54 protein-coding genes and 1 other RNA gene (1 of these 55 cut by a window edge) are annotated in these 56,824 nt (G+C 63.6%); 50 read left to right on the top strand and 5 right to left on the bottom strand.

The features are described from left to right. The 31 genes from AAF358_15660 to AAF358_15510 all read left to right on the top strand — a co-directional run. Nucleotides 1–1,199, top strand: partial view of a type II secretion system F family protein gene (locus AAF358_15660; protein MEM7706992.1) — the 3' portion only. Its footprint begins 16 nt before the window's first position; 1,199 of the gene's 1,215 nt are visible here — the last part of the coding sequence; its start codon lies off the left edge, out of view; the stop codon is at nucleotides 1,197–1,199. Nucleotides 1,200–1,220: 21 nt separating this feature from the next. After that, nucleotides 1,221–1,646, top strand: a complete 426-nt coding sequence (gene gspG / locus AAF358_15655; GenBank protein ID MEM7706991.1) for a type II secretion system major pseudopilin GspG — start codon at nucleotides 1,221–1,223, stop codon at nucleotides 1,644–1,646. Nucleotide 1,647: 1 nt separating this feature from the next. Continuing rightward, nucleotides 1,648–2,130: a GspH/FimT family protein gene (locus AAF358_15650; GenBank protein MEM7706990.1), complete on the top strand. Its 483-nt coding sequence runs from the start codon at nucleotides 1,648–1,650 to the stop codon at nucleotides 2,128–2,130. After that, on the top strand, nucleotides 2,130–2,546 hold the full coding sequence (locus tag AAF358_15645; GenBank protein ID MEM7706989.1) for a prepilin-type N-terminal cleavage/methylation domain-containing protein: 417 nt from the start codon (nucleotides 2,130–2,132) through the stop codon (nucleotides 2,544–2,546). Before AAF358_15650 ends, AAF358_15645 begins: the two co-directional genes overlap by 1 nt. Next, nucleotides 2,543–3,298, top strand: a complete 756-nt coding sequence (locus tag AAF358_15640) for a prepilin-type N-terminal cleavage/methylation domain-containing protein (protein ID MEM7706988.1) — start codon at nucleotides 2,543–2,545, stop codon at nucleotides 3,296–3,298. The genes AAF358_15645 and AAF358_15640 overlap by 4 nt, the downstream gene beginning before the upstream one ends. Then, complete coding sequence (locus AAF358_15635; protein ID MEM7706987.1) at nucleotides 3,295–4,167, top strand: type II secretion system minor pseudopilin GspK; 873 nt, start codon at nucleotides 3,295–3,297, stop codon at nucleotides 4,165–4,167. Before AAF358_15640 ends, AAF358_15635 begins: the two co-directional genes overlap by 4 nt. A 63-nt stretch (nucleotides 4,168–4,230) precedes the next feature. After that, a complete protein-coding gene (locus AAF358_15630) occupies nucleotides 4,231–5,382 on the top strand; it encodes a PilN domain-containing protein (GenBank protein MEM7706986.1) in 1,152 nt (383 codons plus the stop codon). Next, a complete protein-coding gene (gene gspM / locus AAF358_15625) occupies nucleotides 5,360–5,956 on the top strand; it encodes a type II secretion system protein GspM (GenBank protein MEM7706985.1) in 597 nt (198 codons plus the stop codon). The genes AAF358_15630 and gspM overlap by 23 nt, the downstream gene beginning before the upstream one ends. Before the next feature lie 7 nt (nucleotides 5,957–5,963). Then, entirely contained in the window at nucleotides 5,964–6,728 is a 765-nt protein-coding gene (locus AAF358_15620; protein MEM7706984.1) for a hypothetical protein, read from the top strand. Then, nucleotides 6,721–8,955, top strand: coding sequence for a type II secretion system secretin GspD (gene gspD / locus AAF358_15615; protein ID MEM7706983.1), 2,235 nt, complete (start codon nucleotides 6,721–6,723; stop codon nucleotides 8,953–8,955). Before AAF358_15620 ends, gspD begins: the two co-directional genes overlap by 8 nt. Before the next feature lie 195 nt (nucleotides 8,956–9,150). Further along, nucleotides 9,151–9,546 carry a hypothetical protein gene (locus tag AAF358_15610; protein MEM7706982.1) on the top strand — a complete coding sequence of 132 codons (396 nt, stop codon included), beginning with the start codon at nucleotides 9,151–9,153 and terminating at the stop codon, nucleotides 9,544–9,546. A gap of 190 nt (nucleotides 9,547–9,736) precedes the next feature. Then, nucleotides 9,737–11,320, top strand: coding sequence for a hypothetical protein (locus tag AAF358_15605; protein MEM7706981.1), 1,584 nt, complete (start codon nucleotides 9,737–9,739; stop codon nucleotides 11,318–11,320). Between the two features lie 198 nt (nucleotides 11,321–11,518). After that, nucleotides 11,519–12,553 (top strand): hypothetical protein, encoded by a 1,035-nt coding sequence (locus AAF358_15600; GenBank protein MEM7706980.1) that lies wholly within the window; start codon nucleotides 11,519–11,521, stop codon nucleotides 12,551–12,553. Between the two features lie 64 nt (nucleotides 12,554–12,617). Further along, entirely contained in the window at nucleotides 12,618–14,150 is a 1,533-nt protein-coding gene (locus AAF358_15595; protein MEM7706979.1) for a peptidylprolyl isomerase, read from the top strand. Beyond that, nucleotides 14,140–14,919, top strand: coding sequence for an ABC transporter permease (locus AAF358_15590; protein ID MEM7706978.1), 780 nt, complete (start codon nucleotides 14,140–14,142; stop codon nucleotides 14,917–14,919). Before AAF358_15595 ends, AAF358_15590 begins: the two co-directional genes overlap by 11 nt. Next, on the top strand, nucleotides 14,916–16,022 hold the full coding sequence (locus AAF358_15585; protein ID MEM7706977.1) for an ATP-binding cassette domain-containing protein: 1,107 nt from the start codon (nucleotides 14,916–14,918) through the stop codon (nucleotides 16,020–16,022). Before AAF358_15590 ends, AAF358_15585 begins: the two co-directional genes overlap by 4 nt. Further along, a complete protein-coding gene (locus AAF358_15580; GenBank protein ID MEM7706976.1) occupies nucleotides 16,015–16,824 on the top strand; it encodes a glycosyltransferase family 2 protein in 810 nt (269 codons plus the stop codon). Before AAF358_15585 ends, AAF358_15580 begins: the two co-directional genes overlap by 8 nt. Nucleotides 16,825–16,950: 126 nt before the next feature. After that, a complete protein-coding gene (locus AAF358_15575) occupies nucleotides 16,951–17,850 on the top strand; it encodes a class I SAM-dependent methyltransferase (GenBank protein ID MEM7706975.1) in 900 nt (299 codons plus the stop codon). Beyond that, a complete protein-coding gene (locus AAF358_15570; GenBank protein MEM7706974.1) occupies nucleotides 17,840–19,678 on the top strand; it encodes a hypothetical protein in 1,839 nt (612 codons plus the stop codon). Before AAF358_15575 ends, AAF358_15570 begins: the two co-directional genes overlap by 11 nt. A 20-nt stretch (nucleotides 19,679–19,698) precedes the next feature. Beyond that, nucleotides 19,699–20,505 (top strand): glycosyltransferase family 2 protein, encoded by an 807-nt coding sequence (locus AAF358_15565; GenBank protein ID MEM7706973.1) that lies wholly within the window; start codon nucleotides 19,699–19,701, stop codon nucleotides 20,503–20,505. Then, a complete protein-coding gene (locus AAF358_15560; GenBank protein MEM7706972.1) occupies nucleotides 20,505–21,395 on the top strand; it encodes an NAD-dependent epimerase/dehydratase family protein in 891 nt (296 codons plus the stop codon). The genes AAF358_15565 and AAF358_15560 overlap by 1 nt, the downstream gene beginning before the upstream one ends. After that, complete coding sequence (ettA, locus tag AAF358_15555; protein MEM7706971.1) at nucleotides 21,395–23,014, top strand: energy-dependent translational throttle protein EttA; 1,620 nt, start codon at nucleotides 21,395–21,397, stop codon at nucleotides 23,012–23,014. Before AAF358_15560 ends, ettA begins: the two co-directional genes overlap by 1 nt. Nucleotides 23,015–23,092: 78 nt before the next feature. Then, nucleotides 23,093–24,370 carry a serine hydroxymethyltransferase gene (gene glyA / locus AAF358_15550; GenBank protein MEM7706970.1) on the top strand — a complete coding sequence of 426 codons (1,278 nt, stop codon included), beginning with the start codon at nucleotides 23,093–23,095 and terminating at the stop codon, nucleotides 24,368–24,370. A gap of 6 nt (nucleotides 24,371–24,376) precedes the next feature. Continuing rightward, nucleotides 24,377–24,970: a transcriptional regulator NrdR gene (gene nrdR / locus AAF358_15545; GenBank protein MEM7706969.1), complete on the top strand. Its 594-nt coding sequence runs from the start codon at nucleotides 24,377–24,379 to the stop codon at nucleotides 24,968–24,970. Further along, entirely contained in the window at nucleotides 24,967–26,067 is a 1,101-nt protein-coding gene (gene ribD, locus AAF358_15540) for a bifunctional diaminohydroxyphosphoribosylaminopyrimidine deaminase/5-amino-6-(5-phosphoribosylamino)uracil reductase RibD (GenBank protein ID MEM7706968.1), read from the top strand. Before nrdR ends, ribD begins: the two co-directional genes overlap by 4 nt. Further along, a complete protein-coding gene (locus AAF358_15535) occupies nucleotides 26,067–26,669 on the top strand; it encodes a riboflavin synthase (protein MEM7706967.1) in 603 nt (200 codons plus the stop codon). Before ribD ends, AAF358_15535 begins: the two co-directional genes overlap by 1 nt. Beyond that, entirely contained in the window at nucleotides 26,666–27,772 is a 1,107-nt protein-coding gene (gene ribB, locus AAF358_15530; protein ID MEM7706966.1) for a 3,4-dihydroxy-2-butanone-4-phosphate synthase, read from the top strand. Before AAF358_15535 ends, ribB begins: the two co-directional genes overlap by 4 nt. Then, a complete protein-coding gene (ribH, locus tag AAF358_15525) occupies nucleotides 27,769–28,290 on the top strand; it encodes a 6,7-dimethyl-8-ribityllumazine synthase (GenBank protein ID MEM7706965.1) in 522 nt (173 codons plus the stop codon). Before ribB ends, ribH begins: the two co-directional genes overlap by 4 nt. After that, nucleotides 28,290–28,718 (top strand): transcription antitermination factor NusB, encoded by a 429-nt coding sequence (gene nusB, locus AAF358_15520; GenBank protein MEM7706964.1) that lies wholly within the window; start codon nucleotides 28,290–28,292, stop codon nucleotides 28,716–28,718. The genes ribH and nusB overlap by 1 nt, the downstream gene beginning before the upstream one ends. Further along, nucleotides 28,699–29,718, top strand: coding sequence for a thiamine-phosphate kinase (gene thiL, locus AAF358_15515; protein MEM7706963.1), 1,020 nt, complete (start codon nucleotides 28,699–28,701; stop codon nucleotides 29,716–29,718). Before nusB ends, thiL begins: the two co-directional genes overlap by 20 nt. 2 nt (nucleotides 29,719–29,720) lie before the next feature. After that, the gene (locus tag AAF358_15510) at nucleotides 29,721–30,206 is read left to right on the top strand and encodes a phosphatidylglycerophosphatase A (protein ID MEM7706962.1); all 486 of its coding nucleotides are present in this window, start codon (nucleotides 29,721–29,723) and stop codon (nucleotides 30,204–30,206) included. Nucleotides 30,207–30,245: 39 nt separating this feature from the next. Here AAF358_15510 and AAF358_15505 read toward each other — a convergent pair whose 3' ends face one another. The 3 genes from AAF358_15505 to AAF358_15495 are packed head-to-tail and all read right to left on the bottom strand — an operon-like array spanning nucleotide 30,246 to nucleotide 33,237. Further along, on the bottom strand, nucleotides 30,246–30,845 hold the full coding sequence (locus tag AAF358_15505) for a BON domain-containing protein (protein ID MEM7706961.1): 600 nt from the start codon (nucleotides 30,843–30,845) through the stop codon (nucleotides 30,246–30,248). Nucleotides 30,846–30,866: 21 nt separating this feature from the next. Beyond that, nucleotides 30,867–31,253 (bottom strand): YraN family protein, encoded by a 387-nt coding sequence (locus AAF358_15500; GenBank protein ID MEM7706960.1) that lies wholly within the window; start codon nucleotides 31,251–31,253, stop codon nucleotides 30,867–30,869. A 34-nt stretch (nucleotides 31,254–31,287) separates the two neighbouring features. After that, the gene (locus AAF358_15495) at nucleotides 31,288–33,237 is read right to left on the bottom strand and encodes a penicillin-binding protein activator (GenBank protein ID MEM7706959.1); all 1,950 of its coding nucleotides are present in this window, start codon (nucleotides 33,235–33,237) and stop codon (nucleotides 31,288–31,290) included. A gap of 127 nt (nucleotides 33,238–33,364) precedes the next feature. Here AAF358_15495 and rsmI point away from each other — a divergent pair, with 127 nt between their 5' ends. The 17 genes from rsmI to lpxC all read left to right on the top strand — a co-directional run bounded on the left by rsmI (nucleotide 33,365) and on the right by lpxC (nucleotide 51,597). Then, the gene (gene rsmI, locus AAF358_15490; protein ID MEM7706958.1) at nucleotides 33,365–34,204 is read left to right on the top strand and encodes a 16S rRNA (cytidine(1402)-2'-O)-methyltransferase; all 840 of its coding nucleotides are present in this window, start codon (nucleotides 33,365–33,367) and stop codon (nucleotides 34,202–34,204) included. A gap of 8 nt (nucleotides 34,205–34,212) precedes the next feature. Continuing rightward, an RNA gene (rnpB, locus tag AAF358_15485) (RNase P RNA component class A) lies at nucleotides 34,213–34,550 on the top strand. 402 nt (nucleotides 34,551–34,952) lie between these two features. Further along, on the top strand, nucleotides 34,953–35,396 hold the full coding sequence (mraZ, locus tag AAF358_15480; GenBank protein MEM7706957.1) for a division/cell wall cluster transcriptional repressor MraZ: 444 nt from the start codon (nucleotides 34,953–34,955) through the stop codon (nucleotides 35,394–35,396). A 147-nt stretch (nucleotides 35,397–35,543) separates the two neighbouring features. Continuing rightward, on the top strand, nucleotides 35,544–36,587 hold the full coding sequence (gene rsmH, locus AAF358_15475) for a 16S rRNA (cytosine(1402)-N(4))-methyltransferase RsmH (protein MEM7706956.1): 1,044 nt from the start codon (nucleotides 35,544–35,546) through the stop codon (nucleotides 36,585–36,587). Further along, nucleotides 36,584–36,838: a cell division protein FtsL gene (gene ftsL / locus AAF358_15470; GenBank protein ID MEM7706955.1), complete on the top strand. Its 255-nt coding sequence runs from the start codon at nucleotides 36,584–36,586 to the stop codon at nucleotides 36,836–36,838. Before rsmH ends, ftsL begins: the two co-directional genes overlap by 4 nt. Then, complete coding sequence (locus AAF358_15465) at nucleotides 36,835–38,562, top strand: penicillin-binding protein 2 (protein MEM7706954.1); 1,728 nt, start codon at nucleotides 36,835–36,837, stop codon at nucleotides 38,560–38,562. Before ftsL ends, AAF358_15465 begins: the two co-directional genes overlap by 4 nt. After that, a complete protein-coding gene (locus tag AAF358_15460) occupies nucleotides 38,559–40,016 on the top strand; it encodes a UDP-N-acetylmuramoyl-L-alanyl-D-glutamate--2,6-diaminopimelate ligase (GenBank protein ID MEM7706953.1) in 1,458 nt (485 codons plus the stop codon). The genes AAF358_15465 and AAF358_15460 overlap by 4 nt, the downstream gene beginning before the upstream one ends. Beyond that, entirely contained in the window at nucleotides 40,013–41,395 is a 1,383-nt protein-coding gene (murF, locus tag AAF358_15455) for a UDP-N-acetylmuramoyl-tripeptide--D-alanyl-D-alanine ligase (GenBank protein MEM7706952.1), read from the top strand. Before AAF358_15460 ends, murF begins: the two co-directional genes overlap by 4 nt. Before the next feature lies 1 nt (nucleotide 41,396). Further along, entirely contained in the window at nucleotides 41,397–42,479 is a 1,083-nt protein-coding gene (mraY, locus tag AAF358_15450) for a phospho-N-acetylmuramoyl-pentapeptide-transferase (GenBank protein MEM7706951.1), read from the top strand. After that, the gene (gene ftsW / locus AAF358_15445; GenBank protein MEM7706950.1) at nucleotides 42,479–43,726 is read left to right on the top strand and encodes a putative lipid II flippase FtsW; all 1,248 of its coding nucleotides are present in this window, start codon (nucleotides 42,479–42,481) and stop codon (nucleotides 43,724–43,726) included. The genes mraY and ftsW overlap by 1 nt, the downstream gene beginning before the upstream one ends. Then, complete coding sequence (gene murG / locus AAF358_15440) at nucleotides 43,723–44,805, top strand: undecaprenyldiphospho-muramoylpentapeptide beta-N-acetylglucosaminyltransferase (GenBank protein MEM7706949.1); 1,083 nt, start codon at nucleotides 43,723–43,725, stop codon at nucleotides 44,803–44,805. The genes ftsW and murG overlap by 4 nt, the downstream gene beginning before the upstream one ends. Next, nucleotides 44,802–46,232, top strand: a complete 1,431-nt coding sequence (gene murC, locus AAF358_15435) for a UDP-N-acetylmuramate--L-alanine ligase (GenBank protein ID MEM7706948.1) — start codon at nucleotides 44,802–44,804, stop codon at nucleotides 46,230–46,232. Before murG ends, murC begins: the two co-directional genes overlap by 4 nt. Next, nucleotides 46,232–47,167: a D-alanine--D-alanine ligase gene (locus AAF358_15430; protein ID MEM7706947.1), complete on the top strand. Its 936-nt coding sequence runs from the start codon at nucleotides 46,232–46,234 to the stop codon at nucleotides 47,165–47,167. Before murC ends, AAF358_15430 begins: the two co-directional genes overlap by 1 nt. Beyond that, entirely contained in the window at nucleotides 47,164–47,928 is a 765-nt protein-coding gene (locus tag AAF358_15425; GenBank protein MEM7706946.1) for a cell division protein FtsQ/DivIB, read from the top strand. Before AAF358_15430 ends, AAF358_15425 begins: the two co-directional genes overlap by 4 nt. Beyond that, nucleotides 47,928–49,160: a cell division protein FtsA gene (gene ftsA, locus AAF358_15420; GenBank protein ID MEM7706945.1), complete on the top strand. Its 1,233-nt coding sequence runs from the start codon at nucleotides 47,928–47,930 to the stop codon at nucleotides 49,158–49,160. Before AAF358_15425 ends, ftsA begins: the two co-directional genes overlap by 1 nt. A gap of 65 nt (nucleotides 49,161–49,225) precedes the next feature. After that, nucleotides 49,226–50,380, top strand: a complete 1,155-nt coding sequence (ftsZ, locus tag AAF358_15415; GenBank protein MEM7706944.1) for a cell division protein FtsZ — start codon at nucleotides 49,226–49,228, stop codon at nucleotides 50,378–50,380. A gap of 305 nt (nucleotides 50,381–50,685) precedes the next feature. Next, the gene (gene lpxC, locus AAF358_15410; protein MEM7706943.1) at nucleotides 50,686–51,597 is read left to right on the top strand and encodes a UDP-3-O-acyl-N-acetylglucosamine deacetylase; all 912 of its coding nucleotides are present in this window, start codon (nucleotides 50,686–50,688) and stop codon (nucleotides 51,595–51,597) included. Between the two features lie 99 nt (nucleotides 51,598–51,696). Here lpxC and AAF358_15405 read toward each other — a convergent pair whose 3' ends face one another. Further along, nucleotides 51,697–52,188, bottom strand: coding sequence for a DUF721 domain-containing protein (locus tag AAF358_15405; GenBank protein MEM7706942.1), 492 nt, complete (start codon nucleotides 52,186–52,188; stop codon nucleotides 51,697–51,699). On the opposite strand from AAF358_15405, the gene AAF358_15400 reads away from it, so the two are divergent. Beyond that, nucleotides 52,189–53,118, top strand: a complete 930-nt coding sequence (locus AAF358_15400) for a M23 family metallopeptidase (GenBank protein MEM7706941.1) — start codon at nucleotides 52,189–52,191, stop codon at nucleotides 53,116–53,118. Nucleotides 53,119–53,241: 123 nt separating this feature from the next. Further along, a complete protein-coding gene (gene secA, locus AAF358_15395) occupies nucleotides 53,242–55,986 on the top strand; it encodes a preprotein translocase subunit SecA (protein ID MEM7706940.1) in 2,745 nt (914 codons plus the stop codon). Between the two features lie 21 nt (nucleotides 55,987–56,007). Here secA and AAF358_15390 read toward each other — a convergent pair. After that, a partial coding sequence (locus tag AAF358_15390; GenBank protein ID MEM7706939.1) for a hypothetical protein occupies nucleotides 56,008–56,824 on the bottom strand: 817 nt, incomplete at its 5' end.

Raw genomic sequence — 56,824 nt, 5'->3', positions numbered from 1 at the left:
ACAAAGCGGTCTCTCCCAGCGGCGAAACCCTGTCGGGGCAGATGGAGGCGGGCAGCAGCGTCGAGGTGATCGCCAAGCTGCAGGAAGCGGGCAACATTCCCATCAATGCCCAGGAGGCCGGGCAAGGTGTCGGCCTTGGGCTGGGAGATCTGCTCGGTGGTGGCAGTCGGGTCAAAAGCGCTGAGATCGGGCGCCTGACGCAGCAGCTGGCGACCCTGCTCGGCGCAGGCCTGCCGCTGGATCGGGCCCTGCAGATACTGGAGGAACTGGGGGAGAGCGAACCGCTGAAGAAGCTGATTAAGGCGATCCGGGATCAGGTCCGCGGGGGCTCGCCGCTGTCCGATGCGCTGGAGCAGCAGCACGGCGTGTTTTCTCGCCTCTACATTAATATGGTGCGAGGTGGCGAGACCGGCGGCACGCTGGACACAACGCTCGCCCGCCTGGCTGAATACCTCGATCGCTCCAAGGCGCTCAAAGACAGCATCGTCTCGGCCCTGATCTATCCAGCGCTCCTGCTCATCCTCGCCATTGGCTCGCTGCTGGTGCTGCTGGCCTACGTGGTGCCGCAGTTCACCCCGATCTTCGAGGATCTGGGCGAAGACCTGCCGGGTATCACCTCTATGGTGCTATTCGTCGGGCGCGTGATCCAGGATTACTGGTGGGCGCTCATTGGTGGCACGCTGCTGCTGGCCGTGTACGTGCAGCGCCAGCTGGGGCAAGCCGAAAGCCGACGCTACTGGGATCAGCGGTTTCTGAAACTGAAGGGTGTCGGCGGGCTGATCCGCAAAGTCGAAATGGCCCGTCTGTCCCGGACGGTTGGGACGCTGCTGACCAACGGTGTGCCGCTCCTGAACGCGCTCTCCATCGGCCGGGCCGTGCTCGGCAATGCGGTGCTGGCTGACGCGGTGGACGTGGCCAGCAAAGAAGTCAAAACCGGCGGCGCCATGGCCCACGCGTTGGCGGGTACCGGCGAGTTTCCGCGCCTGGCGCTGCAGATGATCAGCGTCGGTGAGGAAACGGGGCGGCTCGATGAGATGCTGGTCGATGTCGCCGACGCTTACGATTTGGAGGTCAAAACGGCTGTGGAGCGAATGATGGCGCTGCTGGTGCCGCTGCTGACCATGGCCCTTGCCGTACTCATCGCCGTGATCATCATCGCGGTCATGCTGCCCATATTGCAGGTCACTGACCTGGTCTGAAGAAAGTAAAGAGAGGTTGTGATGAAAAATCGAAAATCCCCCGTACGCCGCGGTCAACGTGGTTTCAGTCTGCTGGAGCTGCTCGTGGTCCTGGTCATCCTCGGCCTGTTGGCGAGCCTGGTGCTGCCCAACGTTTGGGGACGTCTGACCGGTGCCAAGTTCAAGGCCGCCAAGGCCCAGATTACGGTGATTCAGCAGAACATCGACGCTTTTGCGCTCGACGTGGGTCGGCTGCCCGATTCGCTTTCGGAGCTGGTGGAGAAGCCCGGCAGCGCGGAGTTTTGGAGCGGCCCATACGTCGCCTCCAGCGTGCTCAAAGATCCGTGGGGTAACGACTGGGTGTATCGCAAGCCCGGCGAGAAAGGGGCCTATGACCTGATCACCTATGGGGAAGACGGCTCGCCGGGCGGCGAGGGCACTTCCGGCGATCTGAGTAACTGGGACTGAGTTGCTCTCCCGGCACCACAACGCGGCGTATCACCGCCGACAGCGGACCGACGGGTTTTCTCTCGTCGAGCTGCTGGTGGTGCTGGTGCTGGTTGGGCTGCTGGCGAGCCTGGTGGGCGGATCGGTGTTCCGGAACCTGGACGGGGTCAAAACCCGGCAGGCCGGCAAGGATCTGGTGAGCGCGTTGCGCTACACGCGAGGCCAGGCCATCGTGACCCGCGAGGAGCAGACCCTGGCGGTGAACGTCGAAAAGCGCACGTTCAAATCGCCGGAGAAAGAGCCGGTGGTGCTGCCAGACGGCGTCGACGTGACGCTCAAGACCGCGTCGTTTGATCTCGAGGGTACCGTCGGACGCGTGCGGTTTTTCCCCGACGGCAGCTCGACCGGCGCCCAGATCACGCTGACCGCGGGCAGCCGCAGCTGGCTGATCAGCGTCGGCTGGCTGACCGGCGAGATCGAGCTCACCGAAGGGGCGCCTACCTGATGGCGACCTTTCCGGCGGGGCGGCAGCGCGGTTTTACGCTGCTCGAAGTCTTGGCGGCGTTTGTGGTGTTTGCGCTGCTGTTTACCACGACCCTGCAGATCATGTCCGCGTCGATGCGCAACGTGACTCGATCCGCCGACTACTCACAGGCCGCCCTGTGGGCGCAGACCCGCATGGACTCGGTGGGTATCGATCCGGCAATTGAAGAGGGCTTTTGGGATGGTGAGTTTGACGACAACTTCAGCTGGACGCTGGAGATTCAGCCCTACCAGGTGCTCGACGAGCTGTCGGCGTCGCTGGAAGAGTCACCGGTTGATCTCTACTACGTGGAGCTGACGGTCATCTGGGGTGAGAACGACGAGCGCCGTGCCGTGTTTAAGACCCTTCGCTCGGCGACGCCGGTGCGAGGCCGATGAGAACTCGTACGCTTCGGCGTCCGCCCGCCGCCGGGCAGTCGGGCTTTACGCTGATCGAGCTGCTCATGGCGATCACGCTGATGGCGATGGTGATGACCTTGGCCTATCAGGGGCTGCGGGCGGGTACCCGCGCCGTCAGCAGTGGAGAAGACCTGGTCGACCGCACGAACCGGCTGCGGATTGTGCAGCAGTTTGTGCGCAATCAGGTGGGCCGCATGCTGCCGCTGGCGCTTGAGAGTGAAGAGGATGACGAGGACACGCTGGGTGTGGTGCTGTTTGAAGGCAGCGATGACACCATGCGGTTTGTCGCACCCATGCCCGGCTATCTGAGCCGCGGCGGGCCGCATGAGCAGGTCCTGGCGCTGCGCCGGGGGCCCGAGGGACTGGAGCTGCTGTTCGCCTTTCGCCTGCTGGGCAGTTTTGAGGATGGCGACGCGCTCGAAGACGGCGAAACCCCGCCGACGGTGCTGCTCGAAGGTATCGATCGCGGTCGCTTTGAATACCTGACGGTCGATGATGAGGGTGAACCCACCGAGTGGCTTGACGAGTGGGAGGACGGTTCGTCCACGCCGCTGCTCGTGCGTCTCGACTTCGAGATGACCAACGGCAGCCGGCTGGTCTGGCCGACCATGGAGATCGCGCCGCTGCTGGACGGCACCGCGGTGCGCAGCAATCGGGGCAACGTGATCCCCAACCAGCCAAACCGGGTGCAAGACCCTGATCGACCCATCCGCAGGACGACGGACCTGTGATTCGTCAACGCGGCTTAGCGCTGGTCATCGTGATGTGGCTGAGCCTGCTGCTCACCATCTTGATCGGCAGCTTTGCGATTGTGGCCCGGACCGAAAATCTTCAGGCGCGCCATCTGTTTGATACCACGCGAGCCTGGTACGCCGCTGAGGCCGGTCTGCACCGCGCGGTGTTTGAGCTGCGCAATCCGGATCTGGAGTCACGCTGGTTTGCCGATGGGCGCACCTACACGGTGGAATTTGAGGGGGCCACCGTCGAGATTGCGGTCACCGATGAAACCGGCAAGATCGATCTGAATGTCGCTGACGAGCTGCTGCTGACCTCGCTGTTTGAGTCAGCGGGAGTCAGTCCGGAGGAGAGCCCCTTGCTGGTGGACGCGGTGCTGGACTGGCGCGATCCGGACGACCTCGTCCGCCTCAACGGGGCGGAGGACGACGACTACGAGGCGGCTGACTATCCTTACGGCGCCAAAGACGGCCCCTTTTCTTCGGTCACCGAGCTGCAGCAGGTTATGGGGTTCAACTACGAGCTCTATACGCTGCTGGAACCTGCGATCACCGTCTTTACCGGCCGCGCCCGACCCGACCCGGCGTTTGCGCCGCAAGAGGTCCTGATGACCATCGACGGGATGACCGAAGAACTGGCGACCGAGTTTATCGAACAGCGGGAACAGATCGAAGATTTCGGGGTCCCACTGCCCATACTGCCCGACGGCACGGAAGCGGTGGCTCGCGCCGGTAGCTATACCTATAGCATTCGGGTAAAAGCCACCCTGGAAAACGATGCCTGGGCGGAGCTCGAGGCCACTATCAGACCCGGCGGAGCCATTCAGGGGCGGCCGTTCCGGATCGTTCGCTGGAAGGACTCCTGATGACCAAGTGCGGGACGATTGCCCACAGGGCGCCAGCAAACAACAACGAAACCCACTAGCAGAATGTTTGGAAAATTACTTCAAAACCTCCGCGCTCAGCCCTGGTACCGACAGCTCGTCGGTTTCCTGACCTGGTGGAAGGTGCAGCTGATCGACAGCCTGCCTCCCCGGCTGCGCGAGCTGTTTGCCGGCGGCTCCACCCGGCTGCTGGCCAGGATGGCCGGCGGTGAAGTGCTGCTGTGGCGGGACGGCGATGCCGGCGGCGACGAAGAATCCAAAGCGCTGGGGACCTTCCGTCTGGAAGACGACAACGACGCGGCGCGGCAGACGGTGCAGGCGGCGCTGGCCCGCTTCGATGGTGAGACGCCCCAAACCTTTTTCCTGGTCGAAGAGTCGGAGGTGCTGATTCACCGCATCAACGTGCCTGCGGCCGCCGAGGAGAACCTGCGCCAGGTCCTCACCTATGAAATGGACAAGAACACGCCGTTCACCGCCGATCAGGTGTGTTTTGACTATCGCATCGTGGAGCGCCAGGGTGCGCTTCTGCGGGTCGAGCTTGTGGCGGTGCCTAAGCCGCTGCTGGAGCGTATCCATAAGGGGCTCTCGGAGCGAGGCATTGCGCTTCACGGCGTGGACGTTGGCCGGCAGCGCGAGGGTGGTGTGCTGGCGCTGATGGGCGTCAATCTGCTGGACGGTTCCCTGCGGGCCAGCGTCAATCGCCGGCAGCTGCACATCAACCTGGGCCTGGCAGCCCTGTGCCTGCTGCTCCTCTATGGACTGATGTGGCAGTCGCTGGCGGCCAAGCAGCAGGCGATCGAGGCGTTTCAGGTTCGAACCAACGACGCGCGGGTCGCCGCGCAGCAGGTGGCGGAGCTGCGTTCGGAGCTGTCGGAGGCTCGCGAGGCCGCCTCGTTTCTCAGCGAGCGCAAGGCCGGCAATCCAGTGGTGATGAACGTGCTCCAGTCGGTGACGCGAGCCATGCCGGATGACGTGTGGATTCAGCGCATGCAGGTAACACAGGGCAAGGTCCAGCTCACGGGCCAGGCCACCGAGGCCTCAGCGTTGATCAGCCTGCTGGGCGAAGCGCCGTGTCTGAAAGACCCAGCGCCCAAAGGGGCGTTCACGCCGGACGCCAAGACCGGTAAGGAACGCTTCACCATCGAAGTATTTGTGGACTGCAACGGACAGGAAAATGGCGCAGCTACTGCCGGATGAGAATCGCCAAAAGCCGCTGGCGTGGATGCTCCTCGTCGTGGCGCTGATCCTCGTCTACTGGGTCGGTTTTCGCTGGTACTTCGATCGCCAGGGTGAGCTCAACACGCAGATCGAGCAGCTTCAGAGCTCGCAGGCGCGCTTCCAGGGCCTGCTGGACCAGGGACCGGCGCTGGAGCGGGAACTGACCGAGGTTCGCGAGCTCCAGAACGAGGCAGATTTTTTTCTGCAGCAGAAAAATACCTCCCTGGGTTCAGCGGAGCTGACCAACCGGCTCAAGGAGATGATCCGCACCCACGCGAGCGAAAAAGACTGCCAGGTGATCTCCAACCAAAACATGCGCGTGCGGGACAAGGAGCGGTTTGAGCGCGTCACCAACAAGGTCCGGCTGCGCTGCGAGGTGGAAGATCTCAGCAACATCTTCTACCACCTGGAAAACGGCACGCCGTATGTTTTTCTGGACAACGTGAGCGTTTACCGCCAGATTACGCGCCGCCGACAGGGACGAGAAACCGTTCAGCAGCAGATTTTGGACGTGCGCTTCGACCTTTCCGGGTACCTGAGAACAGCACCCTGACACGACCATGAAACCGGACAAAGCCATATTCCTCGCGCTGCTCGGCGGCTGTACGCTGCTGGCCGCGGCTATCGTCAGCGTGGTGCTGGGCGTGGGGCAGGGGATTCGCCCGGCGCCGGCCATGAGCGCGGCGGGGGTTGCCGCGGGTCCCGACGACGGCAAAGGCGAGTTTCAGCTGCCGGCGTTTGACACCTACGCGGAGGTCATCAATCGCCCGCTGTTCAACGAAGACCGCCGGCCGATGGTGAGTACGGAGGAAGCCGGTGGCCCAGACGATGAGACTCAGGTTGTCGAGGAGCCAAAGGTCGAGCTGAACGTGGCCGTGACCGGCATTATCATCACGCCCGAGACCCAGCTCGCCATGGTGACCAACAACGTGACCAAAGAGATGCTGCGGATGAAGGTCGGGATGGCGCTCGACGGGGACCAGTCGAGCTGGACCCTGACCGGCATCGAGCCACGGCGGCTGGTGTTCAGCGGCGGCAGTCAGGGGACAGCGGAGGTCAAGCTGGAGACCTTCACGCAGGCGCTGAAGGGCGGCGCGCCGCCGCCGCCGCGGCGCAACGTGGTCACGCCGAACAAACCCAAGACGGAAGAGGGCGCAGCGTCGGCGACCAACCGCTCCCAGGCTGACTCCGACTCAGATCGGGCGGCACGGGCCGAAGAGATACGCCGTCGGGTGGCCGAGCGGCGGGCGCAGCTCAGGGAAGAAGCCGAACGGAGACGGGCTGAGGCAGGAATGGAGGCAGAATCGGATGAAGACGATGATTAGTATAAAAACCAGAATAATCACGCCTCTGACGCCGCTGCTCGCCGCGATCACGCTGCTGGCGGGCTGTGCTTCGCGAACGACGGGGCTGGTGGACGACGGCAGCCAGGGTGACGCCGCAGGCCGGCCGCAGGCGGAGGCGCGAGCCAGCGACTCGGCTGAGATTGCGCTGGGAGGCGGCTCGGACGAGACGCCCGTCGACCCGGGGACCGAAAAGGTGCAGCTGTTTGAGGGCACCGGGGAATTCTTTGATCGGGCTGCGGCCGCCCGGCGCCCGGACGATCCGGGGGAAGACGGCGAGGTGGTGTTCAACTTCGAGGGCCAGCCGCTGCAGGAGGTAGTCAAAGCGATCCTGGGTGATCTGCTGTCGGAAAACTACGTCATCGCCCCCGGGGTGAGCGGCACGGTCACGTTTTCCACCGCCAAGCCCATTCGCCAGGAGCAGGCGTTGGCGGTGCTGGAGATGCTGCTGAGCTGGAACAATGCCGCGCTGGCCTACTTTGACGGCCGCTATAACGTTATGCCCCTGGCCAACGTGATCAAAGGACAGCTGGTTCCGACCACCGCATCGGCGGCCGGCCAGCGGGGCTACGAGGTGCGGGTGTTCCCGCTGGACTACATCGCACCGGCGGAAATGCAGAAACTCCTCCAGCCCTACGCTCGCGACGCGGCGTTTGTTGCGGTCGATAATCCGCGCGGCCTGCTGGTGCTGGCCGGAACCCGGCAGGAGCTGGCGAACTACCAGCGCACAATCGATATCTTTGACGTCGACTGGCTGGCCGGGATGTCGGTGGGTATCTACGCGATTCAACGGGTTGAGGCGGCGACGGTAGTCACCGAGCTGGAGAGCGTGTTCGGCGAAGGCGCGGGAACGCCGCTCGCCGGCATGTTTCGCTTCCTGCCGATCGAGCGGCTCAACGCGATTGTGGTGATCACCCCGCAGGTCAAATACCTGGAAACCGCCTCGGAGTGGATCGACCGCCTGGATCGGGGCGGCGCTGAAGGGGCCGGCACGCGGCTCTATGTGTATAAGGTCAAGAACGTGAAGGCGACCGATCTGTCCGATACCCTGAATGACGTATTCGGCGGCAGCGGGTCGGGCTCGTCGTCGCAGGGACGCCGCGGTACGGCCGACCCCTTCGCGCCGGGTATTCAAACCGGCGAAATCACCTCGATCAACGACGCCCGCCGGGAGCGCCAGCAGGCGTCCGGGGGTGCTGACCGGGCGCCGGGCAATAACGCGGGCGGTGCCCGCGATGGCGGGGTAGCGCTCGTCGACGGTGAGGAGATCCGGATCACGGCGGTCGAAGAACAGAACTCGCTGCTGATCCGCGCCACGCCCGGTCAGTACGAAGCGGTCCTTGGCGCGATCAAGCGGCTGGACACCGAGCCGCTCCAGGTGCTGGTCGAAGTCAAGGTCTACGACGTTGAGCTCAACGACTCGCTGACCTACGGTGTGCAGTGGTTCTTCGAAAACAGCGTCGGGTCCGATTTTGACGACGGCGGCGACGGTGGGACGGTCGCCAAGGGCATCTTCGACTCCAGCGGTAGCGCGAGCCCCGATCGGGCGGGCAGCCTGAGCGGATCGGGCTTTGCCTACCAGATCACCGGGGTGGACGTGAGTGCACTGGTGTCGCTGCTGGAAAACGAAACGACGGTCACGGCCATTGCGGCCCCGTCGATGCTGGTGCTGAACAACCGCGAGGCGAACATCAACGTCGGTGATCAGATCCCGGTGAACTCACCGGTCTTCAATACCGGCGCCGGCAATGACCTGGCGACAACGCGGGTTCAGTTCCGCGACACGGGTGTCACGATGAATGTGGTGCCCCGCGTCAATCCGGGTGGGCTGGTCTTTCTCGAAATCCGGCAGGAGGTGAGTTCGCCCGGTGCGCCTAACACCGCGGATCCCAACGGGAACGTGCCGGTCAGCCAAACGCGGCTGGACACCGAGGTGGCGGTCCAGAGCGGCGAGACCATCGTTCTTGGCGGCTTGATTCAGAATAGCGATCGGCGCGGCCAGTCTGGCCTGCCGGTGCTCAGCCAGCTGCCGGTGGTCGGCGGCCTGTTCGGCACCTCCACCCGAGAACAAACGCGTAACGAGCTGCTGGTGGTGATCAAGCCCACAGTGGTCGCCAACATGTCTGAAGCCCGCGAGGTCAGCGAGGAGTACCGCAAGATGATGCGCGGTATCCAAGGTTTTGACGTCGCCAGCGGCGTCGATAATTAGCAGTGTGTCGAAAAACGCCGTTTTTCGGCGCGCTGCAACCGGCACAGGGATGTGCCGGCATTTTCGATGGCTGCGAGCCATAGAAAATGTGAGCCAAGTGAAAATCGCATTTTTCACTTGGCGTTGTTGAAACAGCCATGGATGGCTGTTTCAACAAACTGCTACCAAAACCCACGACAGAACGAAGGAACTGCCATGAAAATGATCGCCGTAGTGCTGCTGCTGGCACTCGCCGGCTGCGCCACCGCGCCGGACGCGCCACAAACGCTGGACGAGCGCGTCCAGAACAAATGGGATCTGTTGGTTGCCGGCGACTACATAGCGGCCTACGAGTACTACTCGCCGGGCTATCGGAGCGTCACGAGCCTCGACAGGTTTCTGCAGGCGATGTCCAGCCGCTCGATACCCTGGCTCGGCGCCCGCCTGCGCGACACGGGCCCCTGCGAAGCGGAGACCTGTCCAGCGCGAGTCGAGCTCGATTATCGGGTCATTCCGAGGGTCCCTGGTGCAAAGCCCTTCGAATCGACTAGAATCGTGCACGAGAGCTGGATCAAGCAAAACAACCAGTGGTTTTACGTTCCGAAGCAGTAAGTTTTGCACGATCTTGGGGGGAGTTTTTGACCGATTTTTCGCCCAAATTCCGCCTGAGCTGGGGATTGCGTCACCCAGTTCTTTGTCGTACCATGACGTCGCTCTTGCCTATAGTAAGCAAAAATTTTGGCAAGTTTTGCCACTGAAATGAATTCAAAGTCGCCCTGTACTTTGTTTTAGGAGTGTTGTGATGAAGAGAAATACCTTAACCAATGCCGTACTGGCTGGAATCGGCGGTGTTGCCGGTCTCGCCGGTATCGCTAATGCAGTTAACCTGAATCCCGACGGACTGGGTGAAGTTCTCATCTATCCGTACTACACCGTCAACGGTGGCAACGACACGCTGCTTTCTGTCGTTAACACCACTGACACCGTAAAGGCCGTCAAGGTTCGCTTCGTAGATTCTAAGAACTCTCGCGAAGTGCTTGACTTCAACCTGTACCTGTCTCCGTTTGACGTCTGGACCGGTGTTGTTACCGATCCTGATGGTGATGACAGCGGCCTGGCTGCGGTTGCAACGGCTGACCAGTCCTGCACCGTTCCGTCTTTCTTCACCCAGAACGACGGCACGCTGGCTGGCGGTATCCCGTTTGTAAACTTCAAGACCATCCGTTTTGACGAATTCACCGGCGTCGACAACTCTCCGGAGCGGACCCGTGAAGGTCACTTTGAGATGATCGAGATGGGCGTGGTTGACGAGACCGTCGACACCGACGTTACCGGTCTGGAAGCCGCTGCTATTCACGGCCCCGACGGTATCCCCGACGATTGTGGTGCGCTGGTCAGCGCATGGATCTTCGGCGGCGTCTGGAACGCTACCGGTTCTCGTGAAGCTGACACCGACGTTCGTTCACCGGAAGGTGGTCTGTTCGGTTCAGCATCTATCATCAACGTGCTGAACGGCACGCAGGTGGGCTACAACGCTGACGCGATCGCTGCTTTCTTCGATCCGACGGCTGGCACCGGCACCAACGGTGGTCCCGCTACGCTGCACGCTGACCCGGGTTCTGAATTGCCGACCCTTAACCAGGCCGACACCTCAGGCACCACCGGTGACGCTACGACCGTCCAGTCTATCGTTTTCGATAACGGCCGAATCGTAACCTCTTCTTGGGACGTGCTGGCTGCTAGCCCGGGTCCCGTAGACGCTGTTAGTGCTGTTTACATGCACGACAACATCTACAACGAGTACGCGATTGACTCCGTGCTGAACGGTGCTACCGAGTGGGTTAACACCTTCCCGACCAAGCGTTTCTACGTTGACCAAGATCCGGCCATCGCGCCGTTCACCGCTCCCTTTGACGATGACGACATCGCCGACGGCGCAGCTTGTGAAGAGATTGGCATCGCCTTCACCGATCGTGAAGAGGGTGACCCCGGCCAGGCTCCTGGTCAGGTGAACTTCTCGCCGTTCGATCCGGCTAACCCGCTGGTTCCGGTTCTGTGTTACGAGTCTCAGGTGGTTACCTTCGGTCAAGATCTGACCGCTGGTCCTTCAGAGATCCTGGGTTCTCCGAACGCACGTAACATCTCTACCGACACGGTCACCGGTGACACGTTTGAAAACGGTTGGGCCACGATCAGTCTGACGACCGATCCGCTCCACACCTACACGTCAACCGACGGCGACATCTACAACGGTCTGCCTGTAACCGGCTTCCAGATCACCGTGGTTCAAAACGGTACTCTGACGGACGCCTCAGGTAACTCCGTACTGTCGAACTACGCTGGCCTCTTTGGTCATCGTCACAGCCGCTCTATCGCGGGCAGCTAAGTTCGACCGCAAAAGACTTTACTGTCTTGAGAGAGGGGGCCTTCGGGCCCCCTCTTTTTTTTGCAACAATTTGGGTGAAAACCCTTTGTCGAACGTCTATTTACTGCAATATGCTAATCTTCTTCTAACAGGCGTTTTACCAAACATTAATGATGCCCCTGCAATGCTGTGCACCAATCGCCAATGGCCAATGGAATCATGACAAGTAAATTATTAACGGCGGGCCTCAGCGCTTCGCTGACCGCGATCTTTGCCGCCGGTCTGACCGTCGAGTCTGCTTCTGCACAGAGTGTGGTCCTGACGCTCGACGACGGACCATGCTCCATTCCGCTGCAGGCCAACAGTTCCGTAACGGTCGATGCAACCACCGGCAACCTCACGCTAGACGTGGACGATGCCAACCTGCCGACATGTTTTGGCACCCCGGGCGGCGCTCTCGACGTTGCGCTGACCCTTCAGCCGGATACGATTGACGCCGGTAATACGGTCGATGTGACTTGGAGCGTCACCGGTTTTGTGGCCGACGTGACGTCGTGTACGCCCACCGGCGGCACGCAGGCGTGGAGAGATGACGTCACCGAGTCACCCAGCGGGGGCTCTGGCACCTATTCACCGACCGGCACCACCTCTTTCATTCTTAACTGTCAGAATTCCGGAGGTTCCGATTCGGTTGACGTGACCGTTAACGGTGGCACTAGCGGGGGCCCCGATGGCTTCCCGCCGCCGCCGTCTTTTTGCGGTCCCGAGCCGGCAGGCCGCACCCTACCGTTCAATATTTTCAAAGACTTCGCCAGCAATCCTCCTGACGGTCAACCGAAAATCAACTTCGAGGGTGTCTGGGGCCCATTCCCCGGCTCTAACGAAGCCACGATATTCATCCCTAGAGGCGACTATGTTTCGCTCCCATTCGTGAGCGATGATGCGGTCGGCAAGGTTTGGGCGTTGACCTGGGTGGGTGGACCATCGAATGGCGACAACACACAGGTCAGCATCAGCCGATGCCCGGGTGACTTCGAAGGGGTCGGCTACACCGATGCGTTGTGTCTTGCCAGCGTTGGCTCGGAGGGTGCCACCATCGGGACGATTGTCGGGCCGGGTAACGCCTGCAGCATCACCGGAGATATCAACGACGTTTATTACATCAACATCCGGCATACAACCGCCCAGGGCGAAAACGCCTGTAATGATGGATCGACCTGTAGTTTCCTTGGGCGACCGCGTCGCCTGAACTAGCTCGCGTCCAACAACGCTATAATCTGCGGCCCGGCGGAACTATCCGTCGGGCCGTTGTCGTATCATGGAACAAAAGAAAACGCCTTTCGCCATGAAGCTGATCATCGCCTACTTGGCCGCCGTGGTGCTAGTCCACGCGGCAAACGCCCAGCAGTCTCAATACTCTCCGGACACCGTCATAGCTCAGCTCGGTGATGCTTCGCTGACGCTGAGAGATGTCGACGCCATGGCCTCGCAGCTACCCGTAGAAGTACGAGCGGGCGTGTTCGATAATCCAAAACGCATCGGCGAATCGCTGGAAACGATGCTGGTACGCCGTGCGATGGTGACCCCGGTGCTCGCCAACCCGCCGCCCTACCTGAATCTGGAAACCATCGATCAGCAGGTCCGGCGGAAAACCTTGATCAACCACGCGCTCAATGATGCGTTGGCGCAGCAGCCTACGCCCGATTTCCGCGCTCGCGCGGAGGCGCAATACGACACCAATCCCGAGCAGTTCAAGCTGCCGGCCACCGTTTCAGTCCGACATGTGCTCATCGGGACCGAGGGTCGGTCACCTGCCACGGCCTTCAGCCTGGCGTCTCGTCTTCGCGATGAACTGGTCGCCGGCACGCTGTCCTTCGACGACGCGGTAACCAATCATTCGGACGATCCCGCGAGGAATCAAAATAAGGGGCGCTATCCTCGCATGGGGCCCGGTCAGATGGTGCGACCCTTCGAGGCCGCAGCATTCTCGTTAGGACAGCCGGGTGACATCTCCGAACCGGTCCGCTCTCAATACGGTTATCACGTCATTTTGCTCGAGGACAAACATCCGCCGGAACAGCAGCCGAGAGAGTCAGCCGTGCAGTTGCTGAGTAGCCGATTTTTTCAGGAGCACATGAGAACCCGAAAGGGCCGGTATCTGCGCTCACTGGGGCCGGACGCCGAGCAGAAGCTGCTGACCCGGGCGCAGGAAGATCAGCTCGACCAGTCAAACGACTTTCTTCCCCGTTTCCAGCTGGCGCTCGAGGAAGCCGTCCTGAAAGCCTACAAAGCCAACTACCTCGCCGAGAAGCTGGTGGGTGACTACCAGGCGCTGGCGCGAGAGTATTACCTCACGCACAAAGACGAGTTCCAGCGCCCGGCGGCAATTTCTGCTGTGCAAATCGAGCTGTCGAAGAGTGATGACGAAATCGCGGATCTCGCGACCCTGACCCACACCAGGCAGCTTGCCGAGTCCGTGCTCGGCGCGCAGTTTGTGCTGGCATTCACCCCACCCACGGTGAGTGCAAAACAAGTGGTTTACCTGGAAGGTGACCCGCAAACCGCTCGCGCCACGCGTCGCGCCGCGGCCCTCAAACAGCCAGGCCAATGTGCCGAAACGCTCGAGGTTTCCAGTCGCTATCTGATGATTTGCCTGCTGCGAAAACACCCGATTCTTCCGCAATCGTTCGTCGAGGTGCAGGGCCCGCTGGTCGCCAGACTCAAGGGGAAGCAGGAAAGCCAGCTTTGGAACCTACACATCAACGAATTTCACCAGCTCCCGTTTCAGGCTGACCCGCAGGTTGTGGCCAGCCTCAGGACCCGATACGCCACCGGTCCTTATGCAGGCTAGCCGAGACTTACAGGTTTTTCGGCTGCTGCTAACTCGAGATCTGAAAGAAACCTACGTCAACACGGCCCTAGGATTTATCTGGGCCCTCGTTCTGCCGCTAGCGGTCCTGGCAATCTACGCCTTCGTTTTTACCCGCGTGCTGCAGGTCCGGTTTCCTGACGCGATCGGTACCGGATTTGTCGCATACCTTGCGATTGCGCTGTGGCCCTGGACGGCTTTTGCCGATGGGCTTATGCGGGCCACCAGTTCCCTGACCGACGCGGCCAAGCTGATCGGTAAAGTTCAGATTCCCCTGCACGTTGTGGTGCTGAGCAAGCTCACGGCGGTATTCCTGCTGACCATGCTGGGCTATGTCCTGGTGCTGGTGGTACTGTCGCTGACGGGCACACCGGTCAGCCCGGCGGGCATACCGGTCGCCCTGGTCCTGCTGGCAATGCTCTTTTTGCTGACCGCCGCCCTGGGGCTGTTTTTTTCCATCACGCAGGTGTTTTTCCCGGACCTCCGTCACGCCTTACCCGCGCTGATCATGCTCGGGTTTTTTCTTACGCCCATCCTGTACAGCGTCGACATGGTCCCGGACCGGTTCCGGACGGTCTATCAATTCAATCCGCTTGCCTACCTGTTTGAGCGGCTCCGCGAGGTGCTGTTGACCCAGCAATGGCACCCTGTGATGGGTGACGGCATTGTGGCCGTGGCGCTGCTGGCCTTGCTGGGTCTCGCCTTGGCTTATTTCCAGCGCCTGCGACCGCGGGTCGAAGAGTACCTGTGATCTCCGTTGGCGGGATCCACAAACGGTTTGCCGCCGCGGATCGTGGTGGCGCCTGGCTGCGGGCCCTTGCCGGTCGCTCACCCGCCACCGGTATTGAGGTGCTGAAGGAGGTCTCGCTGACGGTCGCCAGAGGGGAGTCCGTGGCCATCCTCGGGGAAAACGGGGCTGGCAAGTCTACTCTCCTCAAAATTGTGGCGGGCCTGTTGTCCCCGGACGCTGGAGAAGTCCATATCGAGGGCTCCGTCGGCGCGATGCTGGAGCTCGGTGTCGGCTTTGATGAACACCTCAGCGGCCGGGACAACGCGCTCCAGGCCTGCCAGCTCGCCGGCATGACGCAGGCGCAGGCGCAGGCATCGCTGGCTCAGGTCGAATCGTTCTCTGGCCTGGGTGATGCGCTGGCTGAACCGGTTTCCCATTATTCCTCTGGCATGGTGGTCAGACTCGGTTTTGCGGTCATGACCGCCACAGAGCCTGACGTACTGATCAGCGATGAAGTCCTGGCCGTTGGCGACGAGTCTTTTCAGAAAAAGTGCATCACCTGGGTGGAGTCCTATCTTGCCCAGGGCGGGACCCTGCTGCTCGTGTCACACAGCCTTTATCACGTTCAGCGACTGTGCAGCAGAGCCATCTGGCTCCATGAGGGTCAGGTTAAGGCCAGCGGCGACGTCTTTGACGTCAGCCAGGACTATCTAGCCTTTCATGAGCAAAAGCTCGGAGAGTCGCTGCAGGCGTTCACCGGCGATCAAGTTCGCCTGGAGCGCTTCAGCCTGACGGTACCGGCCAGCGACTGCTGGACCGATGCAGAGCTGATCGTCGAAACCCAGCTCGAAGGTGGCTTCGACAACCACAGGCTTCGCTGGCAGCTGGGACGCCTGGACGGTGCCGTCATCGGTTCCGGATCGCTGCCGTGCCGAAACTACCTGCGCTGGGAGATCAGGCTGCCCGGCACCTGGCTGCCCGGAAATCTGCGGCTGGACGCATGGCCCGTCGACGCCGAGGGTCAGCGCTGTGGGCGGACGCAGCGGCGCATGGTGCGCGTCCCCGGCCGGGCCCGGGAGTTCGGGACGCTGCGTCTGCCTTACCGGTGGCTCGAACATGATTGAGATTATTGTGCCCGTTTTCAACGCTGCCTCGGATCTCGAGCGCTGCCTGGAGGCGTTGCTTCAGCACACGGAAAGCGACCAGCGGGTCCTGCTGATCAATGACGCCTCCACCGACCCGGTCGTGGTGCCGCTGCTCGAGGAATTTGTCGGCCAGCGACGAAGCGCACAGCTGCTTCATAACCCGACAAACCTGGGTTTCATCGGCACCTGCAACCTGGCGATGAGCGCAAGCGGCCACGACGTGGTGCTGCTGAACAGCGACGCGCAGGTCACCAGTGGCTGGCTCGAGGCGCTGCGACGGTGTGCAGCCAGCGACGCGCGGATCGCAACTGCTACGCCCTTTTCAAACAACGCCGAGATCTGTTCGATTCCGGATTTTTGCGTTAACAACCCGATACCCGACAATCCGGCGCGGTGGGCAAGAGCCGTCAGCGCAACGGGTAGCCGGACCTATCCCGAACTACCGACCGGCGTCGGCTTTTGCCTCTATGTGCGCCGGGCGGCGCTCGACGAGCTCGGACTGTTCGACCCCCGCTACGGGCGAGGCTACGGCGAGGAAAACGACTTCTGCCGCCGCGCCGCCGCAGCCGGCTGGCGGAACGTGCTGTGTGATGACGCCTATGTCCTTCACGCGGGAGGCAAGTCGTTCGGGCCGCTTAACCTGAAACCCAACGGCGAGAACCTGCAGGTCCTGCTGGAACGCTATCCGGACTATGAGCAGCTGGTTGCTGACTTTATTGCGCGCGACCCCCTGAGGCCGATTCGTCATTCGATCATGGCCAAGCTGGCCGAAACGCATTAACCTCTTGCTCCATCGCTCAGCGGAGCGCTCGCGTCAGGCCATCCATTCCGAGGCACCGACCGAGATAACCGATCCTGTCGAGGGGCCCTGCGGCCGCACGACCCAACAACACGACCGATAAGCATCATGAGTCAAACCATCCATCCGCCGGAACTGCCGTTCTCCGGCGAGCGATTCACGCCGGAGTGCGTTCGGGAGATGGCGTACGAGCACTGGCACCGCTATGCGCTGGCCTCGACCCTCGTCGACGAAAGGCGGGTACTGGACGCGGCGTGTGGCGAGGGTTATGGCAGCGCGCTGCTGGCAACCCGAGCGATCTCGGTGGATGGCGTGGACCTGAGCGCGGAAGCGGTGGACCACGCCCGGCGACGTTATCACGCCGAGAACCTGCGCTTCCACAGCGCCAGCGTCACGGACCTGCCGGCTGACGATAGCTGCTACGACGCCGTGATTTCCTTTGAAACGCTGGAACATCTGAGCCAGCAGGCTGAAATGCTCCAGGAGTTTCGGCGGGTTTTGCGGGACACTGGCTTTCTCATGATCTCCTCGCCAGATAAGGCTACCTACAGCGACGCCACGGGCTACAACAACGAGTTTCACGTCAAAGAGCTGTACCGTGATGAGCTCCTGACGCTCCTGAAGTCTCAGTTCCCGGCGGTTCGACTGCTGGGACAGGCCATGGCCTTTCAGTCGCTGATCTGGCCGGTCGACGGCACGCCGGGTGCCGACCCGGCGGGGTGCCAGTCGCTGGTGATGCACGAGGACAGGCTGGAGGCTGCGGCTGTCCCCCCGGGCCAGCCGCTCTATTTCATCGCCGTCTGCGCGGCTCGCGAAGCTGATCTGCCGGCCCTGCCAGGCCTCTCCCAATTCGGTGACGCAGAACAGTCGGTTTACGCTCACTACCAGCACGAGATTCGCAAAAACATGGCTGCCGGCAAGCTGCTGGCCGAGCGCGACCAGGAAATTGAACGACTGCGCCAGGCGCTGCAGGAAGCGAAAAAGGGGCACCCCGACCATGGAGTTTAATCTGGACTTTGGGACGGCGGACCTAACGCCAAAGCGTGTCGAAGGACCACTGCTGGCCAGTGTTAGCGGTCAGGCGGCGCGCCTGTCGGCGGAAGAGGTGGTGTTCCACGACCCGCATACCGGCGAGAATCACGTGATGACGCTGGACGTGCTGGCGGCGATGGACGCCAGTCGACGGTTTCAGCCGCTTGAGCAGCACGTTGCCACCGTGATTCAACGGCTGCCGGCGCTTAAGGGCAAAGGTCACGCTGTCGAAAAGGTCTTCGAGTTTCTAAGGGGTCGAGGGCTGGTGGTCGAAGCCGAGGAGATGCTGACCCGTCTCAAGGCCAGCACGCCCGAGCCGAAGGATGATCCCGCGGGGCTGGTGATTCGCACCTGCGACCGACCCACTGAGCTGGCGCGGTTGGCGTCTTCGCTGGCCGACCTTGAGCAAGCCACCGGTCGGGGGCTTCGCTATCTGGTGGTCGATGACTCGCGCGTCGCTTCCAGCGAAAATCGCGACGCGCTCAAGGCGCTGACCGATCTCGGTTTGTCGGTCCATCATCTCGACCGCCCCTGGCGCCAGCGTTTGTGCGACTCGCTGCCGGAACCGGAGATCGCTCGCGAGGTGCTGGGCGTCGACGATCCGCAGGCGCTGACCTGTGGCGGCGCCTGGAACGCGGCACTCCTGCTCACCGCCGGCGAGCGGTTCCTCATGCTGGACGACGATTTTGTCGTCGATCCCCGGCTGCCGGCGGCCGGTGCCGGTCGTCAGCTCAGCGTAAGAGAGGGTGCGCACGTGCCGATGCATTTTGCCGGCCACGGTCTGGACGATCTGGCGGCCGCGCTGGCGGTGCCTGAGTCAGGAGCGAGCGGTGCCGCCGTGGATCCGCTGGCCGAGCACCTGGGGGTTTGCGGGCAGCCGCCAGCGGTGTTGTTCAGCGAACGCTTTGGGCTGGAGGTTTCTGCGGAAACGCTTCGCGGCGCCACGTTTGATCAGGTGGAAGGTTTGCTCCGCGGGCAGTCCATCAAGACCACCGCGGCCGGTGCCTGGGGCGACTGGCGTATGGACACCAACCTCTGGTTCTACCTGGCGCCGTCGGTGCACACGCAGGGGATGCGGGCCAGTGAGGCCAGCTACCGAGCGCTGTCACATCAGCCGGTGATGGCCCACGGCTATTCTCATCCCCAGCTGACGCGGATGTCTAACTTTACGCCGCTGGCCTTCGATAACCGGCAGCTGATGCCGTGCACTGCCGCCACCGGCCGGGGTGAAGACTTCACCTTTGCGGCGTGGCTTCGCTACCTATATCCCGGCTCACTGTGTCTGCACTTCCCGACGCTTTTACGGCACGAACGGCCGGCGGGAGGCCGGGAAAGCCCGATTCCTGAGACCTACGTGCCCTGGCTGTCGCGCTTCGCCGGCGAATATGCGCTGTCGCGCCTCGATCAATGTACGGCGGGAACGCCGGAGGCCCGGCTCGCCACGCTGGTGGCAACGCTGCGGGATCTTGCCGCCGCGAGCACTGACCGCCAGCAGCTTCTGCTGGGTCAGTTTCTCGCGATGATCCGTTCGCAGATTGTGGAGCAGGCGCAGACGTCTTTGACGAACCTGAAGCCGGCGCCGGACTTCTGGGTACGGGACGCCCGCGAATGGATCACAGAGAACGGCCGCAGTCTGACGCAGGTCGGGGCACCCCGGCTGCGCGACTGGCCGGAGGACGCGACGGCCGAGGACTGCGCCGAGCTGCTGACGACGGGGCTGACCCGCTACGCGGACCACCTGGCGCACTGGCCCGCCCTTTGGCATCAATGCACGGGCCAACGGGAATCGCTGGTCGCGCTCTAAGCGACCGGCGCCTGTGCGCCGTGATCGTGAACTACGAGGCGGGCGCCTGGCTCACGCGCTGCGTCGACGCGCTGCTCGCCTCGACGGTGAAGCCTGAGGTCCGGGTAGTCGACAACGGCTCCACCGACGGTAGCCTCGAGCCGCTGGCGGAACGGCCGGTTGAGGTCATACGCAACCCCAAAAATCTCGGCTTTGGCCGAGCCTGCAATCAGGCGGCGGTCGGGCTCGCGGATAACGACCTGCTGGTCTTCGTGAATCCCGACTGTGTGGTGGAACCCGACTGCCTGGAACAGATGGCGAAGGCTTTCGAGGAAGGGCCTGCCGTCGGCATGGCCGGCGCTTGGGTCATGAACGAAGACGGAAGCGTCCAAAAGGCAACGCTGCGGAGGCTCCTCACCGTCAGCAATACGCTTGGCAGCCTGCTGCATGGCGGTGGACGGCCGCGTGCGGCGGCGTCGCGTGGGACGGGCACGCAGCCCGCCGAGGCCCTGTCCGGCGCGCTGCTGATGCTTTCGGCGGGCTGCTTCCGGTCGCTGGGAGGGTATGACGAGGCGTACTTTCTTCACTGCGAGGATCTCGACCTGATGCGGCGCGCAGCCGGGGCAGGGTGGGGGCTGCGGCTGTGTCCTGACGCCTGCGCGGTCCATGCCCAGGGAGTCAGTCATCGTGCCGCTCCGCTCCGGGCTCAGGCGCACAAACATGCATCCCTGTGTCGCTACTACTCGGCGGAGCTGGGACCGCTGGCCGCCGCCTGCTGGTCAGCGCTGATCTGGACGCATTTTGTGATTCGTAGCCCCGGGTGGTGGCTTGCGGGTCGCCGCGGCTGATGGCGAGCCGTGTCGTGGTGGTCGGCGGCGGCAATCAGATCGCCGCGTTCCTGATTCCGAAACTGCTGGCTGCCGGACATCAGGTGGGCGTTCAATCCAGGCGATCCGCACCGCCCTGGATCGCCCCCCATCCCGAGCTGAGCTGGTCGACTGCTGGCGGGACGCTTGCGGCGGATCGATCGGTTGGATACGACGCGCTGATTTACCTGGCGCCGCTCACGCAGTTCGAAGAGCGGTGGCGCGTGCTGGCCGGCATTACGCGCGTTGTGGCATTTTCTTCGACCAGCCGGATGGCCAAGCAGGCGAGCGCGGACGCCGCTGAGCGGGCGATGGCGGAGCTGCTGGCTGACGGAGAATCGGTCCTGCAACGCTGCACCGCCGAGGAAGGCGCCTCGCTGGCCGTCCTTCGGCCGACGCTGATCTACGGCGCCGGGATCGATAAAAACCTTACTCGCCTGGCTGGGTTTGTGAAGCGCTGGCGGCTCATGCCGCTGCTGGGTGAGGGCACCGGGCTCCGTCAGCCGGTGCACGCGGCGGACCTCGCCGCGGCTGCGCAGGCGCTGCTCGAGCGCCCCGAGCCGCTGTCGGGCAGCTTCAACCTCCCGGGCGGATCGACGCTGAGCTACCGATCGATGGTGAAGCGGGTATTTGAATCGCTGGAGCTTCAGCCCAGGTTCTTGCCGCTGCCCCTGCTCGCCGCCCGGGCAGCGCTGCCCCTGCTTCGGCGCAGCGCACGCTGGCGGGACTTGAATCCGGCCATGTTGGACCGCATGAACCAAGATCTGGTATACGACGCATCACCCGCCCAGCGGGCGTTTCACTATCAACCCCGGCCCTTCCGGCCGCAGCCGGCCACCTGGCTGCCGCTGAATGAGCGAAAAGGACACTGATGGCTCAGTACATCTACACCATGATCGGCGTCAGCAAGACGGTTCCGCCGAAGCGAAAAATTATCGAAGACATCTCGCTGTCGTTTTTCCCGGGCGCCAAAATCGGCGTCCTGGGCCTGAACGGTGCAGGGAAATCCACCGTGCTGCGCATCATGGCTGGCGTCGACCAGGAGTTTGAGGGTGAGGCCCGGCCCCAGCCGGATATCCGGGTGGGCTACCTGGAGCAGGAGCCGGCACTTGACGACAGCCTGAGCGTTCGCGGCAACGTCGAGCAGGGCGTCGCCGATATCAAAGCGCTGTTGACCGAATTTGATGAGGTCAGCGAGCAGTTCGCCGAGCCGATGGACGACGACGCGATGAACGATCTGCTGGCCAGACAGGCCACGCTGCAGGACGCCATCGAGGCGGCTGACGGCTGGGAGCTGGACCGCCGGCTGGAGATGGCCGCGCAGGCGCTCCACCTGCCGCCGTGGGACGTCGACGTTTCGGTGCTGTCCGGCGGCGAGCGCCGGCGGGTGGCGCTTTGTCGTCTGCTCCTGTCCAGCCCCGACATGCTGCTGCTCGACGAGCCCACTAACCATCTGGATGCCGACTCGGTCAGCTGGCTGGAGCGGTTTCTGGCTGAGTTCAACGGCACGGTGGTGGCGATTACCCACGATCGCTACTTCCTGGACAACGTTGCCGAGTGGATCCTCGAGCTCGACCGCGGTCGAGGTATTCCGTGGAAAGGCAACTACTCCTCATGGCTCGAACAAAAGGAAACCCGCCTGGCGCAGGAGGAAAGCGGTCAAAAGGCCCGCGAGCGGGCGATCAAGGCTGAGCTGGAGTGGGTCCGAAGCAACCCGAAAGGCCGGCGGGCGAAAAGCAAGGCGCGCCTCGCGCGCTATGAAGAACTCTGCTCACAGGAGTTTCAAACCCGCAATGAGACCCGCGAGATCTACATCCCGCCGGGCGATCGCCTGGGTGACCAGGTCATCGAGCTGGCCTCCGTCAGCAAGGGGTTTGGTGATCGGGCGCTGATCAAGGATCTGAGCTTCAAGGTCCCCCGCGGGGCCATCGTCGGCATCATTGGTCCCAACGGCGCCGGTAAGTCGACGCTGTTCCGGATGCTGGCGGGTCAGGAGCAGCCCGACAGCGGGACTATCGATATCGGCGCCACCGTCAAGCTGGCCTATGTCGATCAAAGCCGGGATTCCCTGAACGGGGAAAACAGCGTTTGGCAGGAAATCTCAGACGGCCAGGATCTCATCCAGGTTGGACGCTACGAGACGCCTTCGCGGGCCTACGCCGGCCGCTTTAACTTCAAAGGTGCCGATCAGCAAAAGCTGGTGAAAGTGCTGTCGGGCGGCGAGCGCAATCGTCTGCACCTGGCCAAGCTGCTGCGCAGCGGCGGCAACACGCTGCTGCTCGACGAGCCCACCAACGATCTGGACGTGGAAACACTTCGTGCTCTGGAGGAGGCGCTGCTGGCGTTTCCGGGCTGCGCGCTGGTCATCTCGCACGACCGCTGGTTCCTGGACCGGATAGCGACGCACATCCTGGCGTTTGAGGGTGACGGCAAGGTGGATTTCTTTGAAGGCAACTACAGCGAGTATGAGCAGCAGCAAACACCCGCTTAAGCCCGGGCGCGTTACAATAAGGCGCTTTGCCGCCACCGCGGGGCAGGCCTGACTTGAGCCCAACACGAGAGACATCACATGTTTGACCAGGGAATGACCATCGCCGGCTATGACGAAGAGCTGGCTCGCTGCCTCGGTGCCGAGCAGCAGCGACAGGAAGATCACGTGGAGCTGATTGCGTCCGAGAACTACGCCAGCCCCCGAGTACTGGAAGCCCAGGGTTCGGTGCTGACCAACAAATATGCTGAGGGTTATCCCGGGCGCCGCTATTACGGCGGCTGCGAGCACGTGGACGTCGCAGAAAAGCTGGCAATCGAACGCGCAAAAGCACTGTTCGGGGCGGACTACGCCAACGTGCAGCCCCATTCGGGCTCCCAGGCCAATGCCGCAGTTTTTCTGGCGCTGATCAACCCCGGCGACACGATTCTGGGCATGAGTCTGGCTCACGGCGGGCACCTGACCCACGGCGCCAAGGTCAACTTCTCCGGCAAGCTCTTCAACGCCGTTCAGTACGGGCTCGACGAAGAGACCGGCCTGATCGACTACGAAGCCATGGCGTCGCTGGCTGCTGAACATCAGCCCAAGATGATCATCGGCGGCTTTTCCGCCTATTCCCAGGTCGCGGACTGGGCGCGGATGCGCGAGATCGCCGACAGCGTCGGCGCGCTGCTGGTGGTCGACATGGCGCACATCGCCGGCCTGGTTGCCGCGGGGGTCTATCCCTCACCGGTTCCCTACGCTGACGTCGTCACGACCACGACACACAAGACGCTGCGCGGACCGCGCGGTGGCCTCATTCTGGCCCGCGGCAATGAGGCGATCGAGAAAAAGCTCAATTCGCTGGTGTTTCCCGGCACGCAGGGTGGGCCGCTCATGCACGTGATCGCGGCCAAAGCGGTGGCCTTCAAGGAGGCGCTGGAGCCGGAATTTGTCGGCTATCAGGAGCAGGTGATTAAGAACGCGAAAGCGCTCGCGGGCGTCATGATGGAACGCGGCTACAACGTGATTTCCGGCGGCACCGAAAACCACCTTTTTCTGCTGGATCTCGGCGCGCGCGAGCTGACCGGCAAAGACGCGGAGGCAAGGCTCGGTGAGGCGCACATCACTGTCAACAAAAACGCGGTACCCAACGACCCGCGGTCACCGTTTGTCACCAGCGGGCTGCGGCTGGGCACGCCAGCGATCACCACGCGGGGTTACCTCGAGGAAGACACCCGGCAGCTTGGCCACCTGATTTGTGACGTGCTCGACGCGCCAAACGATGAAGCCGTGCTGGCGCGGGTCCGCGATGCGGTGACCGCGCAGTGTCGGCGGCTGCCCGTCTACCGCCCGGTGGCCAAGAGCGCGGCTGCCTGAGCCACAGTGCACTGTCCGTTTTGCCAGGCCACCGACACCCGGGTCATCGACTCCCGGCTGAAGGGCGAAGGTTTCTCCGTGCGCCGGCGACGGGAGTGTATGGAGTGCGGTGCGCGCTTTAACACCTTTGAAACCCCGGAGTTGAAGCTTCCCAACGTGGTGAAAGGGGATGGGAGTCGTGAGGCTTTTGATCCCGACAAGCTGCGCGCGGGCATGATGCGCGCCCTCCAAAAACGACCGGTCCGAACCGACGAGGTGGAGGAAGCGATCTCACGCATCCTCCGCGCCCTCCGGAATCTGGACGCCGACGAGGTGCCTACGCGGGCGATCGGCGAACATGTGATGCAGGAGCTGTCCCAGCTCGATCAGGTGGCCTTCGTTCGTTTTGCCTCGGTCTACCGAAGCTTTCAGGACGTGCAGGCGTTTCGCGAGGAAATCGAAAAGCTGGAGCGCTCCGCGCCCGGTGGTCTGGATGCACGGCAGCTGTCCCTGCTCGGCGCCGGGTCGACAGGGCCTGACGACCAGGAGATCGGAAACGACGGCGCCCGCTCCGGACCGGGCAGCACGCCGGACAACGAGCCCGGAACTCGCGGTTCATGAGCCAGCTCGATGCGACGCACATGGCCCGAGCCCTGACTCTGGCCAGGCGCGGTCGGCTGACCTGTCATCCCAATCCAGCCGTGGGATGTGTGCTGGCGAATGGTGCAACCATCGTTGGTGAGGGCTTTCACGCGCGTGCCGGGGAAGGCCATGCCGAAGCGGTGGCGCTGAAGGTTGCTGGTCCGAAAGCCTCGGGCTGCACGGCGTACGTAACGCTAGAGCCCTGTGCCCATCATGGTCGAACGCCGCCCTGCGCTGACGCGCTGATCAAGGCGGGCGTGACGCGCGTGGTGGCGGCCATGACGGACCCCGACGAGCGGGTCGCCGGTCAGGGGTTACAGCGGCTGCGCGATGCCGGTGTCGAGGTGTCGTGCGGACTAATGGAAAGTGAAGCCAGAGCGCTCAACCCCGGGTTCTTGTCACGGATCGAGCGCAAAAGACCCTTCGTGCGCGTGAAGCTGGCCGCTTCGATCGACGGCGCAACGGCGATGGCGGACGGCTTCAGCCAATGGATCACCGGTGAGGCGGCGCGGGCCGATGGCCATCGCTGGCGAGCGCGAGCCGATGCGGTCATGACCGGCATCGGCACCGTGCTGGCGGACGATCCGTCGCTCAATCCGCGGGTGCCGGGGCTAGAGCGCCGGAGTACGGCGGTGGTGCTGGACAGCCAGTGGCGCATGCCGCCGACCGCCAGGCTGCTGAACAGCAATCAGCGGGTTTTCTGGGTTGGGTGCGACAACCAGCCGCGGCCGTTCTGGGCGGACGACGTGGCCGGGCTGGAGGTCTTGGAGGTGCCAGCGGCGGGTGGCCGGGTTGACCTTCACGCGGCGCTGACCCGATTGGCGGAACATGACCTCGGCGAGCTTCAGGTGGAGGCCGGCTCCGTGTTGAGCGGTTCGCTGCTGGCGGCGGAGCTGGTCGATCAGGTGTTGACCTACCTGGCGCCGACAGTGCTGGGTCGATCGACCATGGGCCTGTTTGCGTTGCCGGAACTCCAAACGATGGAAGATCGTATCTCCTTGTCCTTCAGTCAGGTCCGCAGTGTCGGCGGCGACCTGCGACTGCTGCTTGAGCCGACAAAAGGAACGAACCACTGATGTTTACGGGTATTGTGCAGGCCGTTGGCCGTGTGCTGACCATGGAAAGCGGACCGGACTTGACCCGGATGACCTTCGATACCGGTGCGCTTTCCCTTGACGACGCCCAGCTGGGCGACAGTATCTGTGTCTCTGGCGCCTGTCTGACCGCGGTGTCGCTGGCGCCGGGCCAGTTCAGTGCCGACCTGTCGCCCGAGACCCTCCAGCGGACGGTCCTCGGCGATCTGGAGCCCGGCAGCTCGGTCAACCTGGAGCCGGCGCTGCGCGCCAGCGATCGGCTGGGTGGACACATCGTGACCGGCCACGTTGACGCCACCGGCCGGATGGTCAAACGGCTGGCCGAAGGTGACACCGAGCGTTTTTGGTTCGAAATTCCGCAGCCCTTGTCGCGGCTGGTGGCTGAGAAGGGGTCGGTTACCGTCGACGGCGTCAGCCTGACGGTGAATGGCGTGACCGACCAGCATTTTGACGTGGCGCTCATTCCGCACACCCTTTCTCATACCACGCTCGGTTCCCTCACCGCGGGTGACCGGGTCAATGTGGAAGCTGATATCCTTGCGCGCTACGTGGTTCGCTGGCGCGAGACGGAACCGAGCACATGAACACGATTCCAGAGCTGTTGGACGAAATCCGCCAGGGCCGCATGGTGGTGGTTGTCGACGACGAGGATCGGGAAAACGAGGGTGATCTGATTATGGCCGCGTCGATGGTGCGGCCTGAGGACATCAACTACATGGCCGCGAAAGCCCGTGGTCTCATCTGTCTCTCACTCACCCGGGAACGCTGTGGGCAGCTGCGCCTTCCGCTGATGGTCAACGCTAACCAGGCGCGCTACTCCACAAACTTCACCGTCTCGGTGGAGGCCGCCGAGGGGGTCACAACCGGGATCTCGGCTTATGATCGCGCCCATACGATTCGAACCGCCGTCCGCCCGGATGCGCAGGCTGAGCACCTGACCCAGCCGGGGCACGTGTTTCCGCTGATGGCCCAGCCCGGCGGCGTGCTGACGCGAGCCGGCCATACCGAGGCGGCCGTCGACCTGGCGCTGCTGGCCGGGCTTGAGCCCGCCGGGGTGCTGGTAGAGCTGCTGTCCGAGGATGGCTCTATGGCGCGGCGTCCGGAGCTGGAAGCGTTCGCCCGCGCTGAAGGCCTGAAAATCGGCACCATCGCAGACCTGATTCAGTACCGGATGCAGACCGAAGAGAGTGTGCACCAGGTGGGCGAACGGGTGGTCAACACCGTGGTCGGGGAGCTGAGGCTGGTCGCCTTTCGCGACCGGATCAAACAGCGTATTCACCTGGCGTTGGTCAAAGGTGAGCCGACGGCGGCGCGCGCCACGCTGGTTCGGGTCCACGTGCGCAACACGCTGGGTGACGTGCTGGGCGTGGACGAACCGGAGCTGGGTCTGCCGGTGCGCGTTGCGCTGGGGGAGCTGGCGGCGGCGGAAGCCGGCGTCCTGGTGGTGCTGGGCGATGACGAGACGCCGGACCAGATTCTCGAGCGGGTTGATCCGGCGACCGCCGCGCCGGTGGATGACGGCGAAGGCAACAGCGACGAGCTGCGCTATTACGGCATTGGTGCTCAAATCCTGGTGGCGCTCGGCGTGGGCAAGATGCGCGTCCTGAGCGCGCCTAAACGCTTTCACGGGCTGGCGGGTTTTGGCCTTGAAGTGCTCGAGTACGTCGAGCCGCGGGAGCGCCTATGAAGACTGATACCCCGGTTGCGGTCACCGTTCACCCCCAGACCAAAGCGGTTAGCGAGCTCAACGCCGCACCGCTGCCCTCCGGTTCAGTGGCTGTGGTTGCCAGCCGGTACCACGCACAGATCGTCGAAAACCTGATCGGCGGGGCGGTGGACGAGATTCTGAAGGCCGGGGTACCGGCGGAGTCGATTCATCTGCTGCGCGTGCCGGGCGCGTTTGAGATCCCGCAGACCGTGGCGCAGGTGCTGAGCAAGATGCCGGACCTCATCGCCGTGGTGACGCTCGGTTGTGTTGTGCGAGGAGAAACGCCGCATTTCGACTACGTCTGCGGCTGCTGCGCTGACGGCGTTGCGGCGCTGGCGCGAAGCCAGCCGGTACCGGTAACGCTCGGGGTGCTGACCGCCGACACCCTGGCGCAGGCCAAGGCGCGCAGCGCCGACGACAGCCACAACAAAGGCCGCGAGGCGGCAGCTTCCGCGCTCGAACTGGCGGCCCTGCTGGCCGGCCTGGAAGCACAATAGTGGGTTATTCTGAGGTGACTCGCGCTCGGCGCCGTGCGCTGCAGGCGCTCTATCAGTGGGCGATCAATCCAGCGCCCGCGGCCGATATCCTCCAGCAGTTTACCGAAGAGCAGGATCTATCGAGGGTTGATAGTGACGTATTCCGTGCGCTGGTCACCGGCGCTATCAGCCATGCTGAGGACATCGATCAGCGGCTGGCAGAATTCCTGGACCGTCCCCTGAATCAGCTTGATGCCATGGAGCTCAGCATTCTGAGGCTGGCCAGCCACGAGCTGCTGCAGCGCATCGAGGTGCCCTACCGCGTTGTCATCAATGAGGCCGTCGACCTCGCGCAGCAGTTCGGCAGCGACCAGACACCCGTGTTCGTGAACGGCGTGCTCGACAAATGTGCCCGCGATTGGCGGTCGCATGAGTATGGAGTTGCCTGAGCGCAGCCGAATGTCTCCGACGACGTCGGGAGACGGCGGAGTCTCGCGTGGCCCGGGGCTCCTGCCGGAGTTTGATCTGATCGAGCAGCTGCGAACGCTGGAGGGCAGCGACCCGGCCGTGGCGCTGGGGATCGGTGACGACGCGGCCGTGCTTCAACCTGCGCCGGGAAGTCGACTGGCCAGCTGCATCGATACGCTGGTCGCCGGCGTGCACTTTCCGCCGGCCACCGGGCCGGCCGACCTTGCCTACAAGGCGCTGTCGGTTAACCTCAGCGACCTGGCGGCGATGGGTGCGCAGCCTCGTTGGGCGCTTCTCTCGCTGTCGCTGAACCAGCCTGATCGCGGCTGGATCGAGTTGTTCATCGCCGGTTGGCGCGAGCTGGCCGAGCCATTGGGTCTGGCGCTGGTCGGCGGTGACACCACCGCCACCCCCGGGCCGGTCACCATTTCGGTACAGCTGATCGGCGAGCTGCCGTCCGATCGGGCGTTGACTCGCGGCGGCGCAAAGGCCGGCGATCTCATCGCCGTTACGGGCAGCCTCGGCGGCGCGGCGCTGGCGCTCGCGCAGCTGCAGGCGGGCGAGGCGCCGGAATCGGCGCTGCTGCGGCGGCTCAATCGGCCGCGTCCACGGGTTGCTGCCGGGCGGGCGCTGCTGGCGCTCGCCACGGCCTGCATCGATGTATCAGACGGCTTTGCGGCAGACCTTAACCACCTGCTCACCGCGTCCGGCGTTGGTGCGCGGGTGGCCGTGACAGATTTGCCGCTGCATTCGTCGCTGGCGTCGCTCGATCGTCAGCGCCAGCTCAATCTGGCGCTGGGCGGCGGGGACGACTATGAACTCTGCTTCTGTTTCCCGAGCGCCGAGCGCGAGTCCGTCGAACGGCGGCTGGGCGAGGCGGAGACCCCGTTTCGTGTCGTTGGTGAGGTCACTGCCGAGACCGGCGTCGAATGGATCGGACTTGACGGGCGCTCCTTCCCCACCGGCTATGCCCACTTTTGACCGTGGCTAAGCCCGACCCGATACCGGCCGCGGTGCTCGCCACGCCCCAAGGCTTGCTGGCGACCGGTTTCGGCAGCGGTCTGGCGCCGGTGGCGCCCGGAACTTTCGGGTCAGCGGCGGCCCTGCCGCTGTACTTTCTGCTGTGGGGTTTGCCGGCAGCAGCGTATGTGCTGGCGGTGGCGGCCGCCTTCCTTCTCGGCACGTGGGCAGCCGGCAGGCTGTCAAAAGACCTGGGGGTGCACGACCATGGCGGTATTGTGATCGACGAGTTTGTTGGGGTCTGGATCGCGCTGGCGTTCTGCCCGCCGGTTTGGTGGCTGCTGGCGATCGGCTGGCTGGCCTTTCGGCTGTTCGATATCGTCAAACCACCGCCGATCGGCTGGCTGGATCGGCGGGTCCACGGGGGCCTCGGTATCATGATCGACGATGTGGTGGCCGGCGTGTTTGCGCTGGTTGTTGTGCAGGCGATTGCGGCCTTGGCGCTCTAAGTTAATACCGCTCGGACGCTCCGCGGGAGCGACCCTTGATCAGGTTTCCGGGATGTATTCGAAGACCTTGATGACCTTGTCCACACCGCTGACGCGCGCTGCGCGCTGCGCCGCCGCGTCCCCCTCTTCTTCGGTCACCAGCCCGAGTAGATATACCTCGTGCCGAACGCTGACCACTTTGACGCGCGTGGGGTCAAAGTCCTCCAGGCCCCGAATGCCCAGCAGAGCTGACTTCACCTGGGCGGTCAGCAGGGAGTCGCGAGAGCGGGTGAAAGCGGAGCTTGGCTCACCGATGGCCAGCTCGTTCACGACCTCCTTCACGCCCTCGACCGAAGCGGCAATCTCTGCCACCTCGCTGCGGATCTGCTCGGTCAGCGCTTCGCCGGTGAGCAGCACGGTCCCGTTATAGGTAGTGTTCTTAATGTGACTGCCCCGACCAGGCCCGTTGTCCCGGTGAATGGCGTCCGTGACCGAAAGGTTGATTCCATTGTCGGCGACCACCTGTTCAGCCGCGCGGCGATCGTGGATGGCGCTTGCGCCGACCGCCACGCCGCCCACGATCGCGGCCGCGCATCCTTGCAGCAGGACGATCAGCAGGAGGAGGGTGACGACTCGGATGGGTTGGGACTTGGCGGTCATAATGCTTTGCTCTCCAGTCGATCAGCGTGGATCTTCAAACGCGTGGGCGATCCAGTCAATGCTCGGCTTCGCGATGCTGCCGCTGATGGCCACAACGTCAAAGCGACAGGGCCTATCGGCCAAGCGAGGATGGCGCTGCAGAAAATGGCTGGCAACGCGGCTCATCCGATGCTGCTTTCTCAGGGTTACCGACCCTAAACCGCCACCAAAGTTCGAGCGGCGTCGATAGCGTACCTCAACAAAAACGACGCAGTTGCCCTCTCGCATCACGAGATCGATTTCGCCAAAGGGGCATCGATAGTTTTCCTGGACCAGCTTGAGGCCCCGATCGCAAAGATAGTCACAGGCGCTCTGCTCCCAGGCAGCGCCGGCTGGGTGTTTCCTAGCGCCGCGCGTCGAGTCTGTCACTTCAGCGATGGCCTGAGTGCACAGACTCTCGCGCTCAGGACGAAAGGTTTTCTTCGGCTTGGCGGAGTTCTACCCGTCCACCGCGAATCCGTGCGCAAGACAGGTTGCGATACAGGTAGCCCCCCGCATCCATACTCAGCTGCCCGGTGGCGCCTGGGAACGCTTCCGTGCCCATAGACCGCAGGAGATTGAGGTAGGGCAGCACGCGGTAGGCATCCATGCCGAGCGCAAACAGCCGGCTGCCGATACCGCCGAGGTCGGCGAAGGTGGCTTCAGCCTCCGCAGCGCTGGGGGTAAACCGATCGGGATCCAGCAGAAAGGGAGCGTCGCAGAAGGTGATCCCATCGAGGTCGCGGTTGCGGTTGCGGTCGCGCGTGCCGTCAAACACGTGCGACGTGGCGTAGACCGGGATATCGCCGGCATTAAAAAACGCGAGCTGTGGCTTGATCAGGCGGGCGGGGGCTGCCCGGGCGGCGAGAAACACGGCATCCAGGTCGTGCCGGGGAAACGCCTCGAAACCCACCGAAAAACGGAACGCCCGCGCGAGCTGACGGCGTCGGAGCTCGGCGCTGGTTGTGCCCAGCAGCGCCGAGACCTGCGCCCCAAAGTCCTGGGCCAGGGGTTGGAACTGCTGCACCTCAAGCACCACGCCCCCGAGTCGGTCAAAGTGTTCGACGAAGGCGTTGCTGACTCGCTGGCCCCAGGCGTCTGATGCGGTCATCACCGCCACCCGGAGCAGGCCGTCGTTGATCATATGCCGTGCGATGGAGCGGGCCTCCTCTTCGGGCAGCAGGCCAAATTGCAGGTTGCCCGGCGCTGGGGGCGCCGCCGACCCCTGGTGGTTAAGAGCGAGTACCGGCGTGCTGCCGTCAGCCTCCAGCAGCACCGCGGTCACCGCGTCGCGCTCCAGCGGCCCGATGATCTGGTCGGCGCCATCGGTGATCGCGCGCCGATACATGCTGACCGCCGTTTCCGGATCCGACCCGGTGTCATAGAACTGAATCTGCGCCCGGCGCCGGCTGTCGTCGAAATAGGCGCTCAGCAAACCGTCACGAACGGCCCGGGCCGCCGCCGGAAAACGCCCGCTGAACGGCAGCAGCACGGCGACCCGGTCTGGCGTGGCCGACTGCACCGGTGCGCCGCCGAGAAGGTCGTCCAGCGTATCGCCGGCGCCTGGGTGGCGGGGGAAGCGAAGACGCCAGGCGGCCAGCGTTTCGGCGAGATCGGCCTGTGAGGACGGTACCGAACCCGGGGGAACGTCGCGGCGCGCGTCCGCACCGGCAAACAGGCTGTTCTTGATATCCGCCACCAGCGCGAGCCATCCGTACATCTCGTCTTCGGGCTGATGCTGGCTCAGCAGGTCCAGCGCCCGGCGGGCTGACAACGGCGTAAGCGTCCGCAGGATCTCCGCCCGGTTGGCCAAGGCGGTCTGCGGATCGAGCGGCCACTGCCCGAAGGTGATCAGCTCCTGGGCCGCACGATAGGGCTGCCCATTCTGCGCCAGTGCGCGGCCCCGCAGCCGATGAACCTGCGGCTGGTACGGCGCCGGCCAGCCTTCGGGCCGGCCCAGCATAGCGAGGCGAACGCCGATGGATGACGGGTTGATTTCACCGGCGAGGAGCAACAGCAGATTGACAAACCGGCGATCGGTTGGAGAAAGCCGCTGAGGGTCGAGCTGCTGCAGTAGATCCACCGCGAGATTTTCGTCACCCAGCAGCCAGGCGCTGTCAGCGGCTCGCAGCCGCCAGCGGTCCGCCTGTTCCGGCGAACGCTGCGCCAGCGTCAGAAAGTCCTCTAGCGCAAGATCGTACTGTCCGAGATCGTAGGCCTGCTGTGCGCTGCTTGCCGGATCACGCGAGACTCGGGTGGGTCCACCGCCCGTCGCGCAGGCGGCGAGCAACATCGTCGCGAGCAGCATGGCTGTTCCGGTGACAAAGGCCTGCGGCGAGCGGCGTGCTCGGTTGGGATTCACATTTGGGGTCATAAAACCGTTCTCGGGCAGCACCGCGCGAGGCCGACGGGTCGGCGTGAAGGCCCGGCCCGTGCAACGTCGTGGCGTCCTGCAGCAAAAGCAGTAAAGTGGACCGCAGTTTAGCGCAGGCGAGGCCATCATGGCTGGGCAATTGATCGTGGCGGCGACGCCGATAGGAAACCTTTCGGATGTCAGCGAACGGCTCGCCAACGCCCTCCAGGCGGCGGATCTCGTTCTGGCGGAAGACACCCGGGTGAGCTCGCGCCTGCTGGCGGCGCTCGGCGTCACGGCAAAACTTAAAAGTCTTCACGAGCACAATGAGGCGAAGCTGCAGGAGCAGATTCGTGGCTGGCTGGCCGACGGGGATCAGCTCGTGATGATCAGCGATGCCGGCACCCCGCTGATTTCCGACCCGGGTTACCGGACGGTCCGCGCCGTTCGAGGCTGGGGCTATCCCGTCATACCGATCCCTGGGCCTAGCGCGCTGACTGCCGCCCTCAGCGTGGCCGGCCTGGCTACCGATCGTTTCACCTTCCACGGCTTTCTCTCCAGCAAACCCAAAGAGCGGCGCCGCCAGCTCGAGGCGCTCGGTCGGCGGCCGGAAACTCAGGTGCTGTTTGAAGCGAGCCACCGCATCAGCGCCTGCCTGGGTGACGCGCTCGCCGTGCTGGGCGCGCACCGCGAGGCCTTTCTGGCCCGCGAGATGACCAAAAAATTTGAACAATACCGCTTCGGAAATCTGGCGACGCTGGTGGAGCAGGTGGAAGACGGCACCATCCCCGCCCGAGGAGAGTTTGTCCTGGTGTTGGCCGGTGCTGCCGATGCTGAGGCTGACCTCGAGGAGGCCAGCAAGGTGGTGGCCTGCCTGCTGGACGAGCTGCCGGCCAGCCAGGCGGCGCGGCTGGCCGCCCGCCTGACCGGCGTTGACCGTAAGCGCTGCTACGCCCTGGCCATGGCGAGCGCCAGGGAAAACCGGTAAGGTTCGCCCGAGCCTGTCAGGCAGTCGCTCGCTTTAAGCGGGAGGAAAGTCCGGGCTCCACAGGGCAGGGTGCCAGGTAACGCCTGGGGGGCGCGAGCCTACGGAAAGTGCCACAGAAAAGATACCGCCCGGGCAACCGGGTAAGGGTGAAATGGTGCGGTAAGAGCGCACCGCGCTGCTGGCAACAGGAGCGGCAGGGTAAACCCCACCTGGAGCAAGACCAAATAGGGAGGCGATAGCGTTGCCCGCGCTGCTTCCGGGTTGGTCGCTTGAGGCGTCCGGTGACGGCCGTCCCAGATGAATGACTGTCCGCGACAGAACCCGGCTTATCGACAGGTCTCATTTCTAATCCGCCGTTGAAAAAGCTGCTGCTGGCTTTTTCAACGGCGCGGTTTTTCCCGGCGGCCGGGCCCGTGAGCTTTCCTTGCGGCAGTCCTCTCGACTGACCGAGTCAGCAGACACGGTGATCGCCCCGGAGCGCTTCGTCGGCAGGTTTGATGGTCACCCCCTCTGATTCCGCTTAGCCCATGGTTCTCGCGGGGCGCTGAATCGCGCTTCCTGGTCTGCAAGACCTTATGTTTGCCCCGCACCGGGGGACGATTGTTCAGTTTTTGAACAACGCGCCACGATTGTTTACACAAATCTGTGAACACGGCCTCGGTTTGGCTTTTGCTGCCTTGACACGCCTAGGGCAGGGGCATATCGTGCCCTTTAGTGGTGATAAGTAGTAAATAAGTGGCAAAAAGACGTGTTTTTTGGAGAAGTATCAGTCAACCTCGACGCGAAGGGGCGAATCGCCATCCCCACGCGATTCCGAGAGCAGATTGCCACCGAGTGCGGCAATCAGCTGGTGCTGACCTACAACGCTCACGACAACAACTCTCTGTGGCTTTACCCCATGGAGGTCTGGGCCACCGTGCGTGACCAGGTCATGGCGTTAAACGCGTTCGATGAACGTCATCGACTGCTGCAGCGGCGGCTGGTGGGAAGTGCCGCGCCGCTGGAGCCTGATGCGAGCAGTCGGCTGCTGCTCCCGGTAACGCTGCGAGAAGTGGCGGGGCTCGAAAAGAAGGTGACGTTCATGGGAATGGGGCGGAAATTCGAAATCTGGAATGAAGAGGTGCTGAACCGGCGTCGTTTCGACGCACCCGAGCAGGCGCCGACCGAGGAGATGCTCCAGATCGAAGTCTAGGGTTGACCCACCGCTTGCCTGTGCCACGAAAGGGCGCCCCTCGGGGTGCTAAGAACCCCCAGAGAGGGGAACAGTGCGGCTAGGAAAAACAATAAGAAGAAAGCCCATTGCATCACCTCCAGCGGTGCAGGCGGGCTTTTTTTTGATATGGAAAACACCGGACAGCTTCGCGAAGTTCAGCGTCACGCGCCTCTCGCCCGTGGTTACGGGCCGGTTCGCCTGCGCGCAGGGCGGTGGCGCTTGAACGCCGGAGTGGTGACGCCACCCGACGCAGCGCACGTCCCGGTGCTGCTGAAGCACGCCGTGGACTCGCTCTTGACCGACCCCTCGGGCGTCTATCTTGACGGTACGTTTGGACGCGGTGGCCACAGCCGGGAGATCCTTCGACGGCTGGGGCCTGCCGGGCGGCTGCTGGCGCTGGACCGAGATCCGGACGCCATCCTCAGCGGCGCCGCGTTGTCGGACTCCGATAGCCGGCTGACCCTGCGTCGAGCCGCCTTCGCTGACTTGGCCAGCCAGTCTCTCGACTTCCAACCGCTCAACGGCATCCTGCTCGACCTGGGCGTGTCGTCACCGCAGCTCGATGAGGCGGAGCGCGGTTTCAGTTTCCGGCTGGATGGCCCGCTCGACATGCGCATGGATCCGGACAGCGGCGTCAGCGCGGCCCAGTGGCTTGCCGACCGCAGCGAGGCGGAGATCGCTGACGCGCTGAAGCGATGGGGGGAAGAGCGTTTTGCCCGCCGGATCGCCCGAGCCATCAAGAAACGCCCTGCGCCACTGACCCGCACCGGGGAGCTCGCTGAACTGGTGCAGGGTTGTGTCCCGCGCGCTGAGCCGGGCAAACACCCGGCGACCCGAACCTTTCAGGCGATCCGCATCGCCGTCAACGCGGAACTCGAGCAGCTTGAACGGGCGCTTGCCGCGAGCGTCGCTTCGCTGGCTCCCGGCGGTCGGCTGGTGGTGATCAGCTTTCATTCGCTGGAGGACCGGCTGGTCAAGCGATTCATCCGACGCCACGGGGCGGCCCCCGGCAACCGGCGCCTCCCGCCGGGTGCTAGCGGACCGGGTCCGCTGCTCGAGGCGTGCGGCAAGCCGCAGCGTGCTGACGAGAACGAATGCCTCGCCAACCCGCGGGCCCGCAGCGCGATCATGCGTGTTGCGGTCCGCACCGAGCAGGCGGCAGCAACATGAGGCGGGCGTTGCTGCTCTTGCTGGTGGTGGTCAGCGCTCTGGCGGTCGTTTGGACCCGGCACAGCAGCCGCAGCCACTTTGCCCAGCTGCAGGAGCTGCAGCAGCGCAGCGACGAGCTGAGCGTGGAGTGGGGCAGGCTGCAGATTGAGCAGGCGACCTGGGCTGAGGGTCACAGGGTGGAGGTGAAGGCCACCGGCGAACTTGGCCTGGTCAAGAAACGTCCCGAAGACGTTGTGGTGATTGTGCCATGAACCGCCGCAGCTCCGAGCGTATCGAGGTTCTGCCGAGCCGCTTCTACGTGCTGCTGCTCGGCATGGGTCTGTGTGCCGTAGCGCTCCTGGCCCGGGCGATCGACCTGCAGGTACTGCGGCAGGAGTTTTATCAGAACGAAGGGGACGCGCGTCACGTGAGGCAGGTGGAGATCGCCGCTAGCCGGGGCATGATCCTGGACCGCAACGGGGAGCCCCTGGCCATCTCCACGCCGGTTCAGTCGATCTGGACCAAGCCGCGGGAGCTGCTGGAAACGCCGAACGGTGTTGCGCGCCTGGCGTCGGTGCTGGGCCTGGAAGAGGAGGCGCTCAACCGCCGCCTGACTCAGCGTATCGAGAAGTCTTTTGTCTACGTTAAGCGCCGCGTTGCCCCGGCGCTGGCCGAGGCTGTTGCCGAACTCGAGCTGCCCGGCGTTCAGATGGAGCGCGAATATCAGCGCTTCTACCCCGCCGGTGAGGTAGCCGCGCACGTGCTGGGTTTTACCGATATCGACGACCAGGGACAGGAGGGGTTGGAGCTGAGCTTCGATGACTGGCTGCGCGGCTCGCCGGGGTCCAAGCGGGTGATCAAAGACCGCCTGGGCAAGACGATCGAAAACGTTGAGCTCATCAAGTCGGCAACGCCTGGCCGTAATCTCAACACAACGCTCGACCGGCGGCTGCAGTACCTGGCCTACCGATCGCTGAAGACGGCCGTTATGGAGTTTGGTGCTCGCTCAGGTTCGGCGGTGGTGTTGGAGGTGGCGACGGGTGAGGTACTGGCGATGGTCAACCAGCCGTCCTACAACCCGAACCAGCGCTCCGGCCGCTATGAGCATATGCGCAACCGGGCGATCACCGACTTCTTTGAGCCCGGGTCCGTGATCAAGCCGTTTTCCGTCGCGGCGGTTCTCGAGAGTGGTCAGTATGCGCCGGACAGCGAGGTGGAAACCGCGCCTGGCTATCAGCAGCTTGGGGCCTATACGGTTCGCGATGCAATCAATTATGGAACGCTCGACCTGACCGGCGTCATCACCAAGTCGAGCAACGTGGGCATCAGCCGCCTGGCGCTGTCGCTGAACGCCCGCCACCTGTGGGATGTCTACCAGCGCTTCGGGTTTGGCCAGATTACCGGGTCGGGATTTCCCGGTGAGTCGCCCGGTATGCTGCCTGAGCATACCCGCTGGCGCGAGGTGGAAAAGGCGGCTGTGTCCTACGGCTACGGCCTGTCGACCACGCCGCTGCAGCTGGCTCAGGCTTACGCGGCGATCGCCAACAACGGCCGGATTCGTGCGCCGAGCTTCGTCAAAGGCTCGGTCAATCCGGATCGTGCGGTTGTCGATCCCAAGATCGCTCTCGAGCTCAGCAACATGATGGAGACCGTCACCCGCGACGGCGGTACCGGAACCCGGGCGGCGGTGCCTCACTACCGCGTGGCGGGAAAGACCGGCACATCGCGAAAGGCCTCGGCGAAAGGCTACAACGACCGCTATGTCGCGACGTTTGCCGGCTTCGCGCCGGCCAGCGCACCCCAGATTGTCGTGGTGGTTTCGATCAACGACCCGTCGAGCGAGGAATACTATGGTGGGCAGATTGCTGCGCCAACCTTCCGCGCGGTGATGGAGGGTGCGCTGCGCCTGCTGGATATTCCGCCGGACGATCTGCTGCCGATTCCGCCGACCAACCAGACGCTCAGTGCCGCCGAGCTGGCGGCGCCCGCGCCATGACCCGCAAGCTCGTCAGCGAACTGATCGCCAGCGCGCCGCCCGTATTGGTCAGCGGCGTGACCGTGGACTCGCGGCAGGTCGAGCGAGGGGACCTGTTTGTGGCCCTGGCGGGCGCGACGACGCACGGACTTGAATATGTCCAGCAGGCGATCGAGCGCGGCTGCGCGGCGGTGCTCTGGGAGTTCACCGAAGGGCAGCGCGCGCCGACGCTGGCGGTGCCTCATCTGGGCGTCGAGGGCCTGAGTGACCGCCTGAGCGAGCTGGCCGGAATCTTCTATGACCATCCGTCTCGGGTGCTGACCGTCATCGGCGTTACCGGAACCAACGGAAAATCGTCATGCGTTGAGTTTATTGCTCAGGCGCTGAGCCGCCGCGGCCTGCGTGCGGGAACCGTGGGCACGCTCGGCAGCGGCGTGGTGGGCGAGGAGCGTCGGCCGCTCGGGCTGACGACGCCCGATGCGGCCACCGTGCAGCGAGAGCTGGCGCGGTTGCGGGATGCGGGCTGTACCCATGTCGCGATGGAGGTCTCTTCGCACGCGCTTGATCAGGGTCGCGCCAAAGCGTTGAGGATCGCCGTTGCGCTGGTGACCAACATCAGCCGAGATCATCTCGATTATCACGGCAGCATGGCTCGCTACATCGCCGCCAAAGCCCGGCTGCTGTCAGATTTCTGCCCGATCTTTGCCGTTCTGAACGTCGACGATGACGCATTTGGGGCGATGACCGAAAGTTTATGTGGTGACACCCGCCTGATGACGTTCGGCCGGGGTCGGGCCGATATCCAGGCTCAGGAAATTCGCTTCGACGCTGACGGCAGCGGATTCCTGCTGCGCGCCGGCGGCAGGAGCCGGCCCGTCAAGACGCGCGTGCTGGGTGACTTCAACATCTCCAACCTGCTTGCGGTTTCTGCCGTGCTGCTGGCGCTGGACGGGACCCTGCCGCTGACCGAACTGGCCGAGCTTCTGGGATCGCTCACACCCCCTGCAGGACGGATGGAGCTCATCAGTGAAGCCGGGCAGCCGACTGTGGTCATCGACTATGCCCATACCCCGGACGCTCTGGCCCAGGCCCTCGCGGCCCTGCGTAGCCATTGCGGAGGCCAGCTTTACTGCGTGTTTGGCTGCGGCGGCGATCGCGATCCCGGCAAGCGCCCCATGATGGGCGCGGCGGCGGAGGGCGGCGCGGATCACGTGATCGTCACCAGCGACAACCCGCGCAGCGAGCCGGCCGAGCGCATCATCGAACAGGTTCTGGCCGGGATGCGGGACGCGGGCCAGGTATTGAGCATCAGCGACCGTCGGGAGGCCATCGCCACCGCGGTTCGCGCCGCTGCCCCCCAAGACACGATCCTGGTGGCCGGCAAGGGTCACGAAGACTATCAGGAAATCGACGGCCGACGCCTGCCCTTCGATGATCGCGCGGTGGCTCGCGAGCTGCTGGAGCGCTGCGCATGATTCACGGCCAGCTCGAGGGGATCGCTACCGCCATCGGTGCTGAGCTTCGCGGCGGACCCGGGGAATTCCGCGGGGTCAAAATCGACACCCGTTTACTGTCGGAGGGTGCGCTGTTTGTTGCGCTGCCCGGTACACGCGTTGACGGCCACGACTATCTCGAGCAGGCGGCCGCGGCGGGTGCTAGCGCTGCGCTCGTGCAGCGCTTTGTTGAATGTGAGCTGCCGCAGCTGCGGTGTGTCAGCAGCGAGCGGGGCCTCGCAACGCTGGCTGCCCATTGGCGCAAAGGCTTTGCGATGCCGCTGGTGGGCATCACGGGGAGCAACGGCAAGACCACCGTCAAAACCATGCTGGCGCAGATCCTCCAGGTCAGCCATCGCGTGTTGGTCACCCAGGGCAACCTGAATAACGAGCTGGGCGTGCCCCTGACGTTATGTGGTCTGGACTCAAGTCACGATTTTGCGGTGGTCGAGATGGGCGCGGGCAAGCCGGGTGATATCGCCTACCTCGGCGAGCTGGCCAGGCCTGATGTATCGCTGCTCACCAACGCCGGCCCCGCCCATCTGGAAGGCATGGGCGATCTGGCGGGCGTGGCCCGGACGAAAGGTGAAATCGTTGAAGCGCTGGGTCCGGCGGGGGTTGCCATCCTCAATGCCGACGATCCTTTCTTCGATTTCTGGTGCGGGCTGGCGGGTAGCCGGCGGGTGGTCAGCTTCGGCCTGGAGCAGCCGGCTGACGTCACCGCCAGCTGGCGCAGCGTCAGCAGCGGCATGCAGGTGAACCTGGCGACGTCGCCGGGCGAAATCAACGTGACCCTTCGCAGTCGCGGCGGCCACAACGCGGCCAACGCGGCGGCCGCGACAGCCGCGGCGCTGGCGCTGGGTATCAGCCTGGAGGACATCGCGGCCGGGCTGGAGGCTTTTGAGCCGGTCGACGGGCGGCTGAAGTTTCGCGCCATGCCGGGTGGCTGGCAGCTCCTGCAGGACAGCTACAACGCCAACCCTGCGTCCATGAGCGCAGGGCTGAAGGTCCTCGCGGCTCAGCCGGGGCAACGTTGGCTGATTATGGGTGACATGCGGGAGCTGGGTGCCGAGGCTGAAGCGCTGCACTTCCAGGTGGGCAGCGAAGCCCGTCGGCTCGGCATCACGCGGCTGTTTGCGCTGGGCCCCCTCAGCCGCCACTCGGTGGCCGGCTTCGATTCAGGGTCCGCCCGACATTTTGCTTCGCTCGACGATCTGGCGGCTGCGCTGGGGGATGCGTTAACCGACGCGTCTACCGCCGCCTCGACGGCTGACGACAGCGTGGTCTGTCTGCTGAAAGGTTCTCGCGGCATGCGGATGGAGCGGGTGGTTGACGCCCTCGCTGAACGGGGGCTGGGCTGACATGTTGCTGTGGCTGGCGGGCGCATTGGAGGCACTGGACACCGGGTTTAGCGTGTTCCAGTACCTAACCTTCCGCACGATTCTCAGCGCCCTCACGGCGCTTGCCGTGTCCCTGCTGGTGGGCCCTTGGATGATCCGTCGCCTGTCGTTCTACCAGATCGGCCAGCCGATCCGGGAAGACGGCCCGGCGACCCACCTGACCAAGGCCGGCACCCCCACCATGGGCGGTGCGCTGATCCTGGTGGCCGTGCTCGCCTCAACCCTGCTATGGGCCGATCTGGACAATCGTTACGTGTGGCTGACGCTGGCCGTTACCGCAGCCTTTGGCGCGATCGGCTGGCTGGACGACTATCGTAAGCTGGTCCTTAAGGACTCCGCGGGCCTCGCGGCGCGCTGGAAATATTTGCTGCAGTCGATCTGCGGGATTGTCGCGGCGGTATACCTTTTCCAAACCGCGGACCTGCCGGCGGCCACGGAGCTGATCGTGCCGTTTTTCAAGGATGTGGCGATTCCCCTGGGCGCCGCATTTGTTGTGATGACCTACTTCATGATTGTGGGTTTCAGCAACGCGGTAAACCTGACTGACGGACTCGACGGCCTGGCCATTATGCCAACCGTGCTGGTGGCTTCCGCTCTTGGGGTTTTTGCCTACGTGTCTGGGCACTCGGTCTTTTCCACCTACCTGGCAATCCCATACATCCCGGGATCGGGCGAACTGTCGATCTTCTGCGGAGCGCTGGCGGGGGCCGGGCTGGGATTCCTGTGGTTCAACACCTATCCGGCCCAGGTTTTTATGGGCGACATCGGAGCGCTGGCCATGGGCGCGGCGCTCGCGGTGATTGCGGTGATCGTTCGCCAGGAGCTGGCGTTTATGATCATGGGCGGCATTTTTGTCATGGAAACCGCCTCGGTCATACTCCAGGTGGCGTCCTTTAAGCTCACCGGCAAGCGGATCTTCCGCATGGCGCCGATTCACCACCACTTCGAGCTGAAGGGCTGGCCCGAGCCCCGGGTCATCGTGCGTTTCTGGATCATTTCCGTGATCCTCGTGCTGGTGGGCCTCGCCACCCTGAAGGTGCGCTGATGGCCCAGGCTAAACGCAAAGGCACCACCGCCCAGCCGCTCATCATCGACAGCTGGCTGCTGTGGTCGGCGGTCGCTCTAGCATCGCTGGGCGTGGTGATGATCGCTTCAGCCTCCCTGGCGATCGCGGAGAACGCGGGCCTGCACCCGCTCTATTACGTTTTTAAACACCTGATCGCGCTCACGCTCGGTTCCCTGATGGGGCTCGTCTGCCTCAAGCTGCCGCTCAGCAACCTGGAAAAGGCCAGCCCGCTGTTCATGCTGCTGAGCTTTCCGCTGCTCATGCTGGTGTTTGTGCCCGGCTTCGGCGTGACGGTGAACGGTGCCACTCGCTGGGTGCGCACGGGCATCCTGAATTTTCAGGTTGTTGAGGCCGTCAAGATCATGCTGGCGGTGTACCTTGCGGGCTACGCGGTGCGCCACGCTGAAGCGATTCGAAGCCGCTTTGCCGGCAGCTTCAAGCCGCTGGTGGTGGCGTGCCTGCTGGCGGGTTTGCTGCTGGCGCAGCCCGATTTCGGCGGTGCGGTACTGGTGCTTGGCATGTCAGCCGCGGTGATCTGGCAGGCGGGCGCCAGGCTGCGGGATCTAGCGGCGCTGGCGCTGCTGACCCTGCCACCGGGGATCTGGCTCGCCTTCGCCACGCCCTATCGGTTGGAGCGGCTGCGCAGCTTCATGGATCCGTGGGCCGATCCGTTCAGCGGGGGCTTTCAGCTCACGCAGGCTCTGATTGCGGTCGGGCGGGGCGAGTGGCTCGGCGTTGGGCTGGGCGGCAGCGTGCAGAAACTGTTTTACCTGCCGGAAGCCTATACCGACTTCATCCTCGCGGTGCTGGCCGAAGAGCTTGGGCTCGTGGGTGTTGCGGGTGTGATGCTGCTGTTCGGCCTGCTGGTCGGCCGCGGTCTCGTGATTGCGATGCAGGCACTCCACCAGCATCAGTACTTTGCCGGCTACCTCGCCTATGCCCTGAGCTTCTTGCTCGGCCTGCAGGCGATGGTGAGCATCGGTGTGAATCTTGGCGTGTTGCCCACCAAGGGCCTCACGCTGCCGTTGATCAGTTCCGGCGGCAGCAGCGCCATGATGTCGTGCGTAATGATCGCGCTGCTGCTGAGGGTGGCGCACGAGGTGCAGGCGGTCGCGGCGACGCCACAGACGCGCTCGCCCCAGCGTCGAGCAGCCAAAGGTCGGTCACCACGGACCCGAGGCTCTGACCGTCCCGCCGGGCGCAAAGGACGGAGGGCAGGCGCATGACCGCCCCGCTGAACAGCCCGGTGTTGATCATGGCCGGCGGTACCGGTGGGCATATATTCCCCGGTCTGGCGGTCGCCGGGAAGTTGCGCCAGCGCGACGTGGACGTGCTGTGGCTGGGCTCCAGCCATGGCATGGAGAACGGTCTGGTGCCCCGCTTCGGCTATCCCATCGAGCAAATCGACATCACCGGACTGCGTGGCCGGGGCGCGCTGGCGCTGCTGCTGCTCCCGTTTCGGCTCGGCCGTGCGGTCCTGCAGGCCATTCGCATTCTGCGTCGCTACCAGCCGCGCAGCGTGCTGAGCATGGGCGGCTTTGCCGCAGGGCCCGGCGGGCTGGCGGCCTGGCTGACCCGCCGACCGCTGGTGGTTCACGAACAGAACAGTATCCCGGGTCTGACCAACCGAGTGCTGGCGAAGCTGGCGCGCCGGGTGCTGAGCGGCTTTCCGTCGGCCTTCCCCCGTTACGGGCTACACGTCGGAAATCCAGTCCGAGACGAGATCGCCGCTGCCCCGACTCCGCGAGAGCGTGAGACCGGTAAACACCAGCCGTCGCGGCTGCTGGTGCTGGGCGGCAGTCAGGGGGCGGTGGCGCTTAATACGCTGCTGCCCCAGGCCATCGCCGGTCTGGCGCTGAACCCGGCTCCGGAGATCCGGCATCAGTGTGGCGCCGGCCGTGAGGAGGCCACCGCGCAGGCCTACGAGCAGGCACAGATTTCCGCCACTGTGCTCCCCTTTGTCGACGACATGGCCGAAGCCTACGCCTGGGCTGACCTGGTGGTTTGCCGCGCGGGTGCGCTGACGATCGCTGAGGTTTCGGCGATGGGGCTGGCGTCTCTGCTGGTGCCTTTCCCGCACGCGGTGGACGACCACCAGACCCACAACGCCGGCTATCTGGTGAGTGAAGGAGCCGCCCGCCTTTGCCCCGAGGCCGCGCTGACGCCGGAGGACCTGAGCGCACACTTGGCAGAGCTGCTGTCCGCCCCGGACCTGCTGACCGAGATGGCGGAGCGGGCGAGGGGACTCGCACAGCCTGACGCCGCCGAGGCGGTGGCGTCAGCCTGTCTGGAGGTGGCCCAATGACCACCCTGAACCGCGTTGGCGTGGATCCGAAGCGGCGTTTTCGCCAGATGCATTTTGTGGGCATCGGCGGCACGGGCATGAGCGGGATTGCCGAAGTGATGCTGAATCTCGGGCACGAGATCTCCGGCTCCGACGCGCAGACAACCCCCGTGACCGAGCGCCTGGCGAGCCTCGGGGCGCGGATTCACGTCGGCCACCACGCTGATCATCTGGGTGATGCCAAGGTGGTGGTCAGCTCCAGCGCCATCGCCCGCAGCAATCCCGAGCTAAAAGCCGCCCGCGAGCGGCGTATTCCCATCGTACCGCGAGCGGAGATGCTGGGGGAGCTGATGCGGTTCCGTGACGGGATTGCGGTGGCCGGAACCCATGGCAAGACCACCACCACGTCGCTGGTCGCCGCCATCATGGCTGAAGCGGAGATGGACCCCACCTTCGTCATCGGCGGATTGCTCAATTCGCTTGGCAGCAACGCCCGGCTGGGCACCGGCCAGTTTCTGGTGGCTGAGGCTGACGAAAGTGACGGGTCGTTTCTGCTCCTGCAGCCGACGATTGCGGTGGTCACCAATATCGACAACGACCATCTGTCTACCTACCGAAACGACTTTGCTCGGCTGGAACGGGCCTTCGATGAGTTTCTGCACCACCTGCCGTTCTACGGGCTGGCGGTCCTGTGTGTCGACGACACCAGCACGGCGAGGCTCGCCCGCCGGATCTCTCGGACGGTAGTCAAATATGGCCTGTCGGAAGATGCGGACATTCGGGCCCTGAACGTCACGCAGAGCGGCGCCACCATGGCCTTTGAGGTACAGCTGCCAAACCGAGACGAGCTGCTGCCGGTCAAGCTGAACCTCCCCGGCGTCCACAACGTTCGGAACGCCCTGGCGGCCATCGCCATCGGCTGGGAGCTGGGCATTGAGGACGGTGCCATACAGCGCGCGTTGACGGCCTTTGGCGGTATTGGGCGACGCTTCAACGTCCATGGCGAAATGCCGGTCGGTGAGGTCACCGCGCTGTTTGTCGATGACTACGGTCATCATCCAACCGAACTCGAGGCGACGCTCGATGCGGCCCGCGCAGGCTGGCCAACACGCCGTTTGGTGGCGGTCTTCCAGCCTCATCGCTATACCCGGACTCGCGATCTGCTGGATGATTTTGCCCGAGTGCTTTCGCAGGTCGATCTGCTCATCCTGGCGGACGTCTACCCGGCCGGCGAGGAGCCGATACCGGGTGCCGACAGCCGCGCCCTGGCTCGGGCGATCCGGGCTCGCGGCCAGGTGGACCCGGTCCTGGTGGAGCATCCGCGCGACTGCCGACAGCTGCTGCCCTCGTTAACCGCACAGGATGACCTGGTGCTGCTGCTGGGAGCCGGAGACATCGGCGCGGCTGCAGCGGACATCTATCGGCACGGTTTTGGAGCGCAAAGCTGATGCGGATCGAAAAGGCAGCAGACTTTGGCCGGGTCGCCCTGGTGATCGGCGGCAGCGGTTCGGAGCGAGAGGTTTCGCTGGACGGTGGCCGGGACGTCCTCAATGCGCTGCTCAAGCGAGAGGTCAACGCGGTGGCGGTCGACGGTATCGCCAGCCTGCTGAGCCTGATTCACGAAGGCCAGGTGGATCGGGTGTTCAATCTGTTGCACGGCAGCGGTGGCGAAGACGGCGCGCTGCAGGGTGCGCTGACCTGCCTGGGAGTGCCGGTGACCGGCAGCAGTCTTCTCGGTGCCGCGGTCACCATGGACAAGGTGCGCAGCAAAGCGCTCTGGGACCAGGCTGGCCTGCAAACGATCCCCGGGGTTGAGCTTGCGCCGGGCCAGGACCCATTGCCGATCGCAAACGAGCTGGGCTTCCCGCTGGTAGTCAAGCCGGTGAACGAGGGGTCCAGCGTCGGCGTTAGCGTGGTTGATGGGCCAGGGGGGCTGAGCCAGGCCGTGGGCGAAGCGTCCGGCTTTGATCGTCGGGTGATGCTCGAGCGGTTTATTGCCGGTTCCGAGCTGACCGTCGGCCTCCTGAAGGGCAGGGCGCTTCCGGCCATCGAGATCATCCCCGCGACCGGGTTTTACGACTACGAGGCTAAATACCTCGTGGAGGACACACGCTATCTCTGTCCCTGCTCGCTCGACGAAGACGAGGAGCGGCAGCTTCGGGCGACGGCGCTGGCGGCCTATGCCGCGGCGGGTGCCGGCGGCTGGGGTCGCGTCGATTTCCTGCGTGACGGCGCTGGGGTGACCTACCTGCTTGAGGCGAATACGACGCCCGGTATGACCAGCCACAGTCTGGTGCCCAAGGCCGCTGCTGCTGCTGGCCTGCCGTTTGAGGACCTGGTCTGGGAGATTTTGGAAACCAGCTTCGATGAGGTGCCGCTATGAAGTCGCTGCTAAGAACCTCCGAAATGCTCGGCCTGGTGTGTGTGCTGCTGGTGAGCCTGCTCGCGGCCCTCGGCGCACTCGGTGCGCGCAGCATGCTCGCATCCCAGCATCTGCCCATCCGGTGGGTGGAGGCCTCGGGTCCGTTTGAGCGGGTTCCGGCCGAGCAGCTCCGCGCGACCGCAGCTTCGCTGGTGGAAGGTGGTTTTTTTGCGGTGGACCTCGATCAGGTCCGAACCTCGATCGAGGCCCTGCCCTGGATTCGCAGCGCGGGCGTACGCAAGCGCTGGCCCGATACGATCAGCATCCGTGTGCTGGAACATGAGCCGCTGGCCCATTGGGGCGAACGGCAGCTCGTCAGCCTGGCGGGAGAGGTGTTCAGCGTCGATGGGGCGAGTCAGATCGGTGGCATGGTACGGCTGACCGGACCGGACGGAACAGCCCCGCAGGTGGTGCGCTTTCTGTCGGTATTGCAGGAAAATCTCAGCGCCACTGGCCAGGACGTCATGAGCCTGAGTCTCAGCGACCGCGGAGCGTGGACCGCTACCCTCACGAGCGGTCTGGAAATCCAGTTTGGGTCCAGCGACATCGAAGCGCGTCTCAACCGGCTGGTGATCGCCCTGCGACGCCTGCCGGAGGCCGATCGGCGCCAGCTGCTCAGCCTCGATTTGCGGTATCCGAACGGCCTGGCGGCGCGCTGGGCGCAGGACTCCACGCTGACGCAGATCGGTGACTCGTCCGCCAGCCCGGCGGGGAACAATTGATGGGCGCGAAGTCCGACAAGTCTTTGGTGGTGGGGCTCGACATCGGCACGTCCAAGATTGTCGCCATCGTTGGCGAGGTGGCGCCCGACGGCGAGGTGGAGGTTGTGGGTCTTGGCAGCCACGAGTCGCGCGGCCTGAAGCGGGGTGTGGTCGTGGATATCGAATCCACCGTTCAGTCGATTCAGCGCGCGGTTGAGGAAGCGGAGCTGATGGCGGGCTGTGAGATCCGCTCTGTCTTCGCCGGCATATCCGGCAGCCATATTGCGAGCCTCAACTCCCACGGCATTGTGGCGATCCGAGATCAGGAGGTGACCGAGGGTGACGTGGAGCGGGTCCTCGATGCGGCCCGGGCCGTGGCGGTACCGGCGGATCAGCGGATTATCCACGTGCTGCCCCAGGACTACATCATCGACGGGCAGGAGGGGATCCGACACCCCGTCAGCATGTCGGGGGTTCGGCTTGAGGCGCGCGTGCACGTAGTGACCGGCTCGGCCACAGCGGCCCAGAACATCAGCAAATGTGTGGCCCGCTGCGGCCTGCAGGTGGACGACCTCATTCTGCAGCAGCTCGCGTCCAGCTACGCCGTGCTCACGGACGATGAGCTCGACCTGGGTACCTGCCTGGTCGACATCGGCGCAGGCACCACCGACATGGCGATTTTCACTCAGGGTGCGATTCGCCACACCGCCGTGCTTCCGGTGGCCGGTGATCAGGTAACCAACGACATTGCGGTTGCCCTTCGCACGCCCACCCAGCACGCAGAGGACATCAAGATTCGCTACGCCTGTGCGCTGCGCCAGCTCGCCAGCGCGGAGGAGACGATCCAGGTCCCGAGCGTTGGCGATCGTCCGTCCCGCCGGCTGGCGCGTCAGACGTTGGCGGAGGTTGTGGAGCCCCGCTATGAGGAGCTCTTCAGCCTCGTCAACAACGAAATCAAACGCAGCGGTTTTGCCGAGATGATTCCCGCCGGCGTGGTGCTGACCGGCGGGGCGTCAAAGATGGAAGGGGTCGCGGACCTGGCCGAAGAGGTGTTCCACATGCCGGTGCGAATCGGCGCGCCGCAATACGTCACCGGCTTGTCCGATGTGGTCAGCAATCAGATTCATGCCACCGGCGTGGGGCTGCTGCTCTACGGAGCGCGCAGCGATCATGTGCCCACCGGCGGCTACGGCACGGGCTCCGGCGATTCACCGTGGGAGAGAGTTAAAAGCTGGTTTCGGGGGGAGTTCTGATGCGCTTCCCGGACCGGCATCACAACGTTTTGTATAGCCAGCAGTAGTACTTGAGGAGAGAAGCCATGTTTGAACTGATGGAAAGTTATAACCAAAGCGCGATCATCAAGGTCGTCGGCGTGGGTGGTGGCGGCGGCAACGCCGTGCGGCAGATGGTGGAAGCGGACATCGAAGGCGTTGACTTCATTGTCGGCAATACCGATTCCCAGGCGCTGAAGAGCTGCAACGTGCAGACCGCCCTGCAGCTGGGCGCCAACGTGACCAAAGGTCTGGGCGCCGGCGCCAATCCGGAGATCGGCCGGCAGTCAGCTTTGGAAGACCGAGAGCGCATCACCGAGGTGCTCGATGGCGCCGACATGGTGTTCATCACCGCCGGCATGGGGGGTGGCACCGGCACCGGTGCGGCTCCGGTGGTCGCGCAGCTCGCGAAGGAGATGGGTATTCTGACCGTTGCGGTGGTCACCAAACCCTTCCCGTTTGAAGGTCGGCGCCGCATGAGCGTGGCCTGTCAGGGCATCGACGAGCTGGCGCGCCACGTCGACTCGCTGATCACCATCCCCAATGAGAAGCTGCTGACCGTGCTCGGCGGCGATGTGTCCCTGCTCAACGCCTTCAAGGCGGCCAATGACGTGCTGCTGGGCGCGGTTCAAGGCATTGCTGAACTGATCACCCGCCCGGGTCTGATCAACGTCGATTTCGCCGACGTGCGGACGGTGATGTCCGAGATGGGAATGGCCATGATGGGCACCGGTTCGGCCAAAGGTGACGACCGCGCGATTGTCGCGGCCGAGGCGGCGATCGGCAGCCCGCTGCTCGAAGACGTCAATCTCTCTGGTGCTTGCGGCATCCTCGTCAACGTCACGGCGGGTCTGGATCTGACCATGAGTGAGTTTGAAGAGGTCGGCCGTACGGTTAGCGAATTTGCTTCCGACGACGCAACGGTGGTTGTCGGGACCGTGATCGACCCCAGTCTGCAGGACGAGCTCCGGGTAACGGTTGTCGCTACAGGACTTAGCCGCGATGCGGCGACGCAGGAGCAGCCGGTTCAGCTGGTCCGCAACGCGACCACCGGCGGCGTCGAGTACACCGCAACGGAGGCTGAGACGCCGACGGCGCCTCCTGTCGCCAGCGAACCTGCGCCGGCGGAGCCAGCGACAGGCGGCGAGAGCCAGCTGGATTATCTGGATATCCCGGCGTTCTTGCGACGGCAGGCGGATTAGGGTTGGTTCGTTTTTCCAACCACCCAAAGGCTTAAGTCGCATCAGGCTGGCAGGACGCTGGTTCAGTCGCCAGTCAGCCGCGCTGCTTCACGATTGTGCCCTGACCGTGGGCGGGTTTTGCTGGCTTCTCACCCGCCCGCGGTCATTTTTTAGGCAAAGAAGTGACAAGTGTTGTGAATATGCAACAAGTGTTGTTTTTAACCCAAAACAGTGGTTTCATAAGCGCGAGGCGTGTGTTAGTATCGCCGCCGTTCAATGAAACGCCTGTATGAACGCCTCAAATCCCTGGGGGGGCAATCCTAATAATGATAAGACAGCGCACGCTTAAGAACGTCATCAGAGCGACGGGTGTGGGAATCCACACCGGCCGCAAAGTTTACCTGACCCTGCGCCCGGCGCCGGTTGATTCCGGCATCGTGTTTCGTCGCGTCGACGTCAATCCCATCGCGGAAATCCCGGCACATCCAAAAAATGTCGGCGATACCAGCATGTCCACCTCGTTGGGCAATGGCGAACATCGGATCTCGACCGTTGAACACCTGCTGTCGGCCATGGCCGGCCTCGGGATCGACAATGCGTTTGTTGACCTGAGCGCGCCGGAAGTGCCGATTATGGACGGCAGCGCCGGCCCGTTTGTGTTTCTGATTCAGTCGGCCGGTATCGAGGAGCAAAGCGCTCCGAAGCGCTTCATCCGCATCAAGAAAAAGGTTGAAGTGCGATCCGAGGACAAGGTGGCCTGTTTCGAGCCGTACAGTGGCTTCAAGGTGCGTTTTTCCATCGATTTTGATCATCCGGTGTTCCGCAACCACTCACACCAGGCTGAGATCGACTTCTCCACCACCTCGTTTGTGAAAGAAGTGGCCCGCGCTCGCACCTTCGGTTTTATGCGTGATATCGAAATGCTGCGGGAGCGCAACCTGGTGCTCGGCGGCAGCATGGACAACGCCGTGGTGCTCGACGACTATCGAATTCTGAACGAAGACGGGTTGCGCTATGAAGATGAGTTCGTCAAACATAAGATTCTTGACGCCATCGGCGATCTCTACCTGCTTGGTCACAGCCTGATCGGCTCTTTCTACGGCCATAAGTCTGGCCACGCGCTCAACAACACGCTGCTGCGCACGTTGCTTGACCAGAAAGACGCCTGGGAAGAGGTCACGTTTGACGACGAGGGCACCGCGCCGATTTCCTACGCACACCCTGCGCAGGCCTTTTGATTCTGGGGTCATAATTCTGGGGTCAGAGTAAAGGGACAGAGTAAATCCCAGCAGAAAGCTGTCAGGCCACTGCAAACAGTGGCGATTTACTCTGTCCCTTTACTCTGACCCCGTTTCACTGTCCGACGGCTGTCGGCGCGCGATCCGCTGCATGATCGCCGCCAGTTCGGGATCGTCCACGTGCTGCGAAGCCTGCTCAAGGTGGTCGGTAACCCTGCCGATAAGCTTTCTTTGCGTGCGCTGAGCGGCGGTTTTTGCGTGCGGCCAGCGGACCCGCACCACAAGCTTGCGGGCCGGCGTTTTGCAACGCTGACGGGCTGCATGTAGTATCTGCGGGCTTGCGTGCCGGACTTTTGCCGCCCAGAGCGGTGAGTCGGCATGGATAAACAGCGTGGAATCCCGGTAATTCGCCAAGTCGCAGTGCGGCCTGATGCTGGGCGGCAGATACGGCCACAGCGCGTTTTTTAACATGGCAATACCCCGAGCGTGCTCTTGCAGCGCGGCCAGCGGACTGCTGTCTGAGAACAGGCGTTTCAGCCTGGTCGGAGAGGCATCGCGCCGGCGGGGTCCATTAGAACGAAAAGCAGCCATATGAACATCATAGTCTTTCGCGGCGACGGCACAACGCCGAGCAGGTACCGGTTGGGAAAGCGGGAAGTCCGGCGCTTTGTGGCCATGGTCGCCGCTGGACTGACGCTGCTTGTGACCGCTGCAGTTTACGGAGGGCGTCATTTCAGCGCGGCTGACCAACAGGCGCTGGCCCAGCTGGAGCAGTGGCAAGAGGAGCTCGAGCAAGGTCGAGCCGAGCTTGAGGCGATGCGTCAGCGCCATGATGATCACATCGATGCACTCGCGCTGAAGCTGGGCGAGCTGCAGGCCCGCAGCGTGCGAATGGAGTCTCTCGGCGCGCGGCTGACCCAGGCTGGCAAGCTGACCGACGGCGAGTTCAATTTCCTGTCCACGCCACCGGTGGGCGGGCCGGAGCAGGCGCCGCTGCTGGCTGATATCGGGGCGGTCGATCTGGCTCGGGAAATCCACCAATTTGAAGCGCGCTTCGACGCGCAGTCTCGGCAACTCAAGATCCTTGAGAGCTTGATTGCGGGTCGAGAGCTCGACGCGACGCTGATGCCGTCGGGGAAGCCCATTGCCGGCGGGTGGCAATCTTCCCGCTATGGCAAACGCGTGGACCCTTTTACCGGCGAGATAGCGATGCATGCCGGCGTTGATTTTGCCGGGCCGCTGGACGCCGAAATCCTGGCGGTGGCCGATGGCGTGGTCACCTGGTCTGGCACCCGACCGCAGTACGGGAACACGGTGGAGGTTGACCATGGCAACGGCTACGTCACGCGTTACGCCCACAATGCGGAAAACCGGGTAGAGATCGGTCAGCTGGTCAAGGCGGGGGACGTCCTGGGGATCATGGGCTCGACGGGTCGCGCTACCGGGTCTCACGTCCATTTTGAAGTCCTTCTCGACGGACGCCGGATCAATCCTGCCGAGGTCATCGCGGGCATCCGCTAATCACTGATCCGGTCCGTGGCAAAATAGTCGTTCTGACGGTCCTTCGCTGCGGAAACCCCAGCGTGGGCTTGATTGTAAGCACGCTGAACCTTATTTCCTGAGCTTCAGGAGAGGCCCTTCTACATGCTGAACAAACTCACCACTCAGATCTTTGGCAGCCGCAATGATCGGCTGATCAAAAAGCTCTCCCGCTTGGTCAGCGCGATCAATGACGCGGAGCCGGCGCTGCAGGCGCTCGACGACGAAGCGCTGAAGGCCCGTACCGCCGAGTTCCGCCAGCGCTTAGCTGACGGTGAGACGCTCGACAAGCTCCTACCTGAGGCGTTTGCCACCGTTCGCGAAGCCGCGGTGCGAACCCTGGGCCTCCGACACTACGACGTCCAGATGATCGGCGGCATGGTGCTGAACGACGGCAAGATTGCCGAGATGCGCACTGGTGAAGGGAAGACGCTTGTGGCGACGCTGCCCGCGTACCTTAACGCCTTGACCGGAAACGGCGTGCATGTGGTGACGGTGAACGACTATCTGGCGCGCCGTGACGCCGACTGGATGCGACCCGTATTCGAGGCGCTGGACATGACCGTTGGCGTGTCGGTGCCGGGCATGGCACCGGCGGCCAAACGCGCGGCCTACGCCTGCGACATCACTTACGGCACGAACAACGAATTTGGCTTTGACTACCTGCGAGACAACATGGCGTTTTCGCAGGACGACCGGGTCCAGCGTGGGCAGCATTTTGCCATCGTGGACGAGGTGGATTCGATCCTCATTGACGAGGCGCGAACGCCGCTCATCATTTCCGGGCCGACCGAAGATTCGCCGCAGCTCTATGTTCAGGTGAATCGGCTGGTACCGCAGCTGTCCCGGCAGGTCGAAGACGACGGTGAGGGCGACTACAGCGTCGACGAAAAGACCAAACAGATTTATCTCACCGAAAGCGGCATGGAGCACGTTGAGGCAATCTGCCTGAAAAACGGGCTGCTTTCGGAGGGTGACTCCCTCTACGATCCCCAGCATCTCGCGCTGGTCCATCACCTGAACGCGGCGATCCGCGCGCATTCCCTCTACCAGAAGGACGTTGACTACATCGTTCGCGAGGGGGAAGTGGTGATCGTCGACGAATTTACCGGTCGCACGCTGTCGGGTCGTCGCTGGTCGGACGGCTTGCACCAGGCGGTGGAGGCCAAAGAGGGGGTGCCGATTCAGCGCGACAACCAGACGCTGGCGTCGATCACGTTCCAGAATTATTTTCGGCTTTACGAAAAGCTTTCTGGAATGACCGGTACCGCTGATACCGAGGCCTACGAGTTTCAGCAGATCTACGGTCTTGAGGTGATTGTCGTCCCGACCCACAAACCGATGGTTCGTGATGATCGTGGCGATCTTGTATTCCTGAATCCGGAGGGCAAGTTCCGCGCCATTATGGAAGATGTCGCCGATTGCCAGGAGCGGGGGCAGCCTGTGCTGGTGGGGACGACCTCCATCGAAACCTCCGAGTATCTGTCCACGCTGCTCAAACAAAACAACATCTCGCACGAAGTCCTCAACGCCAAGCAGCATGAGCGCGAGGCGCAGATCGTGGCGCAGGCCGGTCGCCCGGGTGCCGTGACCATCGCTACCAACATGGCCGGACGGGGCACTGATATTGTCCTCGGCGGCAACCTCGGCGCGGAGCGTGAGGCGCTGGGTGAGGACGTCCCTGAGAGTCAGCTCGAGAACCTTGAGCAGGACTGGCAGCAGCGCCACGAAGAGGTCCTGAACGCTGGTGGTCTCCACATCATTGGCACCGAGCGACACGAATCGCGGCGTATCGACAATCAGCTGCGCGGCCGATCCGGCCGGCAGGGAGATCCGGGCTCAAGCCGGTTTTACCTGTCTCTGCAGGATAACCTGATGCGGATCTTCGCCTCAGACCGGGTGACTGCGCTCATGCAGCGTTTCGGCATGACCGAAGATGAGGCGATCGAACACAAGTGGGTCACCCGGGCGATTGAAAATGCCCAGCGTAAGGTGGAAGCCCACAACTTTGATACGCGAAAGCACCTGCTCGACTTCGACGACGTGGCCAACGATCAGCGAAAGGTGATCTACGAGCAGCGCAATGATCTGATGGACGCTGAGGAGATCGAAGCGGCTATCGCTGACATCAAACACGACGTTTTCTCCGAAGAGTTCCATCAGTTCGTTCCCCCTGGGAGTGTCGACGAACAATGGGATATCGCCGGGCTGGAAAAAGCGCTGGCTGGCGAATTTGGCGTCGAGCTGCCGATCGCCCAGTGGCTGGAGGAGGACGATTCGCTGGACGAGGCCGGGCTGAAGGATAAGGTTGAGAAAGGCATGAACGCCTACTTCGCCGAAAAAGAGCAGCAAACCGGCGAGCAGGTGATGCGGAATTTCGAGAAGGCGGTGATGCTCCACGTGCTGGACCAGCTTTGGAAAGACCATCTGGCGAACATGGACTATCTGCGCCAGGGCATCCATCTGCGTGGTTATGCGCAGAAGCAGCCTAAGCAGGAGTACAAGCGAGAGTCATTCCAGCTTTTCGCTGAGCTCCTCGAGCGGATCAAGCGCGAGGTGGTCAAGATCCTCGCCCGCGTGAAGATCCAGGCGCCGGAAGACGTTGAGGCGATGGACGAGCAGCGCCGAAGTCAGGCGCCTAGGGAATACCAGCATGCCGAGGCCCAGGCGGCAACCGCCAGCGCCGCACCCGCCGGCGCGGCCGGCGCGCCCCCGGCACAAGCGCCGCGTCAGGCGGCTCCCGCTCCAGTGCAACAGGTGGTTCGAGAAGGCCAGAAAGTGGGGCGAAACGACCCGTGCCCCTGCGGTTCTGGGAAAAAGTATAAGCAGTGCCACGGACGGATTGGCTAACCGCGGCTTAGGGCCTCAACCTCAGTCCTGTTCCCGGATCAACGCCTGGGCCTGGCTGACCCACTCATCCCGGGCAATCCGATCCTTAAAGCCGCGGAGCTTGCGTGTGACCGTCACGATGTCTTCGTCCGTCATGCTGGCCAACTGGCGAAACTGAAAAATCCCCATGCTGTTCAGCGTTGTCGCGAGCACCTGGCCAATGCCTTTGATCCGAGTGAGGTCGTCGAGCTGGCTGGGTGGGCGATCGTAGAAGAGCGGCACGGCGCCGGATGACGGCGGAGCGGGCGCCGGTGTTGCCTCCACGGTAGCCGCAGGTGCTGCTGGCGACGGCGCCGAGTAGGCTTTGCGTCGAGCCTCGGTTTCCAGCTGATTGACCTTTTGCTGAAACGTCGACAGCAGATTGCGGCTGTCTTCGATCTCCTGGCGAAGCTGCGCAAGCTGCCGATTTTTGCTTTCAACCGCCTGTTCCAGCTCTGTAGCGTGACCCGAATCCGGCGGCTCGACAACGGTGGGTTCGGCAGATTTTTCCTGCGCCAGCTCGCTGTAGTCCTCCCGCAGCTGGGTGAGCGCCTGCTCGCGCGCCTTGAGCTGGCTTTCGAGCTGCGAAATTTTTGCCGACTGGTCAGCCTGTTCCGACGTCTGCTGCCGGGTGTCGCGGGCGGCGGCGATCAGGGCCGATTGTTGATCCGTCAGCTCCTGGGCCCGGCCCTTTAGGCGATCGCGCTCCTCAGCAAGGGTCGCGTTTTCGGTTTCCAGCTGGGTTGCTCGCTGAAGCACCGTCTCCAGCTCCAGCTTCGCCGACTCAAGCTCGCTGCCCTGAACCGTATTTTTGAGCAGC

The sequence above is a fragment of the Pseudomonadota bacterium genome (genome assembly GCA_039033415.1).
Taxonomy (GTDB): domain Bacteria; phylum Pseudomonadota; class Gammaproteobacteria; order Xanthomonadales; family SZUA-38; genus JANQOZ01.
Note: the sequence above shows the minus strand (reverse complement) of the source record. Positions and strands in the feature narration are given on the sequence as shown.

What these genes read in the sequence shown, in the direction of transcription:
- thiL (MEM7706963.1), top strand. Translation starts at nt 28,699, where the DNA reads ATGAGTATGGAGTTGCCTGAGCGCAGCCGAATGTCTCCGACGACGTCG.
- murC (MEM7706948.1), top strand. Translation starts at nt 44,802, where the DNA reads ATGACCACCCTGAACCGCGTTGGCGTGGATCCGAAGCGGCGTTTTCGC.
- AAF358_15430 (MEM7706947.1), top strand. Translation starts at nt 46,232, where the DNA reads ATGCGGATCGAAAAGGCAGCAGACTTTGGCCGGGTCGCCCTGGTGATC.
- murF (MEM7706952.1), top strand. Translation starts at nt 40,013, where the DNA reads ATGATTCACGGCCAGCTCGAGGGGATCGCTACCGCCATCGGTGCTGAG.
- AAF358_15640 (MEM7706988.1), top strand. Translation starts at nt 2,543, where the DNA reads ATGAGAACTCGTACGCTTCGGCGTCCGCCCGCCGCCGGGCAGTCGGGC.
- ftsZ (MEM7706944.1), top strand. Translation starts at nt 49,226, where the DNA reads ATGTTTGAACTGATGGAAAGTTATAACCAAAGCGCGATCATCAAGGTC.
- AAF358_15570 (MEM7706974.1), top strand. Translation starts at nt 17,840, where the DNA reads ATGGAGTTTAATCTGGACTTTGGGACGGCGGACCTAACGCCAAAGCGT.
- ftsA (MEM7706945.1), top strand. Translation starts at nt 47,928, where the DNA reads ATGGGCGCGAAGTCCGACAAGTCTTTGGTGGTGGGGCTCGACATCGGC.
- ettA (MEM7706971.1), top strand. Translation starts at nt 21,395, where the DNA reads ATGGCTCAGTACATCTACACCATGATCGGCGTCAGCAAGACGGTTCCG.
- mraY (MEM7706951.1), top strand. Translation starts at nt 41,397, where the DNA reads ATGTTGCTGTGGCTGGCGGGCGCATTGGAGGCACTGGACACCGGGTTT.
- lpxC (MEM7706943.1), top strand. Translation starts at nt 50,686, where the DNA reads ATGATAAGACAGCGCACGCTTAAGAACGTCATCAGAGCGACGGGTGTG.
- AAF358_15460 (MEM7706953.1), top strand. Translation starts at nt 38,559, where the DNA reads ATGACCCGCAAGCTCGTCAGCGAACTGATCGCCAGCGCGCCGCCCGTA.
- AAF358_15600 (MEM7706980.1), top strand. Translation starts at nt 11,519, where the DNA reads ATGACAAGTAAATTATTAACGGCGGGCCTCAGCGCTTCGCTGACCGCG.
- glyA (MEM7706970.1), top strand. Translation starts at nt 23,093, where the DNA reads ATGTTTGACCAGGGAATGACCATCGCCGGCTATGACGAAGAGCTGGCT.
- secA (MEM7706940.1), top strand. Translation starts at nt 53,242, where the DNA reads ATGCTGAACAAACTCACCACTCAGATCTTTGGCAGCCGCAATGATCGG.
- murG (MEM7706949.1), top strand. Translation starts at nt 43,723, where the DNA reads ATGACCGCCCCGCTGAACAGCCCGGTGTTGATCATGGCCGGCGGTACC.
- ribH (MEM7706965.1), top strand. Translation starts at nt 27,769, where the DNA reads ATGAAGACTGATACCCCGGTTGCGGTCACCGTTCACCCCCAGACCAAA.
- rsmH (MEM7706956.1), top strand. Translation starts at nt 35,544, where the DNA reads ATGGAAAACACCGGACAGCTTCGCGAAGTTCAGCGTCACGCGCCTCTC.
- rsmI (MEM7706958.1), top strand. Translation starts at nt 33,365, where the DNA reads ATGGCTGGGCAATTGATCGTGGCGGCGACGCCGATAGGAAACCTTTCG.
- AAF358_15645 (MEM7706989.1), top strand. Translation starts at nt 2,130, where the DNA reads ATGGCGACCTTTCCGGCGGGGCGGCAGCGCGGTTTTACGCTGCTCGAA.
- ftsL (MEM7706955.1), top strand. Translation starts at nt 36,584, where the DNA reads ATGAGGCGGGCGTTGCTGCTCTTGCTGGTGGTGGTCAGCGCTCTGGCG.
- AAF358_15630 (MEM7706986.1), top strand. Translation starts at nt 4,231, where the DNA reads ATGTTTGGAAAATTACTTCAAAACCTCCGCGCTCAGCCCTGGTACCGA.
- AAF358_15590 (MEM7706978.1), top strand. Translation starts at nt 14,140, where the DNA reads ATGCAGGCTAGCCGAGACTTACAGGTTTTTCGGCTGCTGCTAACTCGA.
- AAF358_15535 (MEM7706967.1), top strand. Translation starts at nt 26,067, where the DNA reads ATGTTTACGGGTATTGTGCAGGCCGTTGGCCGTGTGCTGACCATGGAA.
- ribD (MEM7706968.1), top strand. Translation starts at nt 24,967, where the DNA reads ATGAGCCAGCTCGATGCGACGCACATGGCCCGAGCCCTGACTCTGGCC.
- AAF358_15560 (MEM7706972.1), top strand. Translation starts at nt 20,505, where the DNA reads ATGGCGAGCCGTGTCGTGGTGGTCGGCGGCGGCAATCAGATCGCCGCG.
- ribB (MEM7706966.1), top strand. Translation starts at nt 26,666, where the DNA reads ATGAACACGATTCCAGAGCTGTTGGACGAAATCCGCCAGGGCCGCATG.
- AAF358_15605 (MEM7706981.1), top strand. Translation starts at nt 9,737, where the DNA reads ATGAAGAGAAATACCTTAACCAATGCCGTACTGGCTGGAATCGGCGGT.
- AAF358_15610 (MEM7706982.1), top strand. Translation starts at nt 9,151, where the DNA reads ATGAAAATGATCGCCGTAGTGCTGCTGCTGGCACTCGCCGGCTGCGCC.
- AAF358_15620 (MEM7706984.1), top strand. Translation starts at nt 5,964, where the DNA reads ATGAAACCGGACAAAGCCATATTCCTCGCGCTGCTCGGCGGCTGTACG.
- AAF358_15580 (MEM7706976.1), top strand. Translation starts at nt 16,015, where the DNA reads ATGATTGAGATTATTGTGCCCGTTTTCAACGCTGCCTCGGATCTCGAG.
- AAF358_15505 (MEM7706961.1), bottom strand. Translation starts at nt 30,845, where the DNA reads ATGACCGCCAAGTCCCAACCCATCCGAGTCGTCACCCTCCTCCTGCTG.
- gspD (MEM7706983.1), top strand. Translation starts at nt 6,721, where the DNA reads ATGATTAGTATAAAAACCAGAATAATCACGCCTCTGACGCCGCTGCTC.
- gspM (MEM7706985.1), top strand. Translation starts at nt 5,360, where the DNA reads ATGGCGCAGCTACTGCCGGATGAGAATCGCCAAAAGCCGCTGGCGTGG.
- AAF358_15405 (MEM7706942.1), bottom strand. Translation starts at nt 52,188, where the DNA reads ATGGCTGCTTTTCGTTCTAATGGACCCCGCCGGCGCGATGCCTCTCCG.
- ftsW (MEM7706950.1), top strand. Translation starts at nt 42,479, where the DNA reads ATGGCCCAGGCTAAACGCAAAGGCACCACCGCCCAGCCGCTCATCATC.
- AAF358_15465 (MEM7706954.1), top strand. Translation starts at nt 36,835, where the DNA reads ATGAACCGCCGCAGCTCCGAGCGTATCGAGGTTCTGCCGAGCCGCTTC.
- AAF358_15495 (MEM7706959.1), bottom strand. Translation starts at nt 33,237, where the DNA reads ATGACCCCAAATGTGAATCCCAACCGAGCACGCCGCTCGCCGCAGGCC.
- AAF358_15425 (MEM7706946.1), top strand. Translation starts at nt 47,164, where the DNA reads ATGAAGTCGCTGCTAAGAACCTCCGAAATGCTCGGCCTGGTGTGTGTG.
- gspG (MEM7706991.1), top strand. Translation starts at nt 1,221, where the DNA reads ATGAAAAATCGAAAATCCCCCGTACGCCGCGGTCAACGTGGTTTCAGT.
- AAF358_15595 (MEM7706979.1), top strand. Translation starts at nt 12,618, where the DNA reads ATGGAACAAAAGAAAACGCCTTTCGCCATGAAGCTGATCATCGCCTAC.
- AAF358_15400 (MEM7706941.1), top strand. Translation starts at nt 52,189, where the DNA reads ATGAACATCATAGTCTTTCGCGGCGACGGCACAACGCCGAGCAGGTAC.
- AAF358_15575 (MEM7706975.1), top strand. Translation starts at nt 16,951, where the DNA reads ATGAGTCAAACCATCCATCCGCCGGAACTGCCGTTCTCCGGCGAGCGA.